Origin of the sequence: Reyranella sp., assembly GCF_004297405.1 — a bacterium.
Lineage (GTDB): Bacteria > Pseudomonadota > Alphaproteobacteria > Reyranellales > Reyranellaceae > Reyranella.
Map to the genome: position 1 here is coordinate 110,363 of NZ_SCVC01000015.1, position 45,452 is coordinate 155,814.

At 65.2% G+C, this 45,452-nt stretch carries 48 protein-coding genes (1 of these 48 cut by a window edge); 22 read left to right on the forward strand and 26 right to left on the reverse strand.

Annotated features, from left to right (window positions below; genetic code table 11):
• The 13 genes from EPO50_RS12940 to hemP form a co-directional block, all read right to left on the reverse strand.
• Nucleotides 1-27, reverse strand: the start of a protein-coding gene (locus EPO50_RS12940) for a hypothetical protein (protein ID WP_296344596.1). Its footprint begins 195 nt before the window's first position; the window shows 27 of its 222 coding nt (coding positions 1-27); its start codon is at nucleotides 25-27; its stop codon lies off the left edge, out of view.
• Nucleotides 28-133: 106 nt separating this feature from the next.
• On the reverse strand, nucleotides 134-1,237 hold the full coding sequence (locus tag EPO50_RS12945; RefSeq protein ID WP_296344598.1) for a hypothetical protein: 1,104 nt from the start codon (nucleotides 1,235-1,237) through the stop codon (nucleotides 134-136).
• 15 nt (nucleotides 1,238-1,252) lie between these two features.
• Entirely contained in the window at nucleotides 1,253-3,925 is a 2,673-nt protein-coding gene (locus tag EPO50_RS12950) for a virulence factor SrfC family protein (protein ID WP_296344600.1), read from the reverse strand.
• Nucleotides 3,926-3,942: 17 nt separating this feature from the next.
• Nucleotides 3,943-6,921, reverse strand: coding sequence for a virulence factor SrfB (locus EPO50_RS12955; protein ID WP_296344603.1), 2,979 nt, complete (start codon nucleotides 6,919-6,921; stop codon nucleotides 3,943-3,945).
• A gap of 38 nt (nucleotides 6,922-6,959) precedes the next feature.
• Entirely contained in the window at nucleotides 6,960-8,408 is a 1,449-nt protein-coding gene (locus tag EPO50_RS12960) for a hypothetical protein (protein ID WP_296344605.1), read from the reverse strand.
• A gap of 9 nt (nucleotides 8,409-8,417) precedes the next feature.
• A complete protein-coding gene (locus EPO50_RS12965; protein WP_296344607.1) occupies nucleotides 8,418-9,677 on the reverse strand; it encodes a hypothetical protein in 1,260 nt (419 codons plus the stop codon).
• Nucleotides 9,678-9,772: 95 nt separating this feature from the next.
• Nucleotides 9,773-10,552, reverse strand: a complete 780-nt coding sequence (locus tag EPO50_RS12970) for a heme ABC transporter ATP-binding protein (RefSeq protein WP_296344608.1) — start codon at nucleotides 10,550-10,552, stop codon at nucleotides 9,773-9,775.
• Nucleotides 10,549-11,598: an iron ABC transporter permease gene (locus tag EPO50_RS12975; protein WP_296344610.1), complete on the reverse strand. Its 1,050-nt coding sequence runs from the start codon at nucleotides 11,596-11,598 to the stop codon at nucleotides 10,549-10,551. Before EPO50_RS12975 ends, EPO50_RS12970 begins: the two co-directional genes overlap by 4 nt.
• Complete coding sequence (locus EPO50_RS12980) at nucleotides 11,595-12,458, reverse strand: hemin ABC transporter substrate-binding protein (protein WP_296344612.1); 864 nt, start codon at nucleotides 12,456-12,458, stop codon at nucleotides 11,595-11,597. Before EPO50_RS12980 ends, EPO50_RS12975 begins: the two co-directional genes overlap by 4 nt.
• Nucleotides 12,458-13,507 (reverse strand): ChuX/HutX family heme-like substrate-binding protein, encoded by a 1,050-nt coding sequence (locus EPO50_RS12985; RefSeq protein ID WP_296344614.1) that lies wholly within the window; start codon nucleotides 13,505-13,507, stop codon nucleotides 12,458-12,460. Before EPO50_RS12985 ends, EPO50_RS12980 begins: the two co-directional genes overlap by 1 nt.
• Before the next feature lie 11 nt (nucleotides 13,508-13,518).
• Entirely contained in the window at nucleotides 13,519-14,355 is an 837-nt protein-coding gene (locus tag EPO50_RS12990) for an energy transducer TonB (protein WP_296344616.1), read from the reverse strand.
• A complete protein-coding gene (locus EPO50_RS12995; protein ID WP_296344618.1) occupies nucleotides 14,349-16,631 on the reverse strand; it encodes a TonB-dependent hemoglobin/transferrin/lactoferrin family receptor in 2,283 nt (760 codons plus the stop codon). Before EPO50_RS12995 ends, EPO50_RS12990 begins: the two co-directional genes overlap by 7 nt.
• Before the next feature lie 107 nt (nucleotides 16,632-16,738).
• Nucleotides 16,739-16,936 (reverse strand): hemin uptake protein HemP, encoded by a 198-nt coding sequence (gene hemP / locus EPO50_RS13000; RefSeq protein ID WP_296344620.1) that lies wholly within the window; start codon nucleotides 16,934-16,936, stop codon nucleotides 16,739-16,741.
• Between the two features lie 88 nt (nucleotides 16,937-17,024).
• On the opposite strand from hemP, the gene EPO50_RS13005 reads away from it, so the two are divergent.
• The 4 genes from EPO50_RS13005 to EPO50_RS13020 are packed head-to-tail and all read left to right on the forward strand — an operon-like array spanning nucleotide 17,025 to nucleotide 19,322.
• The gene (locus EPO50_RS13005) at nucleotides 17,025-17,522 is read left to right on the forward strand and encodes a hypothetical protein (protein ID WP_296344622.1); all 498 of its coding nucleotides are present in this window, start codon (nucleotides 17,025-17,027) and stop codon (nucleotides 17,520-17,522) included.
• Nucleotides 17,519-17,776: a hypothetical protein gene (locus EPO50_RS13010; protein ID WP_296344623.1), complete on the forward strand. Its 258-nt coding sequence runs from the start codon at nucleotides 17,519-17,521 to the stop codon at nucleotides 17,774-17,776. The genes EPO50_RS13005 and EPO50_RS13010 overlap by 4 nt, the downstream gene beginning before the upstream one ends.
• Nucleotides 17,773-18,972, forward strand: coding sequence for an MFS transporter (locus EPO50_RS13015; protein WP_296344625.1), 1,200 nt, complete (start codon nucleotides 17,773-17,775; stop codon nucleotides 18,970-18,972). The genes EPO50_RS13010 and EPO50_RS13015 overlap by 4 nt, the downstream gene beginning before the upstream one ends.
• Nucleotides 18,969-19,322: a VOC family protein gene (locus EPO50_RS13020; RefSeq protein WP_296344628.1), complete on the forward strand. Its 354-nt coding sequence runs from the start codon at nucleotides 18,969-18,971 to the stop codon at nucleotides 19,320-19,322. The genes EPO50_RS13015 and EPO50_RS13020 overlap by 4 nt, the downstream gene beginning before the upstream one ends.
• A 4-nt stretch (nucleotides 19,323-19,326) precedes the next feature.
• Here EPO50_RS13020 and EPO50_RS13025 read toward each other — a convergent pair whose 3' ends face one another.
• Nucleotides 19,327-21,222 (reverse strand): potassium transporter Kup, encoded by a 1,896-nt coding sequence (locus EPO50_RS13025; RefSeq protein WP_296344631.1) that lies wholly within the window; start codon nucleotides 21,220-21,222, stop codon nucleotides 19,327-19,329.
• A 100-nt stretch (nucleotides 21,223-21,322) separates the two neighbouring features.
• Between EPO50_RS13025 and EPO50_RS13030 the strand changes: the two genes are divergently transcribed.
• The 3 genes from EPO50_RS13030 to EPO50_RS13040 are packed head-to-tail and all read left to right on the forward strand — an operon-like array spanning nucleotide 21,323 to nucleotide 23,465.
• Entirely contained in the window at nucleotides 21,323-21,715 is a 393-nt protein-coding gene (locus tag EPO50_RS13030) for a carboxymuconolactone decarboxylase family protein (protein WP_296344633.1), read from the forward strand.
• Between the two features lie 5 nt (nucleotides 21,716-21,720).
• Nucleotides 21,721-22,638, forward strand: a complete 918-nt coding sequence (locus tag EPO50_RS13035; protein ID WP_296344636.1) for a phosphoribosylaminoimidazolesuccinocarboxamide synthase — start codon at nucleotides 21,721-21,723, stop codon at nucleotides 22,636-22,638.
• Nucleotides 22,635-23,465: a bifunctional 2-polyprenyl-6-hydroxyphenol methylase/3-demethylubiquinol 3-O-methyltransferase UbiG gene (locus EPO50_RS13040; protein WP_296344637.1), complete on the forward strand. Its 831-nt coding sequence runs from the start codon at nucleotides 22,635-22,637 to the stop codon at nucleotides 23,463-23,465. Before EPO50_RS13035 ends, EPO50_RS13040 begins: the two co-directional genes overlap by 4 nt.
• On the opposite strand, the gene EPO50_RS13045 is transcribed toward EPO50_RS13040, so the two are convergent.
• From EPO50_RS13045 to EPO50_RS13060, 4 genes are all read right to left on the reverse strand, one after another.
• Nucleotides 23,462-23,731 carry a hypothetical protein gene (locus tag EPO50_RS13045; RefSeq protein ID WP_296344639.1) on the reverse strand — a complete coding sequence of 90 codons (270 nt, stop codon included), beginning with the start codon at nucleotides 23,729-23,731 and terminating at the stop codon, nucleotides 23,462-23,464. The genes EPO50_RS13040 and EPO50_RS13045 overlap by 4 nt on opposite strands.
• 53 nt (nucleotides 23,732-23,784) lie before the next feature.
• On the reverse strand, nucleotides 23,785-24,696 hold the full coding sequence (locus EPO50_RS13050) for a TerC family protein (protein WP_296344641.1): 912 nt from the start codon (nucleotides 24,694-24,696) through the stop codon (nucleotides 23,785-23,787).
• A gap of 72 nt (nucleotides 24,697-24,768) precedes the next feature.
• Nucleotides 24,769-25,116, reverse strand: a complete 348-nt coding sequence (locus tag EPO50_RS13055) for a hypothetical protein (protein WP_296344642.1) — start codon at nucleotides 25,114-25,116, stop codon at nucleotides 24,769-24,771.
• 81 nt (nucleotides 25,117-25,197) lie between these two features.
• Complete coding sequence (locus EPO50_RS13060) at nucleotides 25,198-27,537, reverse strand: heavy metal translocating P-type ATPase (RefSeq protein ID WP_296344644.1); 2,340 nt, start codon at nucleotides 27,535-27,537, stop codon at nucleotides 25,198-25,200.
• A 39-nt stretch (nucleotides 27,538-27,576) separates the two neighbouring features.
• Here EPO50_RS13060 and EPO50_RS13065 point away from each other — a divergent pair, with 39 nt between their 5' ends.
• The 11 genes from EPO50_RS13065 to EPO50_RS13115 all read left to right on the forward strand — a co-directional run bounded on the left by EPO50_RS13065 (nucleotide 27,577) and on the right by EPO50_RS13115 (nucleotide 35,373).
• Nucleotides 27,577-27,852, forward strand: coding sequence for a metal-sensitive transcriptional regulator (locus EPO50_RS13065; RefSeq protein ID WP_296344646.1), 276 nt, complete (start codon nucleotides 27,577-27,579; stop codon nucleotides 27,850-27,852).
• A gap of 93 nt (nucleotides 27,853-27,945) precedes the next feature.
• Nucleotides 27,946-28,362 carry a hypothetical protein gene (locus EPO50_RS13070; protein ID WP_296344648.1) on the forward strand — a complete coding sequence of 139 codons (417 nt, stop codon included), beginning with the start codon at nucleotides 27,946-27,948 and terminating at the stop codon, nucleotides 28,360-28,362.
• A 155-nt stretch (nucleotides 28,363-28,517) separates the two neighbouring features.
• Nucleotides 28,518-28,742 (forward strand): hypothetical protein, encoded by a 225-nt coding sequence (locus EPO50_RS13075; RefSeq protein ID WP_296344650.1) that lies wholly within the window; start codon nucleotides 28,518-28,520, stop codon nucleotides 28,740-28,742.
• Nucleotides 28,739-30,175: a TolC family protein gene (locus EPO50_RS13080; RefSeq protein WP_296344651.1), complete on the forward strand. Its 1,437-nt coding sequence runs from the start codon at nucleotides 28,739-28,741 to the stop codon at nucleotides 30,173-30,175. Before EPO50_RS13075 ends, EPO50_RS13080 begins: the two co-directional genes overlap by 4 nt.
• Before the next feature lie 15 nt (nucleotides 30,176-30,190).
• Entirely contained in the window at nucleotides 30,191-31,591 is a 1,401-nt protein-coding gene (locus EPO50_RS13085) for a copper oxidase (protein WP_296344652.1), read from the forward strand.
• Between the two features lie 20 nt (nucleotides 31,592-31,611).
• A complete protein-coding gene (locus EPO50_RS13090) occupies nucleotides 31,612-32,085 on the forward strand; it encodes a cupredoxin family protein (RefSeq protein WP_296344655.1) in 474 nt (157 codons plus the stop codon).
• An 11-nt stretch (nucleotides 32,086-32,096) separates the two neighbouring features.
• Nucleotides 32,097-32,387, forward strand: a complete 291-nt coding sequence (locus EPO50_RS13095; protein WP_296344657.1) for a copper-binding protein — start codon at nucleotides 32,097-32,099, stop codon at nucleotides 32,385-32,387.
• Complete coding sequence (locus tag EPO50_RS13100) at nucleotides 32,384-32,662, forward strand: hypothetical protein (RefSeq protein ID WP_296344658.1); 279 nt, start codon at nucleotides 32,384-32,386, stop codon at nucleotides 32,660-32,662. The genes EPO50_RS13095 and EPO50_RS13100 overlap by 4 nt, the downstream gene beginning before the upstream one ends.
• Nucleotide 32,663: 1 nt before the next feature.
• Nucleotides 32,664-33,119, forward strand: coding sequence for a cytochrome c (locus tag EPO50_RS13105; protein ID WP_296344660.1), 456 nt, complete (start codon nucleotides 32,664-32,666; stop codon nucleotides 33,117-33,119).
• Between the two features lie 98 nt (nucleotides 33,120-33,217).
• Complete coding sequence (locus EPO50_RS13110; RefSeq protein WP_296344662.1) at nucleotides 33,218-34,615, forward strand: nodulation protein NfeD; 1,398 nt, start codon at nucleotides 33,218-33,220, stop codon at nucleotides 34,613-34,615.
• Nucleotides 34,616-34,617: 2 nt separating this feature from the next.
• Entirely contained in the window at nucleotides 34,618-35,373 is a 756-nt protein-coding gene (locus EPO50_RS13115; RefSeq protein ID WP_296344699.1) for a slipin family protein, read from the forward strand.
• A gap of 30 nt (nucleotides 35,374-35,403) precedes the next feature.
• Here the strand turns inward: EPO50_RS13115 and EPO50_RS13120 are convergent, their stop codons facing one another.
• Nucleotides 35,404-36,396 carry a tripartite tricarboxylate transporter substrate binding protein gene (locus EPO50_RS13120; protein WP_296344663.1) on the reverse strand — a complete coding sequence of 331 codons (993 nt, stop codon included), beginning with the start codon at nucleotides 36,394-36,396 and terminating at the stop codon, nucleotides 35,404-35,406.
• A 66-nt stretch (nucleotides 36,397-36,462) separates the two neighbouring features.
• On the opposite strand from EPO50_RS13120, the gene EPO50_RS13125 reads away from it, so the two are divergent.
• Complete coding sequence (locus EPO50_RS13125) at nucleotides 36,463-37,671, forward strand: CaiB/BaiF CoA-transferase family protein (protein WP_296344665.1); 1,209 nt, start codon at nucleotides 36,463-36,465, stop codon at nucleotides 37,669-37,671.
• Here the strand turns inward: EPO50_RS13125 and EPO50_RS13130 are convergent.
• Nucleotides 37,661-38,377 (reverse strand): alpha/beta hydrolase, encoded by a 717-nt coding sequence (locus tag EPO50_RS13130; protein WP_296344667.1) that lies wholly within the window; start codon nucleotides 38,375-38,377, stop codon nucleotides 37,661-37,663. The two genes, EPO50_RS13125 and EPO50_RS13130, sit on opposite strands and share 11 nt — an antisense overlap.
• Before the next feature lie 56 nt (nucleotides 38,378-38,433).
• Between EPO50_RS13130 and EPO50_RS13135 the strand changes: the two genes are divergently transcribed.
• The 3 genes from EPO50_RS13135 to EPO50_RS13145 are packed head-to-tail and all read left to right on the forward strand — an operon-like array spanning nucleotide 38,434 to nucleotide 41,118.
• Complete coding sequence (locus EPO50_RS13135; RefSeq protein WP_296344669.1) at nucleotides 38,434-39,579, forward strand: OpgC domain-containing protein; 1,146 nt, start codon at nucleotides 38,434-38,436, stop codon at nucleotides 39,577-39,579.
• The gene (locus EPO50_RS13140; protein ID WP_296344670.1) at nucleotides 39,576-40,325 is read left to right on the forward strand and encodes an SGNH/GDSL hydrolase family protein; all 750 of its coding nucleotides are present in this window, start codon (nucleotides 39,576-39,578) and stop codon (nucleotides 40,323-40,325) included. The genes EPO50_RS13135 and EPO50_RS13140 overlap by 4 nt, the downstream gene beginning before the upstream one ends.
• A gap of 16 nt (nucleotides 40,326-40,341) precedes the next feature.
• Nucleotides 40,342-41,118 (forward strand): cyclase family protein, encoded by a 777-nt coding sequence (locus EPO50_RS13145; protein WP_296344672.1) that lies wholly within the window; start codon nucleotides 40,342-40,344, stop codon nucleotides 41,116-41,118.
• A gap of 3 nt (nucleotides 41,119-41,121) precedes the next feature.
• On the opposite strand, the gene EPO50_RS13150 is transcribed toward EPO50_RS13145, so the two are convergent.
• The 6 genes from EPO50_RS13150 to EPO50_RS13175 all read right to left on the reverse strand — a co-directional run.
• Nucleotides 41,122-41,754 (reverse strand): LysE family translocator, encoded by a 633-nt coding sequence (locus EPO50_RS13150; RefSeq protein ID WP_296344675.1) that lies wholly within the window; start codon nucleotides 41,752-41,754, stop codon nucleotides 41,122-41,124.
• 9 nt (nucleotides 41,755-41,763) lie between these two features.
• Nucleotides 41,764-42,312, reverse strand: a complete 549-nt coding sequence (locus EPO50_RS13155) for a carboxymuconolactone decarboxylase family protein (RefSeq protein ID WP_296344676.1) — start codon at nucleotides 42,310-42,312, stop codon at nucleotides 41,764-41,766.
• Nucleotides 42,313-42,343: 31 nt separating this feature from the next.
• Complete coding sequence (locus EPO50_RS13160) at nucleotides 42,344-42,949, reverse strand: hypothetical protein (protein WP_296344679.1); 606 nt, start codon at nucleotides 42,947-42,949, stop codon at nucleotides 42,344-42,346.
• Nucleotides 42,950-42,964: 15 nt separating this feature from the next.
• Complete coding sequence (locus EPO50_RS13165) at nucleotides 42,965-43,711, reverse strand: aldolase (protein WP_296344681.1); 747 nt, start codon at nucleotides 43,709-43,711, stop codon at nucleotides 42,965-42,967.
• A 208-nt stretch (nucleotides 43,712-43,919) separates the two neighbouring features.
• A complete protein-coding gene (locus tag EPO50_RS13170) occupies nucleotides 43,920-44,645 on the reverse strand; it encodes a DUF1194 domain-containing protein (protein WP_296344683.1) in 726 nt (241 codons plus the stop codon).
• A gap of 122 nt (nucleotides 44,646-44,767) precedes the next feature.
• A partial coding sequence (locus tag EPO50_RS13175; protein WP_296344685.1) for an RNA-binding protein occupies nucleotides 44,768-45,452 on the reverse strand: 685 nt, incomplete at its 5' end.

Below are 45,452 nucleotides of genomic sequence, written 5' to 3' on the forward strand. Positions count from 1 at the left end.
CCGGGTCATTGATCTGACGACAGACATGGGTCGGCGTCTCCTGGACGACCAACCATGTAGGAGTGCGGCCCGTATGAATTCGAGGCTTCGGAAAGGGCCGCGGTATAGCCGCGGCATATAGGCCGGAAGAGGTCTATTTCGGCAGGGAGTCGAGCGCTTTCTTGGCGTCGGCGTCGTTCTGGGCCGCCGCCTGTTGCAACCAGCTCTTGGCCTTGGCGGCGTCGGCGGCAAGACCCGCGCCGCCCTTGGCCAGCAGCAGACCGAGCTTGCGCTGAGCCTCGGCAACACCAGCCAGGGCAGCCCGCTCGTACCAATCCGCCGCCAGGGTGCCGTCGCGCGGGAAGCCTGCCTTGGCCTGCATTGTGGGATCGTAGAAGGAAGCCAGCTCGACCTGAGCGGCGGCGTTGCCTTGCTCGGCGGCCTGGCGGAACACCAGGAAGGCCGCGGCCACGTTGCCGTCCTTGGTGAATTCGCGGCCCTTGGCGAGCATCGCGTCGGGCTGCGGCTTGGTCGCGAGATACTCCGCTACGGTCTCGCGCACGGACTTCTTCGGCGGCTCGGTGCTGGCGAGTGGCGTTGGGGAGCCCGTTGGCGGTGGAACTGCAGCGACGATTGGTTCGGGTTCGTTGAAGTGGTTGGTCCAGACGTAGTAGCCGCCACCGATCAGGATCAGCAGGATCGCTGTCGCCACCATCCAGCCCGTGCCACCGCGACGCTTCGCGAGATCGGCCATCGGATCGCGCGCGGCACGCAACTCGGGTATCGGCCGGGGCGGTGGCGGTGGTGGCGGCATGACGACGGTTGGCGGCTCCGGCACGGGGTCGGGCTCGGGGGCAGGCCGCTCGCGGGCACGGCGCAGGCGCACGATGTCGTCGGCAAAGGGGTTCGAACCGTCAGCAGCACCCGACGTCAGCATCGCAGGCCAGGCGACGACCGTGGTGCCGACGACGCCGATGTCAGGCTCGCGCACGCGCAGCCGGACGGTCGCAATGCCGGCCAGGCGATCGCAGATTTCAGGGCCAAGATGGAATTCCAGAACCTCGCCACGGCGCCTCACCTGATCGGGCATCAGCCAGGTTTCGGTGCGCCGCCAGCCATCGTCGGCCAGATGCGAATCCGGCCCCTGCTGGCGCTGGATCGAGATGGTGAGGCCGTCGGGCGCAGCGTCGAGCTCGCTCACGCGCAACAGCGCGTGGCCGGGTTCGGTCAGAGGAGTGATGGAGGCGCGAACAGGCATCGACTCGGGCGTTCCCTACGCCGGCACGGCGCGCAGGATGGTGCCGAGGCGATCGTTCTGCTCCGGCGTGATCTCGCGGCCACCCTCGTAGCCGACATTGTCCATGGCGAGCTGCAGGAAGGCGCGCATCCAGTCCTTGCAATAGTCTGCATAGATCGGTGCGGGATCTTCACTCAGCACAGGTACGCCATCGGCCATCAAGGTCGGATGCTCGAACACACGGCGAGTCGGCGCATTGGGCGGCAAACCCGGACGTTGATCGATGGGCAGCTTGTCGAAGCCCAGTGCACTCACATAGCCGTTCAGTGCCGAGGAGGCAGTGCGCACCTGGCGCTCGGCGATCTCCTCCCACTTGGCATTGGCGGCATTCTCCAGAGCCCGAACTTCGTGACTGAGCTGGTCGATCAGCTTCAGGCGATGAGCGCCCACGATCAGCTCGTCGATCAACCAGCCGAGATGCTGACGATCCACGCCGTAATGCGACAGCGCCTTCTCGTCGGCGCCGACGCGGCGCATGTTTTCGAGCCAGTAATCGGCAGCCTCGCGCGCAAAGCGCTCGGCGCGATCCTCCAGAACGCCAGAGGGCGTCGGCGCATGGTGGCCGGCCTCCTCGCCGAACACGTCGGCGAAGATGGCACCGAGGTCGACGGCGGCTCCGGTCGATTGCGCCACCGGGCCTTGAGTCTTGCCGTTGCGCGCCGGCGTTTCATCGGAGGCACGCGCCGTGGCGATCCGAAAATAGATCTCGCGCAGCGCGGTATCGGCGATTTGCAGGGCCGCGACCAGCTCGCCGAAGAGCTGCTGCTGGATGACGTTCGCCAGACCGCGCAGCACCGTGTGCACCAGGTCCCGCTTCTTGGTGCGGGCATCGCCGTCGGAGGCGCTGTGGAAGCCGGCCAGACGGTCGACCAGGCGGCGGATCTGGACTTCGAGCTGACCACGTACCTGCGCGCGCTTGATCGCCGGATCGCACACCGGGATCAGGCTCTTCACGAGATAAGAGACGCCACCGTCGTTGGCGCGGAAGGCCTCGTCCCAGGCCCGCGCCGGATCGGCGAAGTGGCGTCGCACATCCTCGTTATCGATGAAGTAGCGTCGCAGTTCGGTGGCGCGCTGGGCGAAGGCATCGGCGATGCCGATCTCGCGACTGCCGTCATAGTCCATCAGCCGTTCGTCGATGACGGTCGGGTTGCGCAGCCAGAAGGTGTTGTCGAACGGCCGATTGTTCCAGTTGAGCGGCCACTCGCCGCGGAAATTGTTGATCAGCGAATTGCCAAGACGGGCGCTCCAGCGCAGGTGGCGCGACTCCTCGGTCTCGCCCGCTTTCTGCTCGAACTCGCGGTCCATCTTGGTCAGCACCAGGAACAGCGCGTTCTTCTGCTTGGCGCGGTCGGCTGGTGTGGCGCCGATCGTCTGGTCGATCCACGCCGTCATCATGTCGGAGAGGTCACGGACCTCCTGGTTGCCGTCGGGGATGCAGAGCAGGATGGCCGAAAGCTCGCGCTCCGCCGAATAGCGCTGGAAGAGATAGGCGACCTTGCCGCGCAGCAGCAGCTCGCGCAGCGGATTGGCGCCCTCGGCCACGCCTTTTGTCTTGGCGACGTCATCGAGATTGGCGAGCTTCAGACGCGAGCGGGCGCCGGGGAAGTCGAGCAGGTCGGTGTGATCGAAGAAGTCCCACGGCTTCTCGGCGATCGCGACGTTGAGTTCCGCCGTCAGCGCACAGATCAGCGAGCGCGGCAGGCTGGTGTCGGGTGAGGAGCGACCATCGGCCTGCTTGGGGCGGACCTGCAAGGTGTCGTCGGAGTCCGCGCCCAGTCGGTCGAGCGTCAGCACATCGATGATGCTCTTCTCGCGCGGGATCAGCGCATCCATGCCGAGCAGGGCCTCAGGCGCGAAAGCGAGTTTCTGCAGGCCCTCGTAGAGCGTGAGGTAGAGATCGGTGAAGGGCTGGAAGTCGTACCACAGCACCGACCACAGGCGGGCGCGATCGTGGCCGGAGAGACGCGGTGCGAGATCGATCGCCTCGCGCCAATAGTCAGTGCGCAGCTCGGCCGTGACGCCAGCGAAGAACGTGTCGAAGTACTCGATCAGGTCGAGCACGTCGTCGGCGTCGAGATCGCCCACCGGCGTGGGCTGTGCCTTGGAACGCAGCTCGGCCAGGCGCTTGCGGATGGCGGCGCCATCAGGCCCCTCGAACTCGGCCTTCTGGTGATCGAAGTCGAGCAGGAAGGAGTTGCCTAGGATCTTCACGATGTCGGTCTGCGTCAGCAGTCGCACGCGCACCGGAAACTCGTGCGAGACATCGCTCAGCCCCAGACCGAAACGCGTGACGAGCCCCGTAGACTCGCGATTGCCCGGCGGGTTGATCTCGCGCAGGAAGTCGTAGCTCCGGTCGGCAAAGCGGGCCTGCAGCGGCCGGCCGTCGCGGCTGGCCAAAATCGAGACGAGATAGGATTTGCCGGCCTGGCTCGGGCCGAACACGCCGACGCACATGCGACGCCGCGCGGCGCGGGCCAGCTTGCGGCTCTGGTTGCGAACCTTCTGCAGCTCACTCACCAGCGACGGCGCCTGCTGCGCGACAGTGGGCGATTGCGCGGAAGCGTTCTTCAGCCAGGTCACGCCCTCGCTGGCAGCGACGGCCAACGCTTCGCAGTCCTGGGCAAGTTTGAGATCGACAGTGTCCATGGTTTGTCCGTGAACCCTCAACCGGTCTTGAGCATGCCCGTGTCGAGCCAGTAGCCCTCACGGCGCGGCAGTGTCTGGAGACGAAGCGTCAGGCGATCGAGCGCGACGGCGCGGCCGTCACGGTTGGTCACCTGGCGCAGGCGGAAACGCTCGACGTCGCCCGAATCTTTGTCCTTGGGCTTTACGCGCGCCAGCGCGATCTTGAACGGCGTCTCGCGCGCGTGACGTTCGGCATATTCAGGCTTGGCGAATTCCAGCGCATAGAGCCGCGCAGCGGGCCAGCGCACGAGATCGAGCTGACGGGCACCCAGCCACATGGGGCCGCGGAACTCGAAGGCGATTTCCGGCAGCTCGTATTCGCGATTGTCGAGATCGACGTCGCGATAGACCAGATCCTCCTTCTGCAGGCGGCCGCCGCCATCGAGCTTGCCGATGAACTTGGCGATGCTCTTGGAGCGCAGCAGGTCGGAGCGGAAGGAGAAATCCGGAAGCTGCGACTGAGCGAGGGCGGCGATCATCGCGCCGACCGCCACGGTGGTCTTGGGATCCTCCACGCGCAGGCGCGCGTCGCGGAAGGGATACCAAGCGCCAACGCGGTAATCGTGCAGCGAGATCACGCGCTCCGGCGGCAGCGGCAACAGTTCCATCACGAGCGCCCGGATGCCGGGGAGGCGCGAGGGCCGGCCGGAGAGCAGCAGCACGTCGCAATCGTAGGCGTGCACGATCTCAGCGAGTGGCGCCAGCACGCGCGCCATCTCGGCCCGCACCGTCTTGTCGAGGCCCGGCAGATCGACCGGGAAGATGACGGTGCGTAGATCGAAGTTCTGGGCGCCACGCTTGCGGGCGGCCTCATTCACGAAGGTGACGACTTCCTCGGAGGGCCTGGCGCCGCCCGGGAAGAAGGTCTCATAGGGACGCGGCTCTGCCGCCACGACACCCGACGTCGGGTCGAAGGTCTCGGCGGCGCGCAGGAATTCGAGCGCGATCGGATGGGCGATCTGCAGCGCGAACTGTTGGCGCAGGTTGCGCTGAATGACGTCCTCGCCGCCGCGATCGCCGCCCACCAGCTCGGCCATCAGGTCGGCCGGATTGGCGATGCCCGAAGCGCGCAGCGCGGCTTCGATCGGCGGCAACACATGGGCCTGCACGACGCGTAGCAAGATATCGTCGCCGGCGACGTTGAAGCCCTCGCGGAACTTTTGCTCGGGGAACAGGGTCACCGAGGTGCCGGCGCCTTCGAGGCGATAGGAATTGATGATGAGATCGGTGGTGCCGCCGCCAACATCGATGCTGGCGATGCTGAGCGTGTCACCCGCGCCTTCGGCCGTCGGCTTGCCGCGCGGCTTGCGCGTGATCTGGAAGAACCGACGGGCATCGCCGCCGAAGTTCCGAGCCACTTCGGTGTAGAGATAGACGAGCTGAGTGCAGCTCGCCTCGTCCCAATCAGTCAGCACGCGTGGCGCAGGAGCTGCCGGATCGTCGAGCTTCCAGCCCATCATCATCCAGACGAGATCGCGTGCCGCCTCGGCGCGCTTGCGGAAGATCAGGCGCTCGGCCAGCGGCATGCCGGTCGGCAGGGTGAGCACGATGCGTCGCAGGCGGCGCGGCGTCTCGGCATGTGCCCGCCGGCCACGCTGCTGCGGCGAGTTCATCAGGGTTAATGCTTGCAGCAGGATCTCGGAGAGCACGAAGGTCATCACCGAGGAGCGCGAATAGAGCGGTTCGAACACCGGTAGATGGTCGGCCGAGTCGGCATCGGCATCGACCAGATGCAGCGGTTCGCCCTTCTGGTTGACGAGCTGCGCCATCGGGCCGGCGGCTGCCGGCATCGCGCTCTGGTCCTGGGCGTAGGCGACGTTGAAGCGCCATTCGCGCGTCTGCGGCTCCTCGTCCCACAGATAGCGCTTGGGACTCGACATGCCGGTGTTGCCTTCGGTGCCGCGCCGGCGGGCGGCAAGCCTTGTCGCTTCGGGGCCAACGCGTGTCATGGTCGGCCAGACGAAGGCATCGGCGCGACCACCCAGCCGCGAGAGATGGTTTTTGCCGAACCAGGCTTGCGCGAATTCGACTCGCGATTCGAAGGGACGCGTATGCACGACCTCGGGATGCGAGAGATCGCGCAAAGCGAGTTCGTAGGAATCGTTCAGATTGACGCCGAGCTCGCCCGCCGCCTCGATCAACAGGCCGCAGGTCCGCGAGTTGCCGACATCGAGCACCAGATCGACCTCAATGGCGCCGCGACCCGGCCGTTCGGCATCGCCGACCAGCTTGATCGGCGGGAAATGCGCGGCAGCCGCCAGCAGGCCTAGGAAGGCGAGATAGCGCGCCGTCGCTTCCTGCGGCTTCTGCTTGATGTCGTTGTCGATTTCTTCCGCTGTGGCACGCGGATGCAGCTCGTGGAACAGCTCGTCGAGCCACTGCGTCATCCAGCCTTGCCGCAGCAGCCAGTGATTGGCGCGCTGCTGTGGGGCGAGCGCAAACAATGCGCCCGACGTTACGTCCTTGGGCGAGGGCGCCAGATAGGCGCGGCCCTCGGCTTCGGCGATCAGGCCCGTGTCGAAGGCGAGTACGGCGCGATAGCGATTGCCCTGTTCGTCGCGATAGCCCGCGCCGTAGCGGGCTTCGAGATCGACCACGCGCACGCGCGCCCAGTCGGCCGGGCCTTCACGAAACTGGTTGTTCGGCCGCACCTGCAGGAACGGCACCGGCACCCATTTGTCGAGAAAGGGCGCCAGTGCATCCTTGGCCGTGATCACGAGATTGGGTTCGGCGGCGCGACGGCGGCCGTTCTCGACGACCTCGTACTGGCCGCGGCCCTCATCGAAGTCGAGCTGCACCAGATCATCGACCGCTTTTGCAGTGGCCGCGTCGTGGAAACCCCACTCGCGCACCTTGAGACGCACGGGGTCGAAACCAAAATCGAGGAACTGAATCCCGGAACGGGCAATCAGCGTCGTCGGGCTGGGATAGCTCGGCAGGCGGGCGAGGTCGCTCATGTCACGTTCGTTACGGCCAATCCGATAAATCTAGGCACTCAACGGCCGATCTGCACGCGATAGCTGCGCTTGTCACCCGGCTGGTTGCCGTTGCATTGGGCGACGCCATCGGCGCCGACCTCGCAATTGACGACATTACGGGCATAAGTGCGGCCGTCACTGCATTTGGGGTTGGATTTCTCCTCGATCACCAATTTGGCACCGTCCCAGCGCGCCTCGGCCGGCGCTTCGCAAGTGGCGCCGTTCTTCTGCACAAAGCTCACCTTGCCCTTGCCCTTGTCATCGAGCGTGTAAGAAGGGCGCAGATCCTTTTCGCCGGTAGCGGTTGCAAGCCCCGTGCGGGAACGCCAGTCACCCTGCAGGAAGGCGAGATCCTGTTTCTGCTTGGCTTCCGGCGGCACGACCATCGGCTTGGGCTCGTCCTTCTTCTCGTTCTTGTCGTTCTGAGCCGTGTTGCCTTTGTTCTGCTCCTTGTTCTGCTCGCCAGGGCCTTTCATGCCTGCGCCCTTGTCGTCGGGCTTGCTCGGATCCTTGCCCTCGTCTTTTCCGGCAATGCCGAGATCAGCGGTGCCATCGGGACCGGCGCCGCGCTCGATCGGTGGGCCACCGATCGAGCCCACGATTACGCCACCCGGTGCGATGATGCCGGCCGCGCAATCGCCACCACGTCGCGCCAATTCGTCGGTGAGGCGAGCGAGTTCGAGGCGCAGATCTTCATTGTCCTGAAGGAGTGTGGCGGCGCGTGTCCGCTGTAGTTCGAGAGGCTGGCGTACAGCAAAACCCAGCGCACGCTCGCGAACTTCTGCTTCGAGCATCGGTTCGATGCGCGGCAGGTACGGGCGCACCAGCCAGGCGAGGAGAGCCAATAGCAAGAGCAGCAGAACGCCGAGCAGCAGCCATTGCCACCACACGGTGCGTGGTGCGGCAACGGCGGCCACCGCGGGCGCTGACGCCATCACGGCCTCGGGGCGTGGCGCGACTCGCGGCGTGGCGATCGCAGCTGGTGTCGGAGGCGGACTCGCCAGGAAGACGCCGGGCAGGGCGGCATCGGCGGTGAAGCCCCAGAAGGTCATGACCGGCCGACCGTCCACGACGTAGAGCGTCTCTTCGCCGGGGGCCGTCAGCGCATGGCGCAGAAGGCGCGCGAAATTGCGCTCTGCACTGGAACGTTCCGGCGCTTCCATCTGCGTCGCCAGGCCGGAGAGGTCGCCATGCAGGCGATGAACCGTGTCGAGCACGGCGCGTCGATCACTCTCGGGCAAATCGGACAGGCGGCGGACTTCACCGTCGAACGGCGCGTACCAGTCGATGCTGCGACCGCTCGGCTCGGCTTCGGGAATCGCCAGCAGGTCGGCATGCTCGCGCGAGAGCCGCGCGGCGATGGCGGTGCGAAGCTGACCGGCAGCCCGCCACACGGGATCGCCGGCCAATCCCAGCGCGCGGTAGCGCTGGAGCGGTTCACTGACAAGAAGCGGACCTGCAGCCATGTCTATTCCTCAGCGCCCACCCCGGGGACAGGAGATGGAATAGTTCCATCGCGTGCCCCAGATCTCTCCAGTTACGATCACGTCGACCGAATAATCCCCCGCGACCGGCTTCCAGTCGAAGCCGAAGCCGCCGCGGCCGCTGCGCGGGCCCCCCGTGCTCGCGATCTGCCGACCGCGATACATCACCTTGATGTCATCCGGCCGGACGAAGAGCTGATAGTTCAACGCCACGAAGCCCGGTTTGTCGCCGAGATAATGTCGATTGCGCGTGACGCCTTCGCCGCCTGAGTCCCCCGACCAGTCGCAGGGAAGCTGGCCTGGCGGCGGACGGTTCACGGGCGGAGCCGGTGGTGCCGGCGGAGCAGTCGCCTGCTGCGGCGGAGGGGGCTGCGCTTTCGCGACCGGCGGCGGAGGAGGTGGCGGCGGTGGCTTGGGCGGCTCGATCGGCTTGCACTGCTCCAGCTTGGTTTTGAGTTCGGCCTGCAGCGACGCGAGCTCGGCCCTTAGCTTCTGCTCGTCGGCCTTGTCCTCGTCGAGGGAGGCCTTGAGCAGAGGTGTCGGATCGGGCGGCGCTTCAGGAGCAGGGGGCGCAGGCGTCTCGTGAGTCGCGATGTTGAGCGACGGATCGACCGGTACGCAGGCGCGCAGCAGCCACGAAGTCAGCAGCAGGAGAAGAAGGAGCAGCAGGCCGAACAGCAATGCGCTCAACCAGGGCGCCCAGCCGAGCCGGCCCGGCAAGCTTGCGGCAGGTGCGCTCGCAAAAACGGCGGTTGGGGGAATCGGCTTGGGAACGGCTGGCAGGGCAAAGGGCTGCAGGCTCGCGGCCGCATCGGCCTCGTAGCCCCAGGCGACAATGACCGGCTGGCCGTCGACGACGAAGATGAAATCGTCAGAGGGCCGAGAGGTCGCGAGCTCGAGCGACCGGCCGATCAGCCGCGACTCCTCGCTGGTCGCCGAGGCCTGAAGTTGCGCGCCGAGATCACGGATCGCGCCGAGGTGGGTCTCTACGGTGCGAAGCGTTTCGGCGCGCTCGTTTTCACTAAGTTCGTTCAGTCGGCGGGCGGTGCCGCTCTGCGCGGCATACCAATCGATACCATCGCCCGACTCGCGCAACTGCGGATCGGCGAGCAGATTGGCCGGGCCATCGCCCAGGCGACGACGGATCACCGCGAGAAGCTGGCCTGCGACGGCATGCAGCGGATCGCCCCGCACGCCCAAGGGGCGCACGCCGAGCCGTGTCGTCATCAGCAAAGTGGGGCGTTCGCCCATGATCCCCGAGATGAGATGCCCTTAGTGGCCAGGGCATCATATCATCGGTCGAATCCGGCGGGTTTATGTCGGTTTGGACACAGATTCGCGGTGAATTAGCCCGGACTGAGAAAAGCCGTCCCGCCAGCCGCCTCAACGCGCATAATGGGTGTTTCGAATACGGTCGATAGGCGGTCCGGATCGAGCGTCTCGCGGGTCGGCCCGATGGCGGTCAGGCGGCCGTTCTCGATGATCGCTACCCGGTCGGCATAACGCGCCGCCATATTGAGGTCGTGCAGGACCGCCAGCACGCCGAGTCCGCGCTCGACCCTTCGACGGGCGCTGGCGAGGGCGGCATGCTGGTGGGAGAGGTCGAGGCCCGAGATCGGCTCATCGAGTAGCAGGAAGGGCTTTACGCTCGGATCGGCGTCGCACTGGGCCAGCACGCGGGCGAGCTGGACGCGCTGGCGTTCGCCACCGGACAGAACCGTATAGGGCCGGTCGGCAAAGGCCAGCGCCTCGGTCTCGGACAAGGCCTGCTCGGCCAGTGCCTTCATCTGCGGCTCCGACAGGCGGCCACGATGGGTGAGCAGGCCGAGCATGGCGATCTGCAGTCCCGTGAAGTCGAAGGCGACCGCCGAATGCTGCGGCAGCACCGCGCGGCGCTGGGCGAGATCGGCCTTGCGCCATTGGTTGAGCGGCCGTCCGTCGAGCAGCACCTCTCCGGCGCTGATCGATCGGTCGCCGCAGAGTGCGTTCAGCAGCGTGCTCTTGCCAGCGCCATTGGGGCCGATGATCGCCAGGAATTCACCCGGCGCGACTTCGAGCGAAATGTCCTGGATGAGCTGCTTGGTGCGTACCCGCACGTCGACGCCGATGGCCTGCAGAAGTTTCATAGGCCACCTCGTGCCGCGCGTCCGACCAGCAACCAGAGGAAAAATGGTCCGCCGACCAGTGCCGTCAGCACGCCGATCGGGAGCTCTGCGGGCGATACCAATGTGCGCGCCAGGGCGTCGGCCAGCACGAGGAAAGCACCACCGAACAAGGCTGCCGCTGGCAGTAAGGTGCGGTGCGCGGGTCCCAGCATCATCCGCACGATGTGCGGCGCGAGCAAACCCACGAACCCCACGATGCCCGAAATGGCGACGCCTGCACCGACGGAGAGTGCGACCTGCGCTACGAGGCGGACCTTCAGGCGCTCGACATCGACGCCGACATGCCCCGCCTCACGCTCGCCCAATGCCAGCGCATCGAGCAGATGCGCCGTGGGCAGGAGCGTCGGCACACTGATGGCCAGCACCAACAGTGCCGGAATGATCGCCGTCCAGGTCACGGCCCCGAAGCCGCCCATGGTCCAGAAGATCAAGGTACGAAGCTGTTGATCGTCGGCCACGAAGACCAGCATGCCGATGCCGGCCGATGCGAGCGCATTCACCGCGATACCCGCCAGCAGCAGTGTGCCGACCAACGTGATGCCTTCGCGCGCTGCGATCCGATAAACGACTATCGTAGCAGCCAGGCCGCCGATGAAAGCCGCGATGGGCAGGCACCACGGCCGAAAGCCCGGCGGTATGATGTGCATCACCCTCTCGCCGAGCACGATCACCGACACGGCGGCAAGCGCGGCGCCACTCGAGACGCCGAGCAGACCAGGATCGGCGAGCGGGTTGCGGAACAGGCTCTGCATGGCAGCGCCACCTGCGGCAAGCGCAGCGCCGACGGCGAACGCTGCGATCACGCGCGGCGCACGGATGGCATAGAGCACTGCTGCGGTCGTATCGTCGAGCGGTGCATCCGAAAGGCCGATGGCCGACAGGATCTGGCCCAGGCCGACCGGAAATGCGCCGATGCAGAGGCCACTCAACACGCTCACCACGGCGGCTAGCGCGAAGAGCGGGATCGGGCGGCGCATTGCAGGCGCCGCCCACGCCGGTGCCGTCATGGCGCGCGCGCCAGTTCGGGATGCAGTGCCGAAGCCAGTTCCTGGGCCGCCTGCGGCGTGCGGGGGCCGAAGCCCAAAAGCAGCAGCGCGTCGAATTCCAGCACCTTGCCTGCCTTGCCGGCTGGCGTGCGGTTGAGCGATGGCTGATCGAGGATCGCCTGGATGCCGCCCATCGCCTCGACCGTCTGGCGTGTGACCAGGATGTAGTCGGCCTTGGACGCGATCACCGCCTCGGGGGTCAGCGGCCGATAGCCGGAATAACCTTCGATCGCGTTCACGCCTCCAGCCAGCTTGATGATGCCATCCGCCGCGGTGTTGCGGCCCGCCGCCTGTGGAGCGCCGCTGCCCATTCCCAGCAGGAACAGTACGCGCGGGCGACTGGTCGCAGTGGCGAGCCGGTCGGTGAGCGCCTTCATGGCGGCGCGGCCGCGTTCGATCATGGCATCGGCTTCGGTCACCTTGCCCGTCGCCTTGCCGACAGCGGCGATCTTGGTGATCACGCTGTCGTAGTCGTAGTGGTCGGGAAGGACCATGACCTCGATCCCGGTCGCCTTCAGCTGGTCGAGAACGGTTGCAGGTCCGGCCGCCGTCGTGGCGATGATCAGGGTGGGCCTCAGTGACAGCACGCCTTCAGCCGAGAGGGCGCGCATGTAGCCGACCTGCGGCAACGATCGTGCAGCGTTGGGATAGAGGCTGGTCGTATCGACGCCGACCAGGAGCTTCTCCGCCCCCAGCGCATAGATGATCTCGGTGATCGAGCTGCCGACGGCCACGATGCGCGGCGGCTGCTGCGCGCTTGCAGGGAAGGAGGCGGCCAGCGCCGCCCCCATACCCAATGTCAGGACGTGACGTCGCTGCATCACGAGGCGGCCTGCTTCTCGACGCGCGCGACGATCGCCCGCCAGTCTTCGAGTTCGGGCTTGCCTGGCTTGCGGGCACCGAACATCAGCAGAATGTTGCGGTTCTCCGCATCGAACGCCTCGATCGAGGTGACGGTGCCGTCTTCGGTCGGCTTGCGCACGGAGAAGACGCGAGCCACGCCGGAGTCGCGCAGGTGCATGTTGAAGTCAGGGTCGAGCACGTTGAACCAGCCGTGCGTGTCGACCAGCCGCTTCACGGGTCCAGTATGGATCTGTATGCAGCCGCGGCTGCCCACGAAAATCATGATCGGTAGGCCCGATTGCTGGGCGGCCTCCATGGATTCGCGCAGCGCCCGCACCGGCAGTTCGCGGGCGAATTCCTCACCGATCAGGCGCAGCGCCTGCACACGGCCGACCTTGAACTTGCCCAGCATGCCGAAGAACTCGTGCGTGTCCTTCATGCCGGCCCAAGCCTTGCGCAATCCTTCGAGGTCGATCTCGGAATCCGGCCGATCCGTGGCATCCGGACCGTGCGGCACGATCTTCAGCGACTGTGGTTCCGTAGCGGTGTAGCGGCCGATCAGCGCGTCGAAGGCCGTCCGGTCGGTCTCGTCTGTGGCATAGATCTTGTGAACGGCTTCGCCCGCGGCGTCGAAGAACTGCAGGCTGAGCCGTTCGCCCTGCTTCAGAGGTTCGCGCACCGCAAAGCCGTGCTTCCAGGAACCGAGGAACAGACGCAGGTCGATATCGGTGCCCAGCACGAGACCGTGCGGGCCGGTGACCTGGACATCCTCGAAACGGCCATGGCGTTCGTGCACGCAATGCTCGTTACGTGTCAGGCACATCACACGGCCGACCGACGGCATGTCGTTCAGGATGCCACGCCAGTCAGTGGTGAGAGGCGTTGCGGTCTGGCCGACGCCGAGCGCTACGAGCTCGGCCTCGCTCACGCCCAGTGTCGCGGCGGCATCGCGGATCCGCATCGCCGGCTGTTCGCCGCGCAAGCGGCTCCACCGGGCGGCGAGGTCCGCGTTCTGGGTTGAGAGCATGGTTTCTCCTTTCAACGTAAATGAAACCTGACGGGAATTTCGACCCAGGCGGCGACGGGACGGCCGTCGCGCATGGCGGGAAGGAATTGCCAACCGCGGACCGCGGTGAGGGCGGCGCGATCGAGCATGGCAAAGCCGCTGCCGCGCCATAGCAATATCTCGGCAGCGGAGCCATCCGGATCAAGACGCACGCGCACCAGAGCTTCACCCTGCTGGTTGAGCTCGATGGCGCGCTGCGGATAGACGGGCGGCGTCGGCGGATGGCGGTAGCGCGGTCGGCCCTCGAACACGATCAGCGGCGCCGAGGAAGCTGAGGCCTGCTGGGTCGTGCTGGCATTGCCGGCATCGGGATTGGGCGCACGGGTGACGGCGGCCTGTGCATTGGGCCGGGCGGCCGCCGGCTTGGGAGGCGGTGCCTTGGGCTTCGGAGGCTCGGCCGGTTTCAGATCGGCGACCTTGACCGGAGGTGGTTCTTGCGGGGGCGGTAGCTCGACCTTGATCTCAGGTTCGAGGGTGAGTTCGGGTTGCGGCTCGGGCGGCGGGAGCGCGGCGGCGGTCTCCTCGACCGACGGGAGTTGAGGCTGCTCAGGCGGTGTTTCGGCCGGCTGCTGTTTGGTGTCGGGTTCGTTGTTGTTGGCCTCGGATTCCGGGCCGGGCGTCGGTGCGGCAAGCGACAGTTCCACCATGAGGGCCGGTTCGTCGCTGGCACTGCTTCCGGCCATGCCGGCAAGCAACAAGGGAACAAGGATCAGCCCATGCAGCGCAAGCGACAACGCCAGCGACACGCGAGGTCCGCGTGTCACTGGCGCCGGCAGTCGCTCGGCGGAGAGGGCTGCCGGGACTACCATCGTGCCGTGAGGTTGACGCCGAAGTAACGGCCCGGCTGCGCGTAGAGATCGAGCTGCTGGTTCGTCGATGCGAGGCCGATCACGTCCGCGGCGTTCCAGTACTTCGCGTTGGTGATGTTGAAGATGCCGGCGTTGATCTTGACGGCATCCTTGAAGGTGTAGCCGATCGTGGCGTCGAGGTTGAAGTAAGCCGGAGTCTGGAAGTAATTCGGGTTGCTGACCTGGCTGTGCTGCGCGGTCATCGTGCCGATGAGCTGGGCAACGATGCCAAGACTGGAGGTGTAGCGGACTCGTGCCTGACTTGCCCACGGGGCCACCGAGTCGACAGGCTGATTGGTGTTCGTGTCGGTGCCTTGCGCGAAGGCCGTCCAGCCGAGCACCGACCAGTTGTCGTTGAAGCGATATTCGCCGCGCGCTTCGATGCCCCAGATCGTGACGTTGCTGAGGTTCTTGTACTGGAAGAGGGTGACCGGGCCGTTCATGCCGATCGCGACCGACTCCAGGAAGTTGTTGTAGAAGTTCGCGAAGCCGGTGAGCTGCCAGCTCGACCCGTCGGCATACTTGCCGCGCATACCGACTTCGAAGCTGTTGGCCGTCTCGGGCTTCAGGTTGGGATTGGGCAGGATCTGGTAGAACGACGCGGCGTTGGTGAAGCCGAAGTTGGCGTTGTCGTACGGCGGCGCGCGGAAGCCCGTCGCGTACTGGAAGTAGCCCGAATAGATATCCGAGAAGTGATAGAGCAAGCCGAGCTTGGGCGAGGCCGACACGTAGGTGCTCGCCGTCGGGATCATGTTTAGGGAGGCGCCGGTCGAGTTCCAGAAGTAGCGGTCTGGATTGGGATTCAGGCTGTAGTAGTCGAGCCTTACGCCAGGCGTGATCTTGAGCCGGCCGCCCAGGGCGCTGATCTCGTCCTGCACATAGATGCCGGCCTGAATGGTCGTCGAGTCCGGGAAATTCTTGTTGGGGTAGGTTTCACCGCCGACGATCGTCGTCGCCGCGCCGGTCGCCAGTGTGATCTGCGAGCGGTTACGTGGCCGGGTCGTCGTCGTGTAGGCGAAGCTCAGACCGTAGGTGAAGTAGTTGTCGGTGTTCCCGATCTTGGCGTCGGTGTGCATCTGCAGCTCACCGCCCCAGACGTTCTGCGTGTAGTAGAACTGCGACGTGCGGGCATTGCTCGGGACTGCACCATTGGTGGCGCCGCGCAGCTGATAGGTGTCGGCCTGCATGTAGACCGAGTTGAAGTAGGCCAGCAGGCTCAGCTTATCGATGAAGCCGATCGGGGCGTCGTGCTGCCACTGCGCGCTGATGCGATAGGTGTTGGTGTAGTCCTGGCCCCATTCGTCGAAGACGCGGGCGAACAGGGCCGGGAAAGTGCCGGTGCCGGAGAGCACCTGCGTGCTCTGCTGGCCTTGCGTGTAGCTGCCGGTGATGCGGATCGTATCGACCTCGGTCGGCCGGAATACCGCCTTGGCGAAGAAGTCGTTGCTGTAAAAGCTCGTCGGATTGGGTGCGATGGAGCTTTGCGCCGGTGTGTACTCATGGCCGTCGCGCCGGGTGTACATGCCCATGAACTCGAAATCACCGGCCCGGACGGCGCCCGTGAACGTCTCGGCGAACTGAAGGTTGGCGCCGCTGTAGGCACCCTTGACGCTGCCGAAGATGTTCTTGCCTTCCTTCAGGTAGTCGCCGGGATCCTTGGTGGTATAGGCCACTACGCCGCCGATCGCGTCGGAGCCGTAGAGTGCCGAAGCCGGTCCGCGGATGATTTCGACCCGCTTGATGTCTTCGAGGTCGGGCTGCTCGCGCGTATAGGTGCCGGCGCCCATGTTGCTGTCGGGAAAGTCGGGCTGGCGCATGCCGTCGACCATCAGCAACACGCGGTTGCCGCCGATGCCGCGGATGATGAAGTTCTGGAAGCCGGCGCGCGTCGGATTGTTGCCGACAGTGACGCCCGGCTCGTTGCGCACGAGGTCGCGGACGTCCTGCATGTTCTCGCGGTCGATATCCTCGGTCGTGATGACCGAGACGGTGGCCGGCACGTCTTCGAGCGGGCGGCGGCTGCGCATCGCAGCGGTAGTGACCGCGTCGAGCTGAGTGGGGATCGCCTGCGGAGCGGCTGGAGCCTGGTTCGGGGAGGTGGGAGCTGGCGTAACCGTGACGGGATTCGGGTTGATCGGCGAGGGCGCCGGCGTCGTTTGCGCCGCCGCGGGCACGGCAAGCGTGCCGCCGATGGCCGTCGTCGCCATCAGTGCGTAAAGAAGTGTGCGGATGTTCATTAGCCAGGTCCCCAAAGCATAAAAAGGACGCCTGGCTGGCTTGCTCCCCCAACAGGAGCGGCGGGCTGGGCAGTTTGACCGAGGAGGGATGGCCCCTCGGGGTCTCGTTACTTGGTGAGAATGAGTTTGTTGGAGGCGGTGACGCGCAGGCGGTACGTTTCCGTTCCGTGGCGGATGATCAGCTCTCGCTGCCCGCTCATCAGTGTCACGCTTTCCACGACCGGCGCCCCCAGGTCCAGCACGCCCGAAGCCGGTCGTTCCTGCTCCACTTCTGTCGGCCGAATAGGACGCGTGATCTGCGCCATACGCCTCTCATCCCCTTTTGAGTTGCGATTGACTCTCAATTGCATAGACTGTCGTTTCTGTCAAGATTCTTCAACGTTCGGTGAAACCATGGAAAGCGCGCAGGATCAGGGGCTTAGCGCCCTGCAAAGCGACCCGAGGCCAGGCTGCGGCCGCGCTGGCTGCGCCTGCGCATTGCCTGTGAGCGAGCGCTTCGTCCTGTGGGCACTTCGCCAGTGGCAGCAGGATCGGGCACTCCCCAGCGAAGGCTCGATCCTCCATCGCGGCTTCAAGATCGCGGGGCTTCTGGAAGCGTTGCCCGACTTCGCCATCGCGATGGATGCGTTCCTGTTCGGTGCGCGCCGCGCCATCGAGATCCATGTGCCGACCTGCTCGAGTGTGAGTCGCGACGAGGCGGTGCTCGTGGCGTTGTGCGGCCTGGCGCAGGGCGATTTCGACGGCCCGCTGCTCGCCTCGCTCGACGTGATGATGGCGCCCACGGCCTCGCGCGTGGCGGCCGTGCGGCTCAAGGCCTTCGCTGTCGCCCTGTCGAGTGCGGGTCTACGGCTCACGCCGATGCCGGGCGACGCCGGCGGGAGACTCAATTGACCGCACCCATGCCCGATCGTCTCGCCGACCTGCAGCACGCCATGCGGGTGATTGCCGATGCCGTCGAAGGCCTGCCCGAGGAATGCCGTGACCTTGCCGGCAATGCCTTGCTGAACATTGCCGCCGAAGCGGTGACGCAGGATGTCGGTTGCACCGAGGCGAGCCGGATCTTCGCGCGTCTTGCCGATCTGCTTTCGCGGGGCCTCCAGCCGCCGGCTGCCGACGCAATCTCCCTCAGCGGCTTCGACGCGTGACGGCGGCGACCATCGCGTCGCCGTCGAGGCCCACCAATCCGGGGCTCCTCGCCTCGCTTCTGCTGATTGGTGGCGCCAATTCTGTCCTGTTCTCCGTACTGCCGCCGGCTGGCCGTCATCTCGGCTTCGTCGAATGGCAGATCGGTTTGATCGTCGCTTTCTCGGCCGTGGCTTACATGGTTGCTGCGGCATGGTGGGGGCGTACGAGCGACATAAAAGGTCGTCGCTACGTCGTCGTGGCCGGCATGGTGGGCTTTGGTCTCGGCGGAATCGCTTTTGCAGCAGTCTTAGATGTCGGCCTTCTCGGGTTTGCGCCGGTCATGCTCGTGCTGATCCTGCTGATCGGCGCACGCATTGCCCAGTCTGCGATCTCGGGTGGTGTTTATCCGGCAGCCCAGGCTTACATCGCTGAAGCGACACCGCCGGAAAAGCGTGCCGTCGCCCTTTCGGGAGTTACGGCCGCTTTCGCCCTCGGGACCATTCTGGGGCCGGCGATGGCGGGTCTGCTGGTCGAGATCAGGATCACTCTGCCTCTCTATGTGATCGGCCTGCTCAGCCTTCTCGCCGCGCAATGGTGCTTCGTGTCGATGAGGCCGCGGCCAGCATCGACCGGCGAGCGTCCGCTGCGACTGTCAGCCCGCGATCCGCGGGTCGCGATCTGGATCGTCATGGCGATGGTCTATTTCGTGTCGGTTGCCGGGACGCAGCAAATCCTGGGTTTCACGGTCCAGGACCGGCTCGCGCTCGACGTCGCGGCGACGGCGCGGGTCACCAGCATGATCTTCATGGCAGGTGGGCTCGTCGCCGTCCTGTTTCAGGTGTTTGTCGTGCGCCGCTCGAAATGGTCGGCGACGACGCTGATGATCGTCGGCCTTGTGGCGTCCGTGGTCATGCAGGTCGGGCTGCTCCTGGCGCGCGACGCCTGGCAGTTCGTTGCGGTCGCATTGCCGCTGGGTATTTCCTTTGCCTGTGTGTCTCCGGGCTTTTCGGCCGCCGCTTCGATCGCCGTCGGCGCACGCGAGCAGGGGGCGGCGGCGGGACTGGTCGCTGCGGCGCAGGCCGGAGGCTTCCTGGTCGGCCCGCTGACGTTTGCCGTGCTCTACCAGTTCGCGCCAGCTTCGCCCTTCCTTGTCGGCCTTGGCATTGCGGTCGTGCTGCTCCTGCTTGCTCTTTCCCGGAAGCCCACTGTCACATGACCATCGATCCTGCGCGCTGCATCCCGATCCTCGCATCGATCGATATCGCTGAGACTCGTGCCTTCTACGTCGACCAGCTCGGGTTCGCGGTTGGCTACGAGGAGGACAACTATCTCATCGTCAAACGCGACGACATGGAACTGCACTTCTGGAAGACCGACGATCGTCGCTTTCCCGAGAACACGTCCTGCTACATCCGCGGCGGCCAGGTCGCAGCGCTTCACGACGAATACAGCAAGCGCGGTGTGGCCAAGCTCTCGCCCTTCGAGGTGCGGCCGTGGAACATGAAGGAGTTCTACATTCACGACCCTCACGGCAACCTGCTGAAGTTCGGCTGCGGTGAATGGTAAGGCGCTAGATCTCGATGCGGCTGCCGAGCTCGACGACGCGGTTCGCGGGCAGACCGAAGAAGTCGCCGGCACTGGCGGCAAAACGCGACAATGCCAGGAAGAGCTTGCGCTGCCAGCGAGGCAACAGGGGTTTGCTCGACGCCGTGAAGCTGTTGCGCCCGACAAAGTAGGAGGTTCGCATCGGATCGAACGGCAGGCCCTTGTCAGCCAACCGTTCGAGATCACGTGGCACCTCGGGCTGCTCCATGAAGCCGTATCGCAGCACGATGCGATGGATGCCCTTGCCGAGATGGGCGATCTGGCTGCGATTCTCCGGTGAGACGAACGGGACGTCCGGCACCTCCACGGTGAGCAACGCGACATGCTCGTGGAGCACCTCGTTGTGCTTGAGATTGTGGAGCAGGCAGCGCGGCGCATTGCCGGAAAAAGCGGTCAGATAGACCGCCGTGCCCTGCGGGCGGTGGACGCGGCCGGGATTGATGCTGTCGAGCAGGGCTTCCAGTGGCAGCGACTCCTCGCGCTCGCGGGCAGCGACGGCGATGCGCCCCCGGAGCCAGCTCCACATGATGAGGAACATCGCGGTGGCGATGACCAGCGGGACCCAGCCGCCATCGAGGAACTTCAGCATGTTGGCCGAGAGCAGCGAAGTGTCGATTACGATGAACAGGCCGAACACCGGGATCGAGAACTGCCACGGCCACTTCCAGGCACGGACGGCCAGTGCGAACACCAGCACGCTGGTCACCAGCATCGTGCCGGTGACGGCGATGCCGTAGGCCGCGGCGAGATTGGTCGAGGACTTGAACGCGAGCACCAGGATGATGATGCCGACGAGCTGCAGCCAGTTGACGACGGGCAGGTAGACTTGTCCGAACTCGCTGGCCGAAGTGTGCTCGATATGGACGCGCGGGCTGAGGCCCAACAGCGAGGCTTGCTTTGCCATCGAGAAGGCGCCGGAGATCGTAGCCTGCGAGGCGATGACCGTGGCGGCCGTCGCCAGCCCGACCAGCGGATAGAGGGCCCAATCGGGCGCCAGCAGGAAGAACGGATTGGCGATCGCCGCCGGATCGGCCAGCAGCAGGGCGCCTTGTCCATAGTAGTTGACCAGCAGCGCCGGCAGCACGAGTCCGAGCCAGGCCATCCGGATCGGCTTGGCGCCGAAATGACCCATGTCGGCATAGAGCGCTTCTGCGCCGGTCACGGCGAGGGTGACGGCGCCCAGCGCCAGGAAGGCGACGAAGCCATTTTCCTGCATGAAGCCCACGGCATGGTGCGGCGAGAGCGCGGCCAGCACGCTGGGATTGTCGACGAGCTGGCGGATACCAAGCACGAACAGGACAACGAACCAGAGCAGTGTGATTGGCCCGAACCAGCGGCCGACGCCGGCGGTGCCGAAGCGCTGGACGGCGAACAGCCCGCACAACACACCGAGCGCGATGGGCAATACCAGGGGCTGAAAAGCGGGTGTGGCGACGTTCAGCCCTTCGACCGCGCTCAGCACCGAGATCGCGGGCGTCAGCAGACAGTCGCCATAGAAAAGGGCGGCGCCTGCGATGCCGAGCATGAGATAGACCCGGCGGCGGCGTTCCGGAATGTTGCTCTGGCGCGACACTAGCGCCATCAGCGCCAGCACACCGCCTTCGCCCTTGTTGTCGGCGCGCATCACCACGGCGACGTATTTCACCGCGACGATCAGGATCAGCGCCCAGGTGATCAGCGACAGGATGCCCAGGACATTCTCCGGCGTCGGGCGGATGCCGGTGTATTCGCTGAAGCACTCCTTGACCGTGTAGAGCGGGCTGGTGCCGATATCGCCGAAGACGACGCCAAGTGCAGCGAGTGTGAGCGCGGCCGTGCGCTTATTGCCGGTGGGCTGCCCCGGCGAATCGTTGGCCGTCATGCTTATCGTCTCTCCCCCGTCGCGCCCCTTGGCAGCCGATTGATCCTACGCGGGAATTCCCCGACGCTGCAGCTTCGAAATGTGACGATTGGAGGAAACGATGGCCGAGAGCGAAAACTACCGGAAGGGCAGCGAAATCCGGACCAAGCTGATGGGCGAGAAGTACGCCGCCGAGATGGCCAAGTCGGTCTACGACGACCCGATGATGAAGAAGTTCGGCGATTACGCCCGCGAGGCGGTCTTCGGCATGCTGTGGTCCCGGCCCGGCCTCGACCTCAAGACCAAGGCGCTGATCTGCGTCATTTCCGACACTGCCCAGGCGCGCTGGCCGGAGCTCGCCATCCACCTGCGCATGGCCCGCCGCCAGGGCTGGACGGAGGACGAATTGTCGGAGGCGCTGATGCACCTTTGCGGCTATATCGGCCTCCCGTCGGTGCGTGAGGCCATGCTCACGGCCAAGGAAGTGTTCGAGGAATTGCGCAAGGAAGGCTGAGTGCGATGGTGCTGATGACGACAAGCGACCTGCCGCTCGAACGGATCGCCCGTGGCAAGGTGCGCGATGTCTATGCCGCGGACGGCGACCGGCTGCTGCTGGTAGCGACCGACCGGGTGAGTGCCTACGACGTGGTGATGGCCGAACCCATCCCGCAGAAGGGCGCGGTGCTGACCCAGGTCAGCGCCTGGTGGTTCCGTCAACTGGGCGACGTCGTCAGCCATCACATGATCTCGGCCGACGCCGACGAGATCGTCGCGGCGGTGCCGGCTCTCAAGGGCCATCGCGACGAGATCGCCGGCCGCGCCATGCTCTGCAAGCGCGGCACGGTGTTTCCCATCGAATGCGTCGTGCGTGGCTACATCACGGGATCGGCCTGGCGTGAATACGCCAAGACGGGCACCCTGGCCGGCGAGACGCTGCCGGCGGGCTTGCAGGAAAGCGGTCGGCTCGATCCGCCGATCTTCAGCCCGGCGACCAAGGCCGAGAGCGGCCATGACGAGAACATCACCATCGCGCAGATGAAGAAGGTGCTGGGCGCCGACGTCACCGCCGAACTCGAGCGGCTGACTCGTCTGGTCTACACAAAGGGCCGGGACGTGGCGCTGAAGCAGGGCATCATCATTGCCGACACCAAGTTCGAGTTCGGCCGCACCAACTCGGGCGAGATCCTGCTGATCGACGAGGTGATGACGCCCGATAGTTCACGGTTCTGGCCGGCCGATGGCTATGCGCCCGGCAGGCCGCAACCCAGTTTCGACAAGCAGCCGCTGCGCGACTGGCTCGATGTCGAGCGCCATGCCGGTCGTTGGAACGGCGAGGCACCGGCGCCGCGGTTGCCGCCTGAAGTCGTCGAGGCGACCAGTCAGCGCTACCTCGAGGCCTATCGGCGGTTGACCGGCGCCGATCTTGTCGTGTCGTGACGGCAGATAAAGATTGGCGCGCGATCAATCGCGCCAATTGGGACGAGCGGGTCGACGTCCACCTCAAGGCGCCGGGCTATGATCTCGCACCGTTGCGTGCTGGTCGCGGCAAGTTGAACGCGATCGAGGAGGCGGAACTCGGCGACGTGCGCGGTCTCGAGGTGCTGCACCTGCAGTGCCATTTCGGCGCCGACACGCTCTGCCTCGCTCAGCGCGGCGCCATGGTGACGGGCCTCGATTTCTCGGAGCCGGCGATTGCCGCTGCACGCAGCCTCGCCGACGACTTGGGGCTGGCCGATCGGGTGCGTTTCATCTGCGCCGATCTCTATGACGCGCCTTCCGCTGTCGGCCGAGCAGCGTCTTTCGACTTGGTCTATGTCACCTGGGGCGCCACCTGCTGGCTGCCCGATATCAAGCGTTGGGCTGCGATCGTCGCGCAGTTCCTGAAGCCCGGTGGCCGGCTCTACTATGCCGACGGTCATCCGTCTGCCTATGTGTTTGACAACGAGACGAAGCTGGCCGACGGGATGCCGGGCTATTTCGCGCCGTACTTCCAGCGCGAGCCACTCGTCATGAACGACGGTTTCGACTACGCCGATCCCGACGCCAGGCTGGTGAACGCGACCAACGTGAGCTGGATGCATCCTCTGTCCGGCATCGTCGGCGGTCTGATCGAGGCCGGCCTGTCGCTCGACTGGCTGCACGAGCACGCGCAGGTGCCATGGCAGATGTTCCAGGTCCTGGTGAAACGTGACGACGGCGACTGGCACTGGCCCGACAAGCAGTGGCTGCCGCTCGCCCTCTCGCTGCAGGCAAGCCGACGCTAGGTGCGCTTTGGCAGGGTGAAGCGCCCGTCGGTGAGCTTCTTCTCCAGCACGGGGATACCTGCCGCGTAGTTGCCTTTGGCGCATTCATCCATGGCAACACCGGCGGTGACGTCGGGAAAGATCTGGCCGTTACCCTGGTTGCCCAGGTAGCGGCGGTAGAGGCTCGACAGTTCGGCGCAATAGGAAGCGTCGTCGGCCATTGCAGCCGACGGCGCCAGAAAGGATGCGAAAAGAATCGCCAGAAGTAGTGGAAGCTTGCGGGACATTTTCGCGGTCCTACGCCGCGGTCATGAGCCCCGCAAGCATCGCAGACTTCACCTCAGCGTGTGTCGCGGGCAGCCCGCTGGTTCCGCTGCAGGAACTGCTCGCGTGCCCACAGGAAGAGGGCGGCGAGCGGGAGCCAGCCGATCCAACGCAGCCCCTCGAGGAAATATTCGCCTTCGCTGGTGGCGCGCAGGTAGTCGACCTGCATTTTCCACACCGAGCCCGCGACTTCGAACGCCAGCATCCAGACCAGCAGCGCCGGCAGCAGCACGGTCAGTGGCTTCATCTGCGGCGACAGGCGCTCGGCGTACCAAGGCGCCAGCGAGATCGAGAAGATCAGCACCGCGGTCACCAGCTTGCTGGCGGGATGGGCTTCGAACCACGAGACCAGGAACGGCTCGCGGATGATCATGGTGTAGGCCGTCCAGGCTAGTACCGCGCCGCCCAGCAGGATGACCGAGGGGAAGCGGTCGACCAGCTTGATCACCAGCTTGCTGCCCCAGACGATGATCGGCACGCTGATGGCGAGGCCCAGGACGATCAGCAGGACGCTGCCGTGCGCGGCGCCGCCGATCGCCAGCACGTTGTCGACGCCCATCACCGCATCCGCAATCACGATGGTGCGCACTGCGCCGGCGAAGGTAGTGGCCGGTTTGGCGAGGTGGCTCTCCTCATGGCCGCCGCCCTCGGGCGTCAGCAGCTTGCGGGCGATCCAGACCAGAGCGAGACCACCGACGAGCATGAAGCCCGGCACGGCCAGGATGTAGACCACGATGATCGCCATGAAGGCGCGGATGGCGATGGCGCCGAAGGTGCCCCAGAAGATGACCTTGTTCTGGCTCTCCTTGGGCAGATTGCGGGCGACCAGGCCGATGATCAGGGCGTTATCGCCCGCCAGCACGAGGTCGATCAGGACGATGGCAAGAAGTGCCGACAGGAAGCCTGTCGAAAAGATATCGAGTTCCACGAGTAGTCTCCAACAACGAGTATGCGTGTGCCGCCGTCCCCGCGAGGGGCGGTGGCGCTTTTAAGTCCGTTGTCAGAGCTTGATGGGCACTTTCTCGGTATTCCGCGGCGGGGCGGGTTCCAGCGGCCTGAAGAAGGCACCAGCGACGATGCGCAACACCATGATGCCTGTCGCCATCACGCCACCGGCCAGCAGAAGCTGCAACAGATGCCAGTGCCGCATCGCCAGCACAGAGAACTCGCCGCCGAGATCGAACAGGGCATATTCGAAACCCAGTTCGCCGAACACCGACGGATCGACGGCGTCACCATAGGCGGCCAGGATCATGCAGATCACCACCGAGGCGACGAACAGCTCGCCGCTCGGAGACACTGTCCGGACGGCGTTGGCTGCGCGGTGCGATCGGCGGATCAGAAGCATAGTTCATCCAATTTCCGATCCGCTCCGCCGGAGATCAAGCGTAAAGCGACACGGCCGTTCCGAATTGTCGCAGCTTCGACGTCAGATCTTGAGTCGCCGCAGGCGTAGCGCGTTGCCGATCACACTGACTGAACTTAGCGCCATGGCGGCGGCGGCGATGATGGGAGACAGCAGAATTCCGAAGAACGGATAGAGGATGCCCGCTGCGATCGGAACGCCTGCCGCGTTGTAGACGAAGGCAAAGAAAAGGTTCTGGCGGATGTTCGCCATTGTCGCCTCCGACAGCCGCCGGGCACGGACGATACCCATCAGGTCGCCCTTGAGCAGGGTGACGCCTGCACTTTCGATCGCGACATCGGTGCCCGTACCCATGGCGATGCCAACCTCGGCCGCGGCCAATGCCGGCGCATCGTTGACGCCGTCGCCGGCCATGGCCACGACCCGGCCTTCGCGGCGCAGCTTCTCGATCACCGCACTCTTTTGCTCGGGCAGAACCTCGGCCTCGATCTCGGTGATGCCCAGCCGCCGCGCCACGGCCTCGGCGGTCGTGCGGTTGTCGCCAGTCAACATGACGACGCGCACCTTCTCTGCCGCCAGCGCCCGCAGCGCCTCAGGTGTCGTCTCCTTCACGGGATCGGCGATGGCCAGCACCGCGGTGGCCTTGCCGTCGACCCCCAGAAAGATCGCCGTCGCACCTTCGCCGCGCAGCCGCTCGGCCTCGCCTTCGAGGCTTGCCGTATCGATACCCTGTTCACCAAGGAATCGGGAATTGCCCAGCACGATCTTGCGGCCGTCGGCAATGCCCAGCGCGCCCTTGCCGGTCGGCGAGTCGAAGTCGGACACCGACGGCAGGGAAATATTGCGCTCGCGCGCCGCTGCGACGATCGCCAACGCCAGCGGGTGCTCGCTCGCCGTTTCGACAGCCGCCGCCAGGCGCAATGCCTCGTCCTCGGTGACACCTGCAGCCGGCACGATCGACACCAGCTTGGGCTTGCCTTCGGTCAAGGTGCCGGTCTTGTCGACAACCAGCGTGTCGACGCGCTCCATGCGTTCCAGCGCTTCGGCGTTCTTGATCAGCACGCCCGCCTGGGCGCCGCGGCCGACACCGACCATGATCGACATCGGCGTCGCCAGGCCCAGTGCGCAGGGGCAGGCGATGATCAGCACCGTCACCGCCGCGACGAGGCCGAAGGCCAGCCGCGGTTCGGGGCCGAAGGCGGTCCAGGCCGCGAAAGCCACGACGGCAACGGCGATGACGATCGGAACGAAGTAGCCCGAAACCTGGTCGGCCAGCCGCTGGATCGGCGCGCGGCTACGCTGCGCTTCGGCAACCATCTGGACGATGCGCGACAGCATCGTGTCGCGACCCACCTTCTCGGCGCGCATGACGAGGCCGCCCGTCGTGTTCAGCGTGCCGGCGATCACCTTGGCGCCGCGTTCCTTGGTCACCGGCATGGACTCGCCGGTGACCATCGATTCGTCGAGCGACGAACGACCCTCGATCACTTCGCCGTCGACCGGCACCTTCTCGCCCGGCCGCACGCGCAGGCGGTCGCCGGCCGCGACGATGTCGAGGGAGACTTCCTCGTCCGTGCCATCATCCTTCAGCCGGCGCGCCGTCTTGGGCGCGAGATTGAGCAGCGCCTTAATGGCGCCCGACGTCTGCTCGCGGGCGCGCAGTTCGAGCACCTGGCCCAGCAGGACCAGGACGGTGATCACGGCAGCGGCCTCGAAATAGACCGCGACCGTACCGTCGGCGCCGCGGAAGGCTGGCGGGAAGAGGTCGGGCAGGGCGATGGCCACGACGCTGTAGGTCCAGGCGACGCCGGTACCCATCGCGATCAGGGTGAACATGTTGAGATTGCGCGTCCGGAGGGACTGCCAGCCGCGCACGAAGAACGGCCAGCCGGCCCACAGCACGACCGGCGTCGCCAATGCGAACTGCAGCCAATTTGAGAGTTTCTGGCCGACCAGCATGTGCAGGCCGGCGAGGTGTCCTCCCATCTCCAGGATCACGACGGGGATGGCGAGCACGAGGCCGATCCACAGGCGCCGTGTCATGTCGACCAGTTCTTCGCTGGGGCCGTCGTCGAGCGAGACCTCGGCCGGCTCCAAGGCCATGCCACAGATCGGGCAGCTTCCGGGGCCGACCTGACGGATCTCCGGGTGCATGGGGCAGGTAAAGATCGTGCCGGGCGCGACCGGGGCCTGCGGTACCTCGGATGGCTTCAGGTAGCGCAGCGGCTCAGCGGTGAACTTCTGCAGGCACTTGGGATTGCAGAAATAGTAGGTCTCGCCGTCATGCACGGTCGTGTGCTTGGCCGTGGCGATCTTCACCTTCATGCCGCAAACGGGATCCGTCGCCGTGTCTTCGGCGCCGTGGGAATGGTGGTGGTCGTGCTGGCAGCAATCGTGCTTCATGGCTTGCCATCTATACCCTACGGGGGTATATTTCAAGCCATGGACGAGAAGCTCAAGAAATCCCAGCTCGCGCGGCTCAGCCGCATTGAAGGCCAGGTGCGCGGTGTTGCTCGCATGATCGAGGAAGATCGCTACTGTATTGACGTGATCACGCAGGTTCGTGCCGTGCGCGCAGCCCTCGATAAAGTCGAGCAGGAAACGCTCAGCGATCATCTGCGGCATTGCGTTGCGCACGCTTTTCACGCGGGGTCGACGCGCGAGCGCCAGACCAAGATCGACGAGCTGCTGGAAGTCCTCGACAGTCGCCGCCGTTAATCAGGCATATCGCCTATACCCTGCGGGGGTTGGGTGACTGAAAAATGGTCGGCGCGATTGACAAGACCTGAAGCGAAAGACATTTTGTGCGCCATGCGGTCGGCCAATCCCCTGAGCTACCTGATGCGAGCACTCCTGCTCGCGTTGGTGGGATTCGGCTTCGTCGTTTCCGCGGGTGCAGCCTTTGCACATGACGGACGCCACGATGGGCGCGTTGCGGCCGAACCGTCGACGCATCACGCACACGATCAGCAAGGCCAGGCGGCACAGAAGGCTTCATCCGATGAAGCCGCCAACACCGACGCCGATGCCAATCCCTGTCCCCGGAATCAGTCGCCGGACCACTCGTCGAACAACTGCTGCAACATCGCCTGCCACGCCGCCCTCGCGGCCGCGCCGATGGATCCCGTCGGGACCTTGCCGCCCCATGGCGCCCGTATCGTCGGCCTGACCGATCTGCTTGTCGGCCGCTCGAACGGCCGAACCGAACGACCTCCCAGACTCGTCTGACCTGAGCTCGCGCCAGAAGCGCGTGTCTGGTCCTGCGTTTTGGATTCGTCCTTTCAGACACCCGATCTGCGCGAACTCAGGTGATCTCCACGCCGCATGAGCGGCGGGAGCACGACTGCCTGTCTGTCGGTCACCCTTGGTTCGGATCGTCGCCCATGAAGTATCTGCCATTCCTGGCGCTCGCCTTTGGCGTAGCTGCCTGCAATTCGCCGCCTCTGGAGGAGCTGTCGCCCACCGGGCCGACCAGCCCCGAGGCCCCTGTCGTCGCAGCACCGTACCAACCGGTCATGACCGGAACGGCGCCGCATGTGCCGGTCGGGCTGAAGCCCTGGCGTGAACTGAACGACAGCGTCGCGCCCGGCGCGGGGCGCACGCCATGACCCTGCTCTCCAAGGTCACGACAACGGTTCTCGTCGGTCTGCTGGCGGGTGGTTGCGCCAAGTTCACGACGGACGGCGGCATGTCGCCTGTCACCGACACTGTGCGCGGCGAGATCGGCAAGGATGCCGTGAAGCTCTCCTCGGCCGAGGCGACGCAGCGTGCCCGCGAGCGAGTACAGGCACTGCTGTCTGAACCGCTGAGCGAGGATACCGCTGTCCAGATCGCGCTCCTCAACAATCGCGGTCTGCAGGCCGCCTACAACGACCTCGGCATCTCCGAGGCGGAATATGTCCAGGCGACCCTGCCGCCCAATCCTGCGCTCACTGTATCGCGGGTCTTCGGCCCCAGCGGCTTTGCCGAAGTCGGCTTCCAGCTCGTTGGCAATCTGCTGGCTTTTGCCACGCTGCCGCGCAAGTCCGAGATCGCGAAGCGCGAATTCGAGGAAGCCCGTTATCGTGCCGTCGCCACGACTTTGAGCCTGTCGGTGGATGCCCGGCGCGCCTACGTGCGGGCGGTGGCGGCCCGCCAGCAGCTCGCGCTGCTCGAGCAGGCCCGTCAGACCGCCGACGCCTCGGCCAACATGATGAAGCAGCTCGGCGAGACCGGCGCCGCCAACAAGCTCGATCAGGCGAGGGTAACGACCTTTTATTCCGAGCTCAGCGCGCAGGTCGCGCAGGCGCGGCTTGCCGAGAAGCGAGAACGGGAAGCGCTCAATCGCATCATGGGCCTATGGGGCAGCGACCTCGACTACAAGCTGCCATCGAGACTGCCGGTTCTTCCGGCTGCGGCCGACAACCTTGCCGATGTCGAGGTCGAAGCCATGCGGCGGAGGGTCGACCTGATCATCCTGCGCTACGAGATCGTTACTCTGGCCAAGTCGGTCGGGTTCGTCGAAGCCACGCGCTACATGTCCTTCCTCGAGCTTGGCCTGGGTTATCGCAACGAACTCGAGACCAACGACGAGGGCAAGCAATCGTCGAAGAACCGCTACGGTTTGGATCTCGGCATCGTCATTCCCGTCTTCGACACCGGCGAAGCCCGGGTGACGACGGCGCGCGAGATCTACATGCGGGCGATCAATCGGCTTACCGAACGATCGGTGAATGCGAGGTCGGAGGCTCGTCTTGCCTATTCGACCTATCGGGCGACCTACGACATCGCGCGCTACTACCAGACGCGCATCCTGCCCCTGCGCCGGCAAATCTCTTCGGAGGTTCTGCTGCGCTACAACGGCATGCTGGTCGATGTCTTCGAAGTCCTCGTCGAGGAGCGCGACCGCATCTCGGCGAATGTTGCAGCGTTGAACGCGCTGCGCGACTTCCATCTCGCCATCGCGGACCTGCAGGCGGCGTTGATCGTCGGCGGAACCGTGCCGCCCTCCGGCGTCATCAACACCACACCACCCCCCGAAACCTTGCCGCTCGGCCTCTGATCCAGGGAGCAGACCATGACTCTTTCAAGACGCGATCTCGTCGGGGCTTCGGGCCTTGCCCTGCTGGGCGCCGCCGCAATCAGCGGACGCGCACAGGCGCAATCGATCCCCGAGGCACCCCGGGTCACGACCAACACCATGCAGCCGCCGCTCTATCCAACGAGCGGGCCGGACTACCAGCCGGTGGTGACCCTGAACGGGTGGACGCTGCCCTGGCGGCAGAACGGCGACTGGAAGGAATTCCATCTCGTCGCCGAACCGGTGGAGCGCGAGATGGCGCCGGGCATGATCGCCCGGCTGTGGGGCTACAACGGCCAGAGCCCCGGCCCGACCATCGAGGCGGTGGAAGGCGACAAGGTGCGGATCTTCGTCACCAACCACCTGCCCGAACACACCACCATCCATTGGCATGGCCAGCTGCTGCCCTGCGGCATGGACGGCGTCGGCGGCCTCACGCAACCGCACATCAAACCCGGCAAGACCTTCGTCTACGAGTTCGAGCTGAAGAAGAGCGGGACGTTCATGTACCACCCGCACGCCGACGAGATGGTGCAGATGGCGATGGGCATGATGGGCTTCTTCGTGGTCCATCCGCGTGATCCCAAGCTGCACCGGGTCGACCGCGACTTCGTGTTCCTGCTCTCCGCCTACGACATCGAGCCGGGCAACTATGTCCCGAAGGTCGCGGAGATGACGAACTTCAACATGTGGACGTTCAACACACGGGTGTTTCCGGGCATCGATCCGCTGGTCGTGGCCAAGGGCGATCGGGTGCGCGTGCGCGTCGGCAATCTCACTATGACCAACCATCCGATCCATATGCACGGTTACGACTTCGAGGTGACGTGCACCGATGGCGGCTGGGTGCGGCCGGAGGCACGCTGGCCCGAGGTCACGATCGACATCCCCGTCGGCGGGATGCGTGCCTACGAGTTCGACGCGATCTATCCGGGCGACTGGGCGCTCCACTGCCACAAGTCGCACCATACGATGAACGCGATGGGGCACGACCTCCGGACGTTCATCGGCGTCAACAAGCGCACCTTCGCGCGACAGATGAAGCAGCTCGTGCCCGACTACATGCCGATGGGCAGCGCCGGCATGGCCGACATGGGCGAGATGGAGATGCCGCTGCCGGACAACACCCTGCCCATGATGACGGGCTTCGCGCAGTTCGGCGCCGTCGAGATGGGCGGCATGTTCACCGTCCTCAAGGTGCGCGAGGGGCTGGCAGCCGGCGATTACAAGGATCCCGGCTGGTACCAGCACCCGCCGGGCACGGTTGCCTGGGAATGGAAGGGGCCTGCGCCGGCGACGACGCGCGCACCCGTTCCGGCAACCGGCGCAGCTCCTGCGACAAAGCCCGGCGAGACGCTGCGCGTCGTCAAGCCGAGTGGCCACGGCAATCACAAATAATGTTCAACAAGGAGGCAACGATGAAACTTCTCGCTGTGCTTGCGACCGGCCTCGCCGTCGGTTTGCTGTCGACGACGGCCTGGGCCGATCCCGGCCACAGCCATGGCGCTGAGACGGCCTACGGAAAACCCGGCGACCCCAAGAAGCCGGCGCGCATCGTCCAGATCGTTATGCGCGAGTCCGACGGCAAGATGCTGTTCCAGCCCGACACGCTCACGGTGCGTCGTGGCGAGCAGGTTCGCTTTCAGCTGCGCAACAACGGCGTCCTCGATCACGAGTTCGTGGTCGGCACTGTCGAAGAGAACCTCAAGCACATGAAGGAAATGGAGAAGAACCCCGACATGGAGCACGACGATCCCAATGCGAAGCGCCTGAAGCCGAAGGCAACCGGCGAGATCGTCTGGCAGTTCACCAAGGCCGGCAAATTCGACTTCTCGTGCCTGATCCCCGGGCATCGCGAGGCCGGCATGTTCGGCACCATCACCGTCCAGTAGAGGAGCGTCCGATGATCAGAACGTTTGTTTCGGCCATAGCGGTTGCGTTGTTGGCTGCGGGAACAGCTTTCGCCAGCAACCATCTGGTGAGCGGCGAAGTCGTGAAGGTCGACAAGGCAGCCGCCAAGATCACGCTGAAACACGCGCCCATCAAGAATCTCGACATGGATGCCATGACCATGGTGTTCCGCGTGGCCGATCCTGCCATGCTCGACAAGGTCAAGGCCGGCGACAAGGTCAGGTTCGAGGCCGATCGCGTGAACGGCGCCATCACCATCACGTCGATGGACAAGGGCAAGTGAGCCGGTCGCTGGCAGCGGTGGCGATGGCCGCCGCTGCCTGGGCGGCAGCCGATACGGCAAGTGCGAGTGACCGCGAGCTTCAGGTGGTCCTCGACAAGCTGGGCTGCAGCCCGGCGCGCGTCGTGCCGAAGGAATTGTCGACGTCGGTTACGCTCTATGAAGTGACGTGCCGGGGCTCCGGTCGGATCGTGCAGGTCGCCTGCCTCGAACAGGAATGCTGGCCGCAGATCACCCCACGCGACGACGACCCGGGTGAAAGAGAAGAAGGCCAGTAGCATGCGACGCGTTTGGAAAGTATCGGTGGTCTTCGGCATCGCCGCGATTGCAGCCGGGACACTTTATGGTGTCCTTGGAGCAACGGACGGTCTGCGGATCGATCCGACAGATCGGCGCCAGACCGAGACCGGCCGGCGCTTCTACGCCGAAGCATGCGCCTCCTGCCATGGCGCCAATCTCGAAGGGCAGCCCAACTGGCAGAAGCGGCTACCCAACGGCCGACTGCCGGCGCCACCGCACGATGCGTCGGGCCATACCTGGCATCACCCTGACATCGATTTGTTCCGTATCACCAAGCTCGGCCCCGCCGCCTATCCGCCGGGCCACAACACCGACATGCCGGCGTTCGGTGCGCAGCTCAGCGACGACGACATCGCGGCCATCCTCGCCTATATCAAGAGCACCTGGCCGCCCGAAATCCGCGCGCGGCACGACCGGCTGAACGGAGCGCGCTGAGGCACGGTAGCCAAATTCGCTTGTCGTCCTGTGGCCGTGAAGATTACCGTAACGCCGCGGCCGGTTCACGGAGATCGATGATGGCCGCGGAGGCGACGATGCGTTTGCGACTCGCCGGTATTCTTGGCCTGTTGTGCGTCATCGGCTCGGTCGCGCTTTCCTTTGCGCAATCGGAGCCGGGGGGCGGCATGTCCGGTCGGGCCGAGCCTGCACCGATCGTCGTGGTCGACGTCAAGGGCGCGATCGGCGTCGGCACCGTCCACCTGATCGACGAGGCGTTCGCGCAGGCGCGTGCTGCCCAGGCAGGGCTGATTGTGCTGCGCCTCGATACGCCGGGTGGCCTGGTGACGGCGACGCGCGACATCATCCAGGCGATCCTTGCCTCGCCAGTTCCCGTCGCCGTCTTCATTGCGCCAAGCGGCGCGCGCGCGGCGAGTGCGGGGACCTACATTAGCTACGCCGCTCATCTCGCGGCCATGGCGCCGGGCACGCATCTCGGTGCGGCCACACCGGTGCAGATGGGAGCACCGCCGATATCGCCGCAGCCGGAGAAACCCAAGGAAGGCCAGGACGCAGGCGCTGGCGGCGCCATGGAACGCAAGATCACCAACGACGCGGTGGCCTACCTGCGTAGCCTGGCGCAGATGCGCGGCCGCAATGCCGATTGGGCGGAGAAGGCGGTGCGCGAGGCCGCGACCCTCACCGCCGAGGAGGCCGAGCGAGAAAAAGTGGTCGACCTGCTGGCCACGAGCGTCGCCGATCTGCTGGATCGCGTCGACGGCCGGCGGGTGCGCACCAGCGACGGCGAGCACGTCCTGGCGACGCGGCATGCCCGGCTGGTCGTCGTCGAGCAGGGATGGAAGGCGCGGGTGCTGGCCGTTCTGACCGACCCCAACGTTGCCTTCATCCTCCTGATGATCGGCGTCTACGGCATCATCTTCGAGTTCATGAGCCCCGGACACATCGCACCCGGTGTTGTCGGGGCGATCTGCCTAATCGTGGGCTTGATGGCGCTATCGGTCATGCCGCTCAACCTCGCCGGCGTGGCGCTGCTGGTCGCCGGGCTGGCGATGATGGTGGCAGAGGTCTTCCTGCCGGGCTTCGGCGTGCTGGGTGTGGGCGGCGCCGTCGCCTTCCTGCTCGGCGGGCTGTTCCTGTTCGATCCGGCCGGCGCCGACATCGACGTCTCCGTCGCCTGGCCGGTGCTGATTGCCGCCGTGGCGACCAACGCGCTGCTGTTGTTCGGGCTGGTCGGTATGATCATGCGCGTTCGCCGGCGGAAGGTGGCGACCGGCGCCGAGCAGATGATCGGCCTGGAAGGCGAAGTGCTCGACTGGCAGGCCGGCGAGCAGGGCGGTCGCGGCCGCATCCGTGTGCACGGCGAAATCTGGTCGGCGCGCGCCAGCCAGCCGCTTGGTGCTGGCACGCGCGTGAGGGTCGATCGTCGCGACGGCCTCACGCTCCACGTCGGCCGGATCGGGGAGAAGACGCAATGACCATGCAGACCATCGAAATCTTTGCCTGGCTGCTGCCGGTCGCGGCAATCGTTGCCATCGTGGCCATGTCGATCCGCGTTCTGCTCGAGTACGAGCGTGGCGTGGTGTTCACGCTGGGCCGCCTGCAGGCGGTCAAGGGGCCAGGTCTGATCCTGGTCATCCCGGTGGTGCAGCGCATGGTGCGGGTCGATCTGCGCACCCGCGTGCTCGACGTGCCGCCGCAGGACGTCATCTCGCGCGACAATGTCTCGGTGCGCGTCAATGCCGTGGTCTATTACCGCGTGCTCGATCCCGAAAGAGCGATCATCCAGGTCGAAGCCTTCGACCAGGCGACCAGCCAGCTTGCGCAGACCACGCTGCGCTCGGTCGTGGGGCAGCACGAGCTCGATCAGATGCTGGCCGAGCGCGACCGGCTGAACGCCGACGTCCAGCGCATTCTCGACGAGCAGACCGACGCCTGGGGCATCAAGGTCTCCAACGTCGAGCTGAAGCATATCGACCTCGATGAGAAGATGGTGCGCGCCATCGCTCGCCAGGCCGAGGCCGAGCGTCTGCGCCGTGCCAAGATCATAGACGCTGAAGGCGAGTTGCAGGCTGCCGAGAAGCTGGTTCAGGCCGGCGACATCATGGCCCGCAACCCGCAGTCCATGCAGCTCCGCTACCTCGGCACTTTGAGCAACATTGCGGGCGAGAAGAGCTCGACGATCGTCTTCCCGCTGCCGGTCGACATGCTGAACCTGCTGCGACCTAAGGAGTGAAGCGATCGGATCGCGGGTTTCGCGGCTTGCCTACTGCGGCTCGATCCGCGCGATCTTCACATACTCCGCCCACTTGGCGCGCTCGTCGCGATCCTGTTGGGCGCATTGCTCCAACGTGAGCGGGCGCGAGGTGAGGGCAAATTCCTCCGCGAGGCGCTTGGCGATCTCGGGCGAGGTAAGCGCTTCGTTGATCAGCGTGTTCAGGCGTTCCTGAACCGGCTTGGGTGTGGCCTTAGGCACAGCGATGGCGAGGAAGCCCGTGCTGGTGAAGCCGGGGAAGGTCTCTGCCAAGGTCGGAAGATCGGGATAGAGTGGGCTGCGCGCGGGCAAGGTGAGGGCGAGCGGCCGCGCCTTGTCGGCCACCACCTGGCCACGGCCGGCAGTGAGGTCGACGAACATGAACTGGATGTTTCCGGCATAGAGGTCGGTCCAGGCGTTGCCGATCGCCTTGTAGGCGACGCCCTGCCATTCGACGCCGGCGCGCTTGGCCAGAACTTCGGCCGGCACCTGCGAGCTTGCATTGAAATAGCCGAAGTTCAGCTTGCCGGGATTGGCCTTGGCATAGGCCAGCAGGTCGGCCAGCGTCTTGTAGGGGCTGGTGGCTGGCACGACGAGGAAGGCGCCGCTCGACCCGATGATGCCGACGACCTGAAAGTCCTTTTCCGGGTCGTAGCCCGGGTTCTTGTACATGTGGATGTTGGCGGCGTTGGTCGAGGTCGTCGCCAGCATCAGCGTGTAGCCATCGGGCGCAGCCGACTTCACCGAGAGTGCGCCGACGATGCCATTGGCGCCTGGCTTGTTCTCGACCACGAAGGGTTGGCCGGTCTTGTCTTCGATGTACTTGCCGACGAGCCGCGCCGTGATGTCGCCCGATCCGCCTGGCGCAAAAGGCACGATGATGCGGATCGCTTTGGTCGGGAAGGTTTCGGTCTGCGCAAGGGCTGTCCGCAGCGGCGGCAAGGTTGCAAGAACAGGAAGGGCGAGAAGGCCGCGGCGAGACAGCGACATGCGAAAATTGCTCATGGTGTTGTAGTCTAACGAAACGCGCGCGCATGGACAGCGCGCCGCTCGCAGTCCTACCTTGCAGCCATGGCAACATCTGGTCGTCCGCCGCTCGACGGCATTCGCATCGTCGATTTTTCCCGCGTGATCGCGGGTCCCATGTGCACCCAAATGCTCTCCGACATGGGCGCCGAGGTCATCAAGATCGAGAACCCCGACGGCGGGGACGACACGCGCAAGGGCGCTGGCCCGCGGGTCGGCGGTGAGAAGGGCGAGAGCCACTTCTTCATGACCTACAACAGAGGCAAGAAGAGCGTGGCGCTCGATTTCGCCAAGCCCGACGGCCAGGAAGTCGTGCACCGGCTGCTCGCTTCGGCCGACGTGATGGTCGAGAACTTCCGGCCGGGCGTATTGAAGAAATACGGCCTCGATTACCCGAGCCTGCATACGAAATATCCCAAGCTGATCTATCTCTCGATCTCGGCCTACGGCCAGAGTGGGCCGCTGTCGGACCGGCCGGGATACGATCCCGTGCTGCAAGCCGAGTCGGGCATGATGAGCGTGAACGGCGAGGCCAACGGCGAAGGCCTGCGTCACGCCATCGCGATCGTCGACACGATGACGGCAATCCATTCGACGGCCGCGGTCAACGCGGCGCTCTACGCGCGGCGTGATACCGGCAAGGGCCAGCATGTCGACCTCGCGCTCTACGACACCGCGCTCGCCTGTCTCGGCAACATGGGCTCCTACTATCTCATCGGTGGCGAACAGCCGAAGCGTGCCGGCAACGGTCACTTCGCATCTGCGCCCAACAGCTCGTTCGAGACCAGCAACGGCAAGATCTACATGGCCGTCGCCAACCAGAAGCTGTTCGGAGATACCTGCAAGGCGCTCGGCCACCCCGAATGGCTAACCGATCCGCGCTTCGACACCGTGGCCAACCGCGTCGCGAACAAGCCCGAGCTGACGCGGCTGATGGAAGAGGTGCTGAAGACCGACACCAAGGAGAACTGGGCGCATAAGCTGCGCCACCTCCCGGCCGGGCCGATCCGCACCATGAAGGAGGCGCTGGACGAACCCGAGGTGAAGCGCCGCGGCATGCTGAAGACCTACAAGCACACACGCGTCGGCGAGGTGCCGCTGATCGGCTCCAACTACCACTTCTCCGACACGCCGGTCGACGACACGCGCCCGCCGCCGGCGCTGGGCGAGCACACGGACCAGGTGCTGCGCGAGATCGCGGGCTACAGCACCGCCGAAGTGGCGGCGCTGCGCGAGAAGAAGATCATCGGTTGAGCCAAAACTTCAGGATCTGATTGGTCTCCTCGGGCTTCTCCATGGTGACGAGATGCCCGCACTGCTCGACGACGACGAGCGCGGCGGCGGGAATGGCCTTGGCCATCTCCTCCGAGAGGAACAGTGGCGTTGCCGCATCGTCGCGGCCGCACACCACGATCGTCGGGCATTTGATGCGCGGCAAGTCGGGCCGCCGATCGACCCGGATCGCTGCCAGCTCTTCCTGGCGCTTGTAGATCTCGACGCCGATCTCGCCACACATCGTCATCACCTCATCGACCAGCGGCTTGTCGGGCAGGCGATAGGCCGGAATGAAGCGCGTCATCTGCATGCCGAGGACCAGTTCGAAACGGCCTTCGTTGGCGAGCCGGATGCGGGCGCGGCGGATCGCGCGCTCCGCTTCACTCTGGCTGCGCATGCCCGTGTCGAGCAGAGCAAGTTTGGTCACACGGTCTGCGGCAAACTGCATGATCTCGACCGCCAGCATGCCGCCGAGTGACAGGCCGGCCAGGGCAAACTTTTCCGCCGGCATCTGGTCGATTACCCAGCGTGCAGCACTTTCCCAGGTGTCCCAGATCGAAAGCGGCGCCTGACGCCAGTCAGGTACGACGATCTCGGCCTGACCTTCGAGGGCTGCGACCTGCGCGGCAAACAGGCGCGGCGAGCACAGTACGCCAGGTACGAGAAGCAGGGGTGTTTTGGCCATTCATTCCTCCACGGCGAAACGTAGCGCAGCCGATTTGCCTGCGGTACCAATAGACCATGGCCGGTGCATCCGTTCGCGACATCCGTCTCGACCTGTTCCGCGGGCTGGCGCTGTGGTTCATCTTCCTCGACCACATCCCGACCAACATCGTGAGCTGGCTGACCGTCCGCAATTACGGCTTCAGCGACGCGACCGAGATCTTTGTCTTCATCTCAGGCTACACCGCCGTGATCGCGTACAGCCGCATGATGGAGCAGGAGGGGTGGACACGCGCCGCCGCCCGCATCTACCGTCGCGTCTGGCAGCTCTATGTCGCGCACATTTTGCTGTTCGTCGCCTTCTCGGCGCAGATCGCCTGGGTCTCCATCGCGCGCGATACGCCGGCGCTGATCGAGGAAATGGAACTGCTGGGCCTGGGGCAAAATCCCTATCGCGCCATTCTCGAAGCGGCGCTGCTGAAGTTCCGGCCCGTCAATCTCGACGTGCTGCCGCTCTACATCATGCTGTTGGCGGCCTTCCCGCTGGTATTGCCCCTGGTCGTGCGCTGGCCGTTCGCCGTGATTGCGGCCTCGATCGGCCTCTATGCGGCGACGTGCCACTTTAACTGGAACCTGCCAGCCTATCCGGACGAGAAGGTCTGGTACTTCAATCCCATGGCTTGGCAGGTCGTTTTCTACGTCGGGGCGGCCTGCGCGGTACTCGGCCCCAAGCTCTCCTGGCTGGACCGTTTCAGAGGGCTACTGACCACCCTGGCCATCGCCTTCATCCTGTTCGCGGCCTTTATCTCCTTGTCCTGGCATTATAATCCGCTGGAGCGGTTGGTTCCGCACTGGGTAGGGCGGCTGATCTATCCGATCGACAAGACCAACATCGACATCCTTAGGCTTCTGCATTTCCTGTCTGTCGCCTGGTTGGTCCGGCTGGCGGTACCGATCGATGCGCCCAGCCTCCGCTGGCCAATCTGGCAGCCACTTCGCAGATGCGGTGAAGCTTCGTTGCTTATATTCTGTATCGGTACCTTCCTGGCGCTGAGCGGCCAGGTGATCGTCGGCTACTATGAAGATTCGATCTTGTCGCAGATCATCGTGAGCATTGGGGGCATCGCGATTATGTGTCTGGCCGCCTATCTCGTTGCCTGGTCCAAGGGCGGTGGACCGACTGCGTCGGCGCGCCGGCAACCTGTTGCCGAGGCCTTCAAGTGAGGCCGATCCTTCGTCTTCTTCTGTTGATGGCAGCGGTCCTGGTAGGCTCGCCGGTCTCACCGGTCTTGGCGCAATCCATGACGCTCTGTCGCGCCAAACCCGAGTTGCTCGACCTCGGCGCGCCACTGCCGGTGGCACGCAAGGCGGTCGCCGAGCGCAAGCAACTGCGCATCATCGCGCTCGGCTCGTCATCGACCTCCGGCTACGGCGCCTCCAATCCGGCCTTCGCCTATCCCACGCAGTTGCGCATCGGTTTGGAGAAGGGCCTGCCCGGTGTCGATATCGAGGTGATCAATCGCGGCATCGGCGGCCAGGATGTCGAGGAAATGGCGGCGCGTATGCGCACCGAGATGCAGCACAATCCAGCATCGCTGGTGATCTGGCAGACCGGCACCAATGCCGCGATCCGCCAAATGCCGCTCGACAAGTTCGGCAAGACGTTGCGTGGCGGCCTCGCCCTCGGCAAGTCGTTGGGGGCCGACTTCGTGCTGATGAACCTGCAGTATGTTCCCGCCGTCGTGGCCGCCCTCGACAAGGAGGCCTATGAGAGGGTGATGGCCGAGGCGGCAAAGGAATATTCCGCGGGTCTCTTCCGTCGCTACGACATCATGCGTGCCTGGTACGAGGACGGCATGCCTTATGCCCAGTTCGTGCAGCTCGATGGACTGCACCTCAACGATTTCGGCCAGAAGTGCATCGGCAAGCTGCTGACCCGCTCGATCCTGAGTGCGCTCACTGGTCCCTGAAGACAAGGAGACCGCCATGCCCCGCCGTTTTGTCGACCTCTCGATCTATCTCGAGAACGACGTGATCTCCGATCCCGAACCGTTCGGGCCGAAGATCCAGTATCACAAGCACGAGAATACGGCGGCGCAGATTGCGGGTTTCTTTCCCGGCCTCAAGAAGGAAGACCTGCCCGACGGCCAGGGCTGGGCGGTCGAAACCGTCAACCTCTCGACGCACAACGGCACGCATCTCGACGCGCCGTATCATTTCCATCCGACGATGAACAAGGGCGAGCGCGCCATCACCATCGACGAAGTGCCGCTCGAATGGTGCTTCCAGCCCGGCGTAAAGCTCGACTTCCGCGACAAGCCCGACGGCCATGTCATCACCGCCAAGGAGGTCGAGGAGGAGCTGAAGCGCATCAACCACGAGCTGAAGCCGCTCGAGATTGTCGTGGTCAACACGCGCGCCGGCTCGCGCTACGGCAACAACGACTACGTGAATTCCGGCTGCGGCATGGGCTATGACGCCACCATCTATCTCCTGGAGAAGGGCGTGCGGCTCACGGGCACGGATGCCTGGAGCTGGGATGCGCCGTTCTATTTCACCGCCCAGAAGTGGGCTAAGGACCACGATCCGTCGATCATCTGGGAAGGTCACAAGGCCGGCCGCGACATTGGCTATTGCCATCTCGAGAAGCTGCACAATCTCGAGTCGTTGCCGGGCGACGGCTTCACCATCGCTTGCTTTCCGCACAAGATCCGCGGCGCTTCGGCCGGCTGGACGCGCGCCGTCGCGATCTTCGAGGAGTAACGTTTAGAGAGCCACTGGCCGTCGCGCGAAGAAAAGCGAGACGCCGAGCGAGGCGATGGCGAGGCCTGCACCCTGGCGCAGGCGGCGCAGCAGGCTAGGCCGCGCGACGGCCGCAGCACGAGCCCGCGCGGCGAGGAACGTGACGACGACATCGACCGCCGTGTTGAGCGTCACGGAGATCAGGCCCAGCACGACGAACTGCAGCCACACCGGGCCGGCTGCCGGATCGACGAACTGCGGCAGGAAGGCCAGGAAGAATGCCGCCGTCTTGGGGTTCAGCGCCTCGACAACGATGCCCTCGCGAAAGGCGCGGGCCGCGCCGGTAGCGGCGACCTTGGTTTCGATGGCGATGCCGGACTCGCGGAAGCCCTTGACGCCCAGCCAGACGAGATAGATCGCGCCGACGATTTTCAGCAACGTAAAGGCTTCCGCGCTCGCCAGAACCAGCGCGGAAACGCCGATGGCGCCGGCCGCGACATGAACCAGCCCGCCGAGCCCCGTGCCGAAGCTCGAAGCCAGGCCCTCGTTGTGGCCCCCTGCGAGCGTGCGGGCGGCGACGTAGAGGAGGCCCGGTCCGGGCGATATCGCGATCGCCAGTGCGGCGGCGAAGAAGAGAGCGAGGCTCGCGATATCCATTCGACGGTCTCAGGCCAGCGGGTCGGGCTCGCCCGGCGGCAGCGGCACTTCGAAGACGTTCAGGGTCATGGAGACCAGCATGTAGTAACCGCACACGCCCACCAGATCGACGACGCCCTGTTCGCCGAAGGCATCGATCGCGCGCCTGTAGTTGGCGGTGGCGACCCGGTTGGTCTCGAGATATTCGGTGACGAAGTCGTAGACCACCTTCTCGACATCGCGCTTGAAGGGCGGCGTGGCGCGCACGCGGATCGCCTCGACGATATCGGCGGAAAGGCCCGCCTCCTTGGCGAGTCGTGCATGAGCATAGAATTCGAATTGCGCCTTGAAGTGACGACCAATCAGGCAGATCGCCAGTTCCGACAGGTCCTTGGGCAGCGAATTGTTGAAGCGGCAGTACTCGCCGAGCTTCTGCGCCCGATCGGCCAGCACCGGGCTGCGCAGCCAGGGCTCGAATGGACCGCGCAGGCCGCCGCGTGGTCCGGTCAGGATGGCGTCGGCCACCTGCTTTTGGTCAGGGGTGAGTTTGTTCAGGTCAAGCGGAGTCAGACGCGGCATGACGTTTCCTTCGTGATGTCTTGTGAAGCGGTTAGAGCAGGCAGCCGGCGTCGCCGACGCGGTTGTTGTCGGCGCTGTCGAACATATTGTTGATCATCGCCTCGCCGGCACGCTGGGCATTGTTGGATTGCGTGACGCAGGAGCCGGTGGCCAGCCACAGCACCTTGCCTGTGTTCGCTTCGTAGAGCGTCAGCGAAACGCGCAAGGTCGGGCCGGAGGTCGACGGCGTTTTGCCGTCGTAGCGGCCGATCGGGTTGGCCGGCAGGGTCTGGCGCGGATTGGAGCCCGGCTCGGCGTAGTAGGGTTGTCCGCCGATCGTGCCTTCCGTGCGCTGGTCGCTGCCGCCCATCAGGTCGAAGTAGCTGACATCCATACGCATGATGTTGCCGCCGGAGAAGCCGACTTCGTTGCCGCGCTGTTGCAGGCGAACCATCACCTGCCGACGCAGCTCACGGGCGAGGTGGGTGTCGGAGGTGAGCTGCACCGCCACCTTGGTCTTCGGAATCTTCTGATAGGCCCTGATCTCGAGCTCGCCGAGCTTCGGACCCGCCCCGACGGCGCCGTAGCCCTGTGCCATCACCGGATCGACGAGCCCCAGTGTCGAGAGTGCGACGAGAGTGGCGGCAATACGCATCATGTCCCCCAAAATACCCTAGGCCGCCGCGAGCCTGCTCCAGCCGGGTTCGTCCCGGTCGAGCATACGCTTCAGCGACTCGAAATGCAGGAAGGCCTGCTGGGCCTCGCCTGCGATCTGCCGGGCGGTATGCTCGGCCATCGCGTCGTCGATATTGTGCAGCGGCCGGCCGGTCTGCATGGCCAGCACCTGCACCATCGCGGCGCGTTCGAGGTAATAAAGGTCGTCGTAGGTCTGGGCAACGGTCGGACCCGAAACGATGATGCCGTGGTTGCGCAGGAAGAGGATGTCTTTGTCGCCCATAGCCCGGCACATCCGCTCGCCTTCGTCGTTCGACAGGGCGACGCCACCATATTTTTCGTCGTACGCGATGCGGTCCCAGTAGCGGAAGGCGTTTTGGGTGCACATCTCGATGCGCCCGTCCTGGATCGACGTCAGCGCCGTCGCATAGGGCATGTGGGTGTGCAGCACGACCTTGGCGCGCGGGTTGCCGGCATGGATGCGGGCATGGATATAGAAGGCAGTCGCCTCGACTTCGTACTTGCCCTCGATGACGTTGCCGTCGCCGTCGGCCATGACGATGTCGGACGGCGTGATCTCCGACCAGTGCAGGCCTTGCGGATTGACGAGGAAGAGATCCTCGCGGCCCGGCACGGTCATGCTGAAATGATTGCAGACACCCTCGTTCAGGCCATGGCGCGCCGCCGCGCGCAAGGCTGTGGTGAGATCGATCCGCGCCTGTGTGACCGGGTCATTGGCCAGCATGGAAAGGGCTCCGTTCATTGAATCCGTCGCGCGCGGATGATGCGGCCTAGAGCGGCTTGCGATCAAGGGGAACCGCGTAAGCGGTTCCCCTTGATCGGAAACGCAAATGTTACGGGCATCTCCGTCTTCGGCATCGTGCAGTCGACTGCACGATGCTCTAGCACCTCTCCGGCCAAGGGAAATTGGCAAGTTTCGCGCGGAAAGCCCGTCAGGCGGGTGAGGAGCGCCGTGGGCCGCCGGCATCGGAAATCTCGCGGACCAGCTTGGTCCGCACCGCGCGGCCGAAATGGTCGAAATTGTCGGCTACCACCATGAACGACCCCGGACCCCCGATGACATTCTCCTCGTAATACTTGTCGAGGGTGAGGTCGGGCGGGCGGCCAAAATTGTTGCGGTTCATCATGACCGGCAGGCCGTTCACCACAACGCCTTGTGACACCAGCCTGTCGCGTATGATCTCCGCCGCCGGCCCGTCGTTGGTGCGGCCGTCCCCCGAGATATCGATGACGCGGCGCTTCGGCACGAAATCGGAATTCTCGAAACGTTGCCCGGCATGGGCGAGAGCGGCGCCGACCGCGGTCCAGCTCTGCGACGTGCGCGGCGCTTCAGCAAGCTTCTCGGCGAAGCGCCGTGCCGCGCCGGCGCTGTCGATCACCGTCCAGTCGAGCACGACGACTTGATAGTGCGTGCCAGCCCATTCGGTGTAGCAGACGGCAATGCGCTTGTGTTCGCCGGAGAGAATGGCGTCGATCACGCGATCGTTGGTCAGCGCCTCGACATAGCCACGCCGCTGCAATTCGGCTTCGACCTCGTCGATCGAACGCGACACGTCGACGGCAAGAACAAGTTGCAGGTCGACGGGTGTCTCCGCACGCGCTGACGTCGCCGTGGCCATAGCTGCCAAAGAGCCTATAAGCGCCGACCGTCGCTTCATGCCCGCCTCCGCCGAAGGCGCGAAGCATAGCACCACCGTGGCAGGCGCAAACAAAAACGCCGGAGGAGGTCCTCCGGCGTTTCCGTTTCTCGATCAAATCCGGCAAGCGCCGGATCGGGATTCTACTGGTCGTCGTCGAAGCCACGCTTGCGCGGCTCGTAGTCCCGCTCGCGACGCGGACGATCCGGAGCACCGCCTTCGCGGCGACGCGGACGACCGAAGTCGCCACCACCGGCATCGGCGGGAGCGCCGGCCGCCGGCGGGGGACCAGAGAAGTCGGCGCGACGGTCGCGCATCGGACCACCGCCATCACGGGCTCCGTAGCCACCGCCACCGCCGCCGCCGTCGCGGCCACCGCCGCCATAGCCACCGCCGCCGCCATCACGGCCACCGCCACCGCCGCCGTAGCCGCCACCACCGCCGCCGCGATAGCCACCGCCACCGCCGCCACCGTAGCCGCCGCCACCACCGCCGCCGCCGCCGTAGGGCGGACGCGGGCCGCGCGGACGGAAGCCGCCGCCATCGCGACCACCACCGCCACCGCCGCCAAATCCACCACCGCCACCACCACCGGGCTGACGCTCGACAGCTTCACGTACGGCGATTGAACGGCCATCCAACAACGCGCCGTTCATGGCCTGCATGGCCGCGGCGCCCTGGTCATCGGTTTCCATCTCGAGGAAGGCAAAGCCGCGGCTGCGGCCGGTCTCGCGATCCACGATCACTTTCGAAGATGTAACGGTGCCGAACTGAGAGAAGGCTTCAGACAGACGCTCAGACGTGACCGAATAGGGCAGGTTGCCCACA

Coding starts and splice junctions, on each gene's coding strand:
- EPO50_RS12945 (WP_296344598.1), bottom strand. CDS start 1,237: ATGCCTGTTCGCGCCTCCATCACTCCTCTGACCGAACCCGGCCACGCG.
- EPO50_RS12950 (WP_296344600.1), bottom strand. CDS start 3,925: ATGGACACTGTCGATCTCAAACTTGCCCAGGACTGCGAAGCGTTGGCC.
- EPO50_RS12955 (WP_296344603.1), bottom strand. CDS start 6,921: ATGAGCGACCTCGCCCGCCTGCCGAGCTATCCCAGCCCGACGACGCTG.
- EPO50_RS12960 (WP_296344605.1), bottom strand. CDS start 8,408: ATGGCTGCAGGTCCGCTTCTTGTCAGTGAACCGCTCCAGCGCTACCGC.
- EPO50_RS12965 (WP_296344607.1), bottom strand. CDS start 9,677: ATGGGCGAACGCCCCACTTTGCTGATGACGACACGGCTCGGCGTGCGC.
- EPO50_RS12970 (WP_296344608.1), bottom strand. CDS start 10,552: ATGAAACTTCTGCAGGCCATCGGCGTCGACGTGCGGGTACGCACCAAG.
- EPO50_RS12975 (WP_296344610.1), bottom strand. CDS start 11,598: ATGACGGCACCGGCGTGGGCGGCGCCTGCAATGCGCCGCCCGATCCCG.
- EPO50_RS12980 (WP_296344612.1), bottom strand. CDS start 12,458: ATGCAGCGACGTCACGTCCTGACATTGGGTATGGGGGCGGCGCTGGCC.
- EPO50_RS12985 (WP_296344614.1), bottom strand. CDS start 13,507: ATGCTCTCAACCCAGAACGCGGACCTCGCCGCCCGGTGGAGCCGCTTG.
- EPO50_RS12990 (WP_296344616.1), bottom strand. CDS start 14,355: ATGGTAGTCCCGGCAGCCCTCTCCGCCGAGCGACTGCCGGCGCCAGTG.
- EPO50_RS12995 (WP_296344618.1), bottom strand. CDS start 16,631: ATGAACATCCGCACACTTCTTTACGCACTGATGGCGACGACGGCCATC.
- hemP (WP_296344620.1), bottom strand. CDS start 16,936: ATGGCGCAGATCACGCGTCCTATTCGGCCGACAGAAGTGGAGCAGGAA.
- EPO50_RS13005 (WP_296344622.1), top strand. CDS start 17,025: ATGGAAAGCGCGCAGGATCAGGGGCTTAGCGCCCTGCAAAGCGACCCG.
- EPO50_RS13020 (WP_296344628.1), top strand. CDS start 18,969: ATGACCATCGATCCTGCGCGCTGCATCCCGATCCTCGCATCGATCGAT.
- EPO50_RS13025 (WP_296344631.1), bottom strand. CDS start 21,222: ATGACGGCCAACGATTCGCCGGGGCAGCCCACCGGCAATAAGCGCACG.
- EPO50_RS13030 (WP_296344633.1), top strand. CDS start 21,323: ATGGCCGAGAGCGAAAACTACCGGAAGGGCAGCGAAATCCGGACCAAG.
- EPO50_RS13035 (WP_296344636.1), top strand. CDS start 21,721: ATGGTGCTGATGACGACAAGCGACCTGCCGCTCGAACGGATCGCCCGT.
- EPO50_RS13045 (WP_296344639.1), bottom strand. CDS start 23,731: ATGTCCCGCAAGCTTCCACTACTTCTGGCGATTCTTTTCGCATCCTTT.
- EPO50_RS13055 (WP_296344642.1), bottom strand. CDS start 25,116: ATGCTTCTGATCCGCCGATCGCACCGCGCAGCCAACGCCGTCCGGACA.
- EPO50_RS13060 (WP_296344644.1), bottom strand. CDS start 27,537: ATGAAGCACGATTGCTGCCAGCACGACCACCACCATTCCCACGGCGCC.
- EPO50_RS13065 (WP_296344646.1), top strand. CDS start 27,577: ATGGACGAGAAGCTCAAGAAATCCCAGCTCGCGCGGCTCAGCCGCATT.
- EPO50_RS13070 (WP_296344648.1), top strand. CDS start 27,946: ATGCGGTCGGCCAATCCCCTGAGCTACCTGATGCGAGCACTCCTGCTC.
- EPO50_RS13075 (WP_296344650.1), top strand. CDS start 28,518: ATGAAGTATCTGCCATTCCTGGCGCTCGCCTTTGGCGTAGCTGCCTGC.
- EPO50_RS13080 (WP_296344651.1), top strand. CDS start 28,739: ATGACCCTGCTCTCCAAGGTCACGACAACGGTTCTCGTCGGTCTGCTG.
- EPO50_RS13085 (WP_296344652.1), top strand. CDS start 30,191: ATGACTCTTTCAAGACGCGATCTCGTCGGGGCTTCGGGCCTTGCCCTG.
- EPO50_RS13090 (WP_296344655.1), top strand. CDS start 31,612: ATGAAACTTCTCGCTGTGCTTGCGACCGGCCTCGCCGTCGGTTTGCTG.
- EPO50_RS13095 (WP_296344657.1), top strand. CDS start 32,097: ATGATCAGAACGTTTGTTTCGGCCATAGCGGTTGCGTTGTTGGCTGCG.
- EPO50_RS13105 (WP_296344660.1), top strand. CDS start 32,664: ATGCGACGCGTTTGGAAAGTATCGGTGGTCTTCGGCATCGCCGCGATT.
- EPO50_RS13110 (WP_296344662.1), top strand. CDS start 33,218: ATGCGTTTGCGACTCGCCGGTATTCTTGGCCTGTTGTGCGTCATCGGC.
- EPO50_RS13115 (WP_296344699.1), top strand. CDS start 34,618: ATGCAGACCATCGAAATCTTTGCCTGGCTGCTGCCGGTCGCGGCAATC.
- EPO50_RS13120 (WP_296344663.1), bottom strand. CDS start 36,396: ATGAGCAATTTTCGCATGTCGCTGTCTCGCCGCGGCCTTCTCGCCCTT.
- EPO50_RS13125 (WP_296344665.1), top strand. CDS start 36,463: ATGGCAACATCTGGTCGTCCGCCGCTCGACGGCATTCGCATCGTCGAT.
- EPO50_RS13130 (WP_296344667.1), bottom strand. CDS start 38,377: ATGGCCAAAACACCCCTGCTTCTCGTACCTGGCGTACTGTGCTCGCCG.
- EPO50_RS13135 (WP_296344669.1), top strand. CDS start 38,434: ATGGCCGGTGCATCCGTTCGCGACATCCGTCTCGACCTGTTCCGCGGG.
- EPO50_RS13145 (WP_296344672.1), top strand. CDS start 40,342: ATGCCCCGCCGTTTTGTCGACCTCTCGATCTATCTCGAGAACGACGTG.
- EPO50_RS13150 (WP_296344675.1), bottom strand. CDS start 41,754: ATGGATATCGCGAGCCTCGCTCTCTTCTTCGCCGCCGCACTGGCGATC.
- EPO50_RS13155 (WP_296344676.1), bottom strand. CDS start 42,312: ATGCCGCGTCTGACTCCGCTTGACCTGAACAAACTCACCCCTGACCAA.
- EPO50_RS13160 (WP_296344679.1), bottom strand. CDS start 42,949: ATGATGCGTATTGCCGCCACTCTCGTCGCACTCTCGACACTGGGGCTC.
- EPO50_RS13165 (WP_296344681.1), bottom strand. CDS start 43,711: ATGCTGGCCAATGACCCGGTCACACAGGCGCGGATCGATCTCACCACA.
- EPO50_RS13170 (WP_296344683.1), bottom strand. CDS start 44,645: ATGAAGCGACGGTCGGCGCTTATAGGCTCTTTGGCAGCTATGGCCACG.